56 protein-coding genes (2 of these 56 running past the window's edge) are annotated in these 53442 nt (G+C 68.6%); 15 read left to right on the top strand and 41 right to left on the bottom strand.

Translation table 11 applies throughout. The features are described 5' to 3' along the window. Positions 1 to 152 carry the 3' end of a TonB-dependent receptor gene (locus ACZYRS_RS11450; protein ID WP_463419359.1) on the top strand. It extends 1954 nt beyond the left edge of the window, so 152 of the gene's 2106 nt are visible here — the last part of the coding sequence; the start codon falls outside the window, past its left edge; the stop codon is at positions 150 to 152. A 169-nt stretch (positions 153 to 321) separates the two neighbouring features. Next, the gene (locus tag ACZYRS_RS11455) at positions 322 to 1272 is read left to right on the top strand and encodes an AEC family transporter (RefSeq protein ID WP_463419360.1); all 951 of its coding nucleotides are present in this window, start codon (positions 322 to 324) and stop codon (positions 1270 to 1272) included. An 86-nt stretch (positions 1273 to 1358) separates the two neighbouring features. Here the strand turns inward: ACZYRS_RS11455 and pdxH are convergent, their stop codons facing one another. Then, a complete protein-coding gene (gene pdxH / locus ACZYRS_RS11460) occupies positions 1359 to 2012 on the bottom strand; it encodes a pyridoxamine 5'-phosphate oxidase (RefSeq protein WP_198789146.1) in 654 nt (217 codons plus the stop codon). 29 nt (positions 2013 to 2041) lie between these two features. On the opposite strand from pdxH, the gene ACZYRS_RS11465 reads away from it, so the two are divergent. Continuing rightward, entirely contained in the window at positions 2042 to 2617 is a 576-nt protein-coding gene (locus ACZYRS_RS11465) for a nucleotidyltransferase family protein (protein ID WP_463419361.1), read from the top strand. 4 nt (positions 2618 to 2621) lie between these two features. Here the strand turns inward: ACZYRS_RS11465 and ACZYRS_RS11470 are convergent, their stop codons facing one another. Together ACZYRS_RS11470 and ACZYRS_RS11475 are read right to left on the bottom strand one after the other, a co-directional pair. Further along, positions 2622 to 3161, bottom strand: a complete 540-nt coding sequence (locus ACZYRS_RS11470) for a superoxide dismutase family protein (RefSeq protein WP_463419362.1) — start codon at positions 3159 to 3161, stop codon at positions 2622 to 2624. Continuing rightward, entirely contained in the window at positions 3158 to 3883 is a 726-nt protein-coding gene (locus ACZYRS_RS11475; RefSeq protein WP_463419363.1) for a gamma-glutamylcyclotransferase, read from the bottom strand. The genes ACZYRS_RS11470 and ACZYRS_RS11475 overlap by 4 nt, the downstream gene beginning before the upstream one ends. A gap of 135 nt (positions 3884 to 4018) precedes the next feature. Here ACZYRS_RS11475 and ACZYRS_RS11480 point away from each other — a divergent pair, with 135 nt between their 5' ends. The 4 genes from ACZYRS_RS11480 to ACZYRS_RS11495 all read left to right on the top strand — a co-directional run bounded on the left by ACZYRS_RS11480 (position 4019) and on the right by ACZYRS_RS11495 (position 7982). After that, entirely contained in the window at positions 4019 to 4591 is a 573-nt protein-coding gene (locus tag ACZYRS_RS11480) for an OmpA family protein (protein WP_463419364.1), read from the top strand. A 193-nt stretch (positions 4592 to 4784) separates the two neighbouring features. Next, on the top strand, positions 4785 to 6620 hold the full coding sequence (edd, locus tag ACZYRS_RS11485) for a phosphogluconate dehydratase (RefSeq protein WP_463419365.1): 1836 nt from the start codon (positions 4785 to 4787) through the stop codon (positions 6618 to 6620). Then, a complete protein-coding gene (gene eda, locus ACZYRS_RS11490) occupies positions 6617 to 7252 on the top strand; it encodes a bifunctional 4-hydroxy-2-oxoglutarate aldolase/2-dehydro-3-deoxy-phosphogluconate aldolase (protein ID WP_463422478.1) in 636 nt (211 codons plus the stop codon). The genes edd and eda overlap by 4 nt, the downstream gene beginning before the upstream one ends. A gap of 1 nt (position 7253) precedes the next feature. After that, positions 7254 to 7982, top strand: a complete 729-nt coding sequence (locus ACZYRS_RS11495; protein ID WP_198789160.1) for a haloacid dehalogenase type II — start codon at positions 7254 to 7256, stop codon at positions 7980 to 7982. Between the two features lie 21 nt (positions 7983 to 8003). Here the strand turns inward: ACZYRS_RS11495 and ACZYRS_RS11500 are convergent, their stop codons facing one another. From ACZYRS_RS11500 to ACZYRS_RS11535, 8 genes are all read right to left on the bottom strand, one after another. Then, positions 8004 to 10202: a gamma-glutamyltransferase family protein gene (locus tag ACZYRS_RS11500; RefSeq protein ID WP_463419366.1), complete on the bottom strand. Its 2199-nt coding sequence runs from the start codon at positions 10200 to 10202 to the stop codon at positions 8004 to 8006. Positions 10203 to 10318: 116 nt separating this feature from the next. Continuing rightward, complete coding sequence (locus ACZYRS_RS11505) at positions 10319 to 10906, bottom strand: DUF1697 domain-containing protein (RefSeq protein ID WP_463419367.1); 588 nt, start codon at positions 10904 to 10906, stop codon at positions 10319 to 10321. Positions 10907 to 10923: 17 nt separating this feature from the next. After that, positions 10924 to 11337, bottom strand: a complete 414-nt coding sequence (gene gloA / locus ACZYRS_RS11510; protein WP_198789166.1) for a lactoylglutathione lyase — start codon at positions 11335 to 11337, stop codon at positions 10924 to 10926. 62 nt (positions 11338 to 11399) lie between these two features. Continuing rightward, positions 11400 to 12089 (bottom strand): glutathione S-transferase family protein, encoded by a 690-nt coding sequence (locus tag ACZYRS_RS11515; protein ID WP_463419368.1) that lies wholly within the window; start codon positions 12087 to 12089, stop codon positions 11400 to 11402. Between the two features lie 101 nt (positions 12090 to 12190). Continuing rightward, positions 12191 to 12874, bottom strand: coding sequence for an ABC transporter ATP-binding protein (locus ACZYRS_RS11520; RefSeq protein WP_463419369.1), 684 nt, complete (start codon positions 12872 to 12874; stop codon positions 12191 to 12193). Continuing rightward, positions 12871 to 14544 (bottom strand): ABC transporter permease, encoded by a 1674-nt coding sequence (locus ACZYRS_RS11525; protein WP_463419370.1) that lies wholly within the window; start codon positions 14542 to 14544, stop codon positions 12871 to 12873. Before ACZYRS_RS11525 ends, ACZYRS_RS11520 begins: the two co-directional genes overlap by 4 nt. A gap of 43 nt (positions 14545 to 14587) precedes the next feature. After that, complete coding sequence (locus ACZYRS_RS11530) at positions 14588 to 15646, bottom strand: Fe(3+) ABC transporter substrate-binding protein (protein ID WP_463419371.1); 1059 nt, start codon at positions 15644 to 15646, stop codon at positions 14588 to 14590. A 131-nt stretch (positions 15647 to 15777) separates the two neighbouring features. Continuing rightward, positions 15778 to 16335: a PaaI family thioesterase gene (locus tag ACZYRS_RS11535; protein WP_463419372.1), complete on the bottom strand. Its 558-nt coding sequence runs from the start codon at positions 16333 to 16335 to the stop codon at positions 15778 to 15780. 75 nt (positions 16336 to 16410) lie between these two features. On the opposite strand from ACZYRS_RS11535, the gene ACZYRS_RS11540 reads away from it, so the two are divergent. The 3 genes from ACZYRS_RS11540 to ACZYRS_RS11550 all read left to right on the top strand — a co-directional run bounded on the left by ACZYRS_RS11540 (position 16411) and on the right by ACZYRS_RS11550 (position 19730). Beyond that, entirely contained in the window at positions 16411 to 16866 is a 456-nt protein-coding gene (locus tag ACZYRS_RS11540; RefSeq protein WP_463419373.1) for a MarR family winged helix-turn-helix transcriptional regulator, read from the top strand. A 110-nt stretch (positions 16867 to 16976) separates the two neighbouring features. Then, a complete protein-coding gene (locus tag ACZYRS_RS11545; RefSeq protein ID WP_463419374.1) occupies positions 16977 to 18293 on the top strand; it encodes an MFS transporter in 1317 nt (438 codons plus the stop codon). Between the two features lie 18 nt (positions 18294 to 18311). Further along, positions 18312 to 19730 carry an MATE family efflux transporter gene (locus ACZYRS_RS11550; protein ID WP_463419375.1) on the top strand — a complete coding sequence of 473 codons (1419 nt, stop codon included), beginning with the start codon at positions 18312 to 18314 and terminating at the stop codon, positions 19728 to 19730. Positions 19731 to 19788: 58 nt separating this feature from the next. Here ACZYRS_RS11550 and ACZYRS_RS11555 read toward each other — a convergent pair whose 3' ends face one another. The 5 genes from ACZYRS_RS11555 to ACZYRS_RS11575 form a co-directional block, all read right to left on the bottom strand. Next, positions 19789 to 20106 carry a hypothetical protein gene (locus tag ACZYRS_RS11555; protein ID WP_198789184.1) on the bottom strand — a complete coding sequence of 106 codons (318 nt, stop codon included), beginning with the start codon at positions 20104 to 20106 and terminating at the stop codon, positions 19789 to 19791. Between the two features lie 236 nt (positions 20107 to 20342). After that, a complete protein-coding gene (locus ACZYRS_RS11560) occupies positions 20343 to 21080 on the bottom strand; it encodes an aldolase (protein ID WP_463419376.1) in 738 nt (245 codons plus the stop codon). Between the two features lie 62 nt (positions 21081 to 21142). Further along, entirely contained in the window at positions 21143 to 21784 is a 642-nt protein-coding gene (locus ACZYRS_RS11565) for a 2-dehydro-3-deoxy-6-phosphogalactonate aldolase (RefSeq protein ID WP_463419377.1), read from the bottom strand. Continuing rightward, a complete protein-coding gene (locus ACZYRS_RS11570; protein ID WP_463419378.1) occupies positions 21781 to 22698 on the bottom strand; it encodes a 2-dehydro-3-deoxygalactonokinase in 918 nt (305 codons plus the stop codon). Before ACZYRS_RS11570 ends, ACZYRS_RS11565 begins: the two co-directional genes overlap by 4 nt. Beyond that, positions 22699 to 24435, bottom strand: a complete 1737-nt coding sequence (locus ACZYRS_RS11575; RefSeq protein ID WP_463419379.1) for an IlvD/Edd family dehydratase — start codon at positions 24433 to 24435, stop codon at positions 22699 to 22701. Between the two features lie 150 nt (positions 24436 to 24585). On the opposite strand from ACZYRS_RS11575, the gene ACZYRS_RS11580 reads away from it, so the two are divergent. Continuing rightward, on the top strand, positions 24586 to 25329 hold the full coding sequence (locus ACZYRS_RS11580; RefSeq protein ID WP_198789189.1) for a FadR/GntR family transcriptional regulator: 744 nt from the start codon (positions 24586 to 24588) through the stop codon (positions 25327 to 25329). A 30-nt stretch (positions 25330 to 25359) separates the two neighbouring features. Here the strand turns inward: ACZYRS_RS11580 and ACZYRS_RS11585 are convergent, their stop codons facing one another. After that, positions 25360 to 26400: an endonuclease/exonuclease/phosphatase family protein gene (locus tag ACZYRS_RS11585; RefSeq protein WP_463419380.1), complete on the bottom strand. Its 1041-nt coding sequence runs from the start codon at positions 26398 to 26400 to the stop codon at positions 25360 to 25362. Between ACZYRS_RS11585 and ACZYRS_RS11590 the strand changes: the two genes are divergently transcribed. Beyond that, positions 26399 to 27916: a hypothetical protein gene (locus ACZYRS_RS11590; RefSeq protein ID WP_463419381.1), complete on the top strand. Its 1518-nt coding sequence runs from the start codon at positions 26399 to 26401 to the stop codon at positions 27914 to 27916. The two genes, ACZYRS_RS11585 and ACZYRS_RS11590, sit on opposite strands and share 2 nt — an antisense overlap. A gap of 122 nt (positions 27917 to 28038) precedes the next feature. Here ACZYRS_RS11590 and ACZYRS_RS11595 read toward each other — a convergent pair whose 3' ends face one another. Further along, on the bottom strand, positions 28039 to 29886 hold the full coding sequence (locus ACZYRS_RS11595; RefSeq protein ID WP_463419382.1) for a DEAD/DEAH box helicase: 1848 nt from the start codon (positions 29884 to 29886) through the stop codon (positions 28039 to 28041). Positions 29887 to 30176: 290 nt separating this feature from the next. Here ACZYRS_RS11595 and ettA point away from each other — a divergent pair, with 290 nt between their 5' ends. Next, positions 30177 to 31838, top strand: a complete 1662-nt coding sequence (gene ettA, locus ACZYRS_RS11600) for an energy-dependent translational throttle protein EttA (protein WP_198787190.1) — start codon at positions 30177 to 30179, stop codon at positions 31836 to 31838. Between the two features lie 3 nt (positions 31839 to 31841). Here the strand turns inward: ettA and ACZYRS_RS11605 are convergent, their stop codons facing one another. The 5 genes from ACZYRS_RS11605 to ACZYRS_RS11625 are packed head-to-tail and all read right to left on the bottom strand — an operon-like array spanning position 31842 to position 37029. Beyond that, positions 31842 to 32303, bottom strand: coding sequence for a carboxymuconolactone decarboxylase family protein (locus tag ACZYRS_RS11605; protein ID WP_463419383.1), 462 nt, complete (start codon positions 32301 to 32303; stop codon positions 31842 to 31844). Next, positions 32212 to 32736, bottom strand: a complete 525-nt coding sequence (locus tag ACZYRS_RS11610; protein ID WP_463419384.1) for a MerR family transcriptional regulator — start codon at positions 32734 to 32736, stop codon at positions 32212 to 32214. The genes ACZYRS_RS11605 and ACZYRS_RS11610 overlap by 92 nt, the downstream gene beginning before the upstream one ends. 58 nt (positions 32737 to 32794) lie before the next feature. Further along, on the bottom strand, positions 32795 to 34558 hold the full coding sequence (gene pabB, locus ACZYRS_RS11615) for an aminodeoxychorismate synthase component I (RefSeq protein ID WP_463419385.1): 1764 nt from the start codon (positions 34556 to 34558) through the stop codon (positions 32795 to 32797). Positions 34559 to 34562: 4 nt separating this feature from the next. After that, the gene (locus ACZYRS_RS11620) at positions 34563 to 35957 is read right to left on the bottom strand and encodes a TAXI family TRAP transporter solute-binding subunit (protein WP_463419386.1); all 1395 of its coding nucleotides are present in this window, start codon (positions 35955 to 35957) and stop codon (positions 34563 to 34565) included. Positions 35958 to 35982: 25 nt separating this feature from the next. Beyond that, the gene (locus tag ACZYRS_RS11625; protein ID WP_463419387.1) at positions 35983 to 37029 is read right to left on the bottom strand and encodes a P1 family peptidase; all 1047 of its coding nucleotides are present in this window, start codon (positions 37027 to 37029) and stop codon (positions 35983 to 35985) included. A 48-nt stretch (positions 37030 to 37077) separates the two neighbouring features. Here ACZYRS_RS11625 and ACZYRS_RS11630 point away from each other — a divergent pair, with 48 nt between their 5' ends. Beyond that, a complete protein-coding gene (locus tag ACZYRS_RS11630) occupies positions 37078 to 38379 on the top strand; it encodes an NAD(P)/FAD-dependent oxidoreductase (protein WP_463419388.1) in 1302 nt (433 codons plus the stop codon). Here the strand turns inward: ACZYRS_RS11630 and ACZYRS_RS11635 are convergent. The 18 genes from ACZYRS_RS11635 to ACZYRS_RS11720 form a co-directional block, all read right to left on the bottom strand. Then, positions 38372 to 38668 (bottom strand): copper-binding protein, encoded by a 297-nt coding sequence (locus ACZYRS_RS11635; RefSeq protein ID WP_463419389.1) that lies wholly within the window; start codon positions 38666 to 38668, stop codon positions 38372 to 38374. The two genes, ACZYRS_RS11630 and ACZYRS_RS11635, sit on opposite strands and share 8 nt — an antisense overlap. A 12-nt stretch (positions 38669 to 38680) precedes the next feature. Then, positions 38681 to 39142, bottom strand: a complete 462-nt coding sequence (locus ACZYRS_RS11640; RefSeq protein ID WP_463419390.1) for a DUF411 domain-containing protein — start codon at positions 39140 to 39142, stop codon at positions 38681 to 38683. A 27-nt stretch (positions 39143 to 39169) separates the two neighbouring features. Beyond that, the gene (locus ACZYRS_RS11645) at positions 39170 to 39685 is read right to left on the bottom strand and encodes a cupredoxin domain-containing protein (protein ID WP_463419391.1); all 516 of its coding nucleotides are present in this window, start codon (positions 39683 to 39685) and stop codon (positions 39170 to 39172) included. A 31-nt stretch (positions 39686 to 39716) separates the two neighbouring features. Continuing rightward, a complete protein-coding gene (locus tag ACZYRS_RS11650) occupies positions 39717 to 41096 on the bottom strand; it encodes a multicopper oxidase family protein (protein ID WP_463419392.1) in 1380 nt (459 codons plus the stop codon). 1 nt (position 41097) lies between these two features. Next, positions 41098 to 42429, bottom strand: coding sequence for a TolC family protein (locus tag ACZYRS_RS11655; RefSeq protein WP_463419393.1), 1332 nt, complete (start codon positions 42427 to 42429; stop codon positions 41098 to 41100). Positions 42430 to 42649: 220 nt separating this feature from the next. After that, positions 42650 to 43072: a hypothetical protein gene (locus ACZYRS_RS11660; protein ID WP_463419394.1), complete on the bottom strand. Its 423-nt coding sequence runs from the start codon at positions 43070 to 43072 to the stop codon at positions 42650 to 42652. Positions 43073 to 43096: 24 nt separating this feature from the next. After that, positions 43097 to 43372 (bottom strand): hypothetical protein, encoded by a 276-nt coding sequence (locus tag ACZYRS_RS11665; protein WP_463419395.1) that lies wholly within the window; start codon positions 43370 to 43372, stop codon positions 43097 to 43099. Beyond that, the gene (locus tag ACZYRS_RS11670; RefSeq protein WP_463419396.1) at positions 43369 to 44361 is read right to left on the bottom strand and encodes a glycerophosphodiester phosphodiesterase; all 993 of its coding nucleotides are present in this window, start codon (positions 44359 to 44361) and stop codon (positions 43369 to 43371) included. The genes ACZYRS_RS11665 and ACZYRS_RS11670 overlap by 4 nt, the downstream gene beginning before the upstream one ends. Continuing rightward, complete coding sequence (locus ACZYRS_RS11675) at positions 44358 to 44939, bottom strand: YceB family lipoprotein (RefSeq protein ID WP_198787205.1); 582 nt, start codon at positions 44937 to 44939, stop codon at positions 44358 to 44360. Before ACZYRS_RS11675 ends, ACZYRS_RS11670 begins: the two co-directional genes overlap by 4 nt. A 72-nt stretch (positions 44940 to 45011) precedes the next feature. Beyond that, the gene (locus ACZYRS_RS11680) at positions 45012 to 45500 is read right to left on the bottom strand and encodes a GNAT family N-acetyltransferase (RefSeq protein ID WP_463419397.1); all 489 of its coding nucleotides are present in this window, start codon (positions 45498 to 45500) and stop codon (positions 45012 to 45014) included. Between the two features lie 193 nt (positions 45501 to 45693). Continuing rightward, entirely contained in the window at positions 45694 to 46479 is a 786-nt protein-coding gene (locus ACZYRS_RS11685; protein WP_463419398.1) for an amino acid ABC transporter ATP-binding protein, read from the bottom strand. Continuing rightward, positions 46463 to 47116 (bottom strand): amino acid ABC transporter permease, encoded by a 654-nt coding sequence (locus tag ACZYRS_RS11690; RefSeq protein WP_463419399.1) that lies wholly within the window; start codon positions 47114 to 47116, stop codon positions 46463 to 46465. The genes ACZYRS_RS11685 and ACZYRS_RS11690 overlap by 17 nt, the downstream gene beginning before the upstream one ends. A 27-nt stretch (positions 47117 to 47143) precedes the next feature. After that, complete coding sequence (locus ACZYRS_RS11695) at positions 47144 to 47806, bottom strand: amino acid ABC transporter permease (protein ID WP_198787207.1); 663 nt, start codon at positions 47804 to 47806, stop codon at positions 47144 to 47146. A gap of 15 nt (positions 47807 to 47821) precedes the next feature. Then, positions 47822 to 48622, bottom strand: a complete 801-nt coding sequence (locus tag ACZYRS_RS11700) for a transporter substrate-binding domain-containing protein (protein ID WP_463419400.1) — start codon at positions 48620 to 48622, stop codon at positions 47822 to 47824. Continuing rightward, positions 48619 to 49392 (bottom strand): GntR family transcriptional regulator, encoded by a 774-nt coding sequence (locus ACZYRS_RS11705; protein ID WP_463419401.1) that lies wholly within the window; start codon positions 49390 to 49392, stop codon positions 48619 to 48621. Before ACZYRS_RS11705 ends, ACZYRS_RS11700 begins: the two co-directional genes overlap by 4 nt. Positions 49393 to 49474: 82 nt before the next feature. After that, positions 49475 to 50449: a Bug family tripartite tricarboxylate transporter substrate binding protein gene (locus tag ACZYRS_RS11710; protein WP_463419402.1), complete on the bottom strand. Its 975-nt coding sequence runs from the start codon at positions 50447 to 50449 to the stop codon at positions 49475 to 49477. Positions 50450 to 50490: 41 nt separating this feature from the next. Continuing rightward, positions 50491 to 50931 (bottom strand): OsmC family protein, encoded by a 441-nt coding sequence (locus ACZYRS_RS11715; RefSeq protein ID WP_463419403.1) that lies wholly within the window; start codon positions 50929 to 50931, stop codon positions 50491 to 50493. A 130-nt stretch (positions 50932 to 51061) separates the two neighbouring features. Further along, the gene (locus ACZYRS_RS11720) at positions 51062 to 51610 is read right to left on the bottom strand and encodes a CHRD domain-containing protein (protein WP_463419404.1); all 549 of its coding nucleotides are present in this window, start codon (positions 51608 to 51610) and stop codon (positions 51062 to 51064) included. A 208-nt stretch (positions 51611 to 51818) separates the two neighbouring features. On the opposite strand from ACZYRS_RS11720, the gene ACZYRS_RS11725 reads away from it, so the two are divergent. Continuing rightward, positions 51819 to 53442, top strand: partial view of a long-chain fatty acid--CoA ligase gene (locus ACZYRS_RS11725; RefSeq protein WP_463419405.1) — the 5' portion only. It continues 68 nt past the right edge of the window; the window shows 1624 of its 1692 coding nt (coding positions 1-1624); the start codon lies at positions 51819 to 51821; its stop codon lies beyond the right edge, outside the window.

The raw sequence follows: 53442 nt of genomic DNA on the forward strand, positions 1-53442 counted from the left end.
TGCAGCGCGCGAACCTCACCTGGTATGCGCGCATCGACAACATCGGCAACAAGCTGGCCTACAGCCCGACGTCGATCCTGACGACGACGGTGTATCCGAACGCGCCGTTGCCGGGGCGGTCGCTGAAGGTCGGGTTGCGCGTGACGTTCTGATCCACCGGTGCGGTCGTCGGCCGGCCGCACCTCGGCAGCGTGCCTCAGTGCGCAGGGCATCGGGTGCTCCCCGCAGCGAAATCAAGGAGGAGGGCGAAGCCCGGGGGACATTCGCGGAGGGGAGTACCCGGTGGCCTGTGCACGCACCCTGAACGGCTATCCTCGCCGCGTGAATTCCTTCGTCATCTCCTCGCTGCTCCCCGTCGTCATCCTCATCGCGGCGGGTTATCTCGCCGGCAGGCGCCGCTGGATCGGCGGCAATGCGGTCAAGGACCTGTCGAACCTCATCTTCCTCTTGCTCGCGCCCGCGCTGCTGTTCCGCGCGATGAGCACGGTGCATGTGCAGGAGCTCAGCCTGACGCCCGTCGCGGCGTACTTCATCGCCTCGGGCCTGCTGTTCGCGGGCACGCTCGCATTGCGCGGGTTCAACCGCACGGCCGCGGTGATCGCGCTGGCCAACACCTACAGCAACACCGTGATGATCGGCATCGCGCTCGTGGATCTCGCCTATGGCGAGGCGGGCATGGTGGTGCTGCTGACGCTCATCTCGCTGCACTCGCTGGTGCTCATGACCAGCGCCACGCTCGTGCTGGAGCTGGCCGTCGCGCGCGAGCATGCGGTGGTCAGCGGCGAAGAGAAACGCTCGATGGCGCGCACCGTGCTGCGGGCGCTGCGCAACGCCATCGTCCATCCGGTGCCGCTGCCGATCATCGCGGGCCTGTTGTTCGCGCAGACCGGCCTCGCGATGCCCGAGGTGATCGACAAGCCCATCCAGCTGCTCGGCCAGGCCTTCGGCCCGGTGGCGCTCGTCATGGTGGGCATCACGCTCGCGCTCACGCCCATCGGGCGGCATTGGCGCGGCGCGCTGGTGCAGGCGCTGGTGAAGAACCTGCTGCATCCGCTGCTGGTCGCGGGCATCGGCTGGCTGCTCGGCGTGCGCGGCATCCCGCTCACCGTGATGGTGGTGGCCGCGGCGCTGCCGATCGGCGCCAACGTGTTCCTGTTCTCGCAGCGCTACCGCACGGCCGAAGACCTCGTGACGGCCAGCGTGGCCGTGTCCACCGTGCTCGCGCTGGGCACCCTCACGCTCGTGATGGTCTGGGTGCAGTGGCTCCCCTGAGTCCTTCGGTTCTCCCCGCGCACACGAGCCGCACGGGCCTGGAGCCGGGGAACGAGCGGCCCTCGATGCAGCGCGCGAACGGATGATCAGGGCGCTAGCCGTTCACGCACCCAGTCAGCGCCTTCGAGCCGATAACGCAGCCGGTCGTGCAGCCGGCTCTTGCGGCCCTGCCAGAACTCCCAACGGTCCGGCACCAGCCGGTAGCCGCCCCAATGCGGCGGGCGCGGCGGCGAGAGCAGGTGCCTGGCGGCGGCCACGGCCGCGTTCTTCACCAGCACGTCGCGGCCGCTGATCACTTCGCTCTGCGGACTGGCCCAGGCGCCGATGCGCGAGTCGAGCGGGCGGCTCGCGAAGTAGGCGTCGCTCTCGTCGGCGCCGGCCTTCTCCACGCGGCCCTCGATGCGCACCACGCGCTCGAGCTCGACCCAGTGGAACTGCAGCGACGCATACGGATTGCCCGAGAGCTCGCGGCCCTTGCGGCTCTCGTAGTTGGTGTACCAAACGAGGCCGCGCGCGTCGTAGCCCTTGATCAGCACGATGCGGCTGGAGGGCCGGAGGTCGCTGCCCACGGTGCACAGCGTCATCGCATTGGGCTCGGGCACGCGCGCGTCGATGGCCTCGGTGAGCCAGCGTTCGAACTGCTTCAGTGGGTCGCCCGCGCTGTGGGCTTCGCCGAGCTCGGCGCGCTCGTAGCTCTTGCGCAGCGCGGCGAGCGCTTCGTTGGAGAGAGGGGAAGTCATGCCGGGATTGTTGCGCACATACTCGGACCATGATGACGAAGGCGACAAAGGTGAACTCCCCCACGGTGATCGTGCTGGCCTCGGGCCGGGGCGAGCGCTTCATCGCGGCCGGCGGCTCGGGCTCCAAGCTCCGGGCGCTGCTCGCGGGCAAGCCGGTGCTCGAACGCACGCTCGATGCCGTGCGCGCGAGCGGCCTGCCGTGGCGCCTGGAAGACGCGGGTCATCCGGGCATGGGCGATTCGATCGCCGCCGCGGTGCGCGCTACGCCCGATGCCATCGGCTGGCTGATCCTGCCGGGCGACCTGCCGCTGGTGCGGCCCGAGACGTTGCAGGCGGTGGCCGGCGCGCTCAATGGGCGGGTCAATGCCGTGCAGCCGCAGTTCATGGGAGAGCGCGGCCATCCGGTCGCCTTTGCCGCCGGATGCCGCGCGCAGCTCGCGGCGCTGGAAGGGAACCAGGGCGCGGCGCCGGTGCTGCGCGCCATGCGTTCCATCGATTCGGTCGCCGACCTCGCGGTGGACGATGCCGGCATCGTGACCGACATCGACACGCCCGAGGCCCTGGCGCGCGCCGAGGCGCTGTGGCTGGAGCGCGAAGCCCGCTAGCCGGTCAGCCCTTCGGGATCACCGCGCAGGCGATGCGCGGGCCGGAATTGCCGGCCGGCTGCGTCGTGAAGTCGTCGCGGTCGCGGTGCACCACCAGCGCGCGGCCCACCACATTGTTCACGGCGCCATCGGTCAGCGAGATCGAGTGGTCGTCCACGCTGAAGCGCGCCACGCCGCCGGCATCGGCCACCAGGCTCGGCAGTTCGCCCGCATGGCTGCCCGCAGCGGCGAACTTGCCGTGCGTGCCGCCGGTCGGGTTGAAGTGGCCGCCCGAGGCGTTGCCGTTGTCGCCGCAGTCGCCCTTTTCGTGGATGTGGAAGCCGTGCTCGCTGCCCGGCACGAGGCCGCGCACTTCGCCCGAGACGCGCACGCCGTGGTCCAGCGCGGTGAGCTTGACCGTGCCGCGGGTCGGGTTGGGCGTGATCGCGGCGGTCGGCACCAGCTCGACGGCCGTGCTCGGCTTGCCGCCCATGCTGCCGCAGGCGGCGAGCATGGCGGTGGCCAGGAGGGCGGTGCCGGTGGCGAAGAGACGACGATGGTTCATGGTTTTTCCTTGGACGGTCCGGACGAAGGCCCGGATGAAGGTTGCGAAGAAGGTTGGGACGAATTGTCGGAAGACCCCGGAACATATACCGGAGCCGGGGGCGCATCGCAATCGGCGGCCGCCTCGGATGCCTCCGCTGCCTGTTTGGCCTCGGCCAGCGCCACCAGCCGCGCCAGCGCCGCATCGTGGATCGAATGCCGCCGCAGCTCCAGCAGCGTCTGCTGCGCGTAGTCGAGCGAGCTGCCGTAGCGGCCGACCGCGTTGGCGAAGATGTGGCGGTAGCGCTCGTCGCTCAGTTCGCCCGTGAAGTTGGGGCTGCGCCGCGAGAGCGTGAAGGCCAGCGCATCGACGGGCCCTTCGGCCGTGCCGCAGCGCAGCCACTTGGGGTCGTACACGCCGGTGGGCATCTCGCGCAGCCAGAGGCGGCGCAGCGTCTCCAGCCCCTCGGCCCTGGGCACGCGGAACACCATGCCGCGGCAACTGCCGCCCGAGAGCAGCCCGAACACGAGGCCCGGCGTGTGCACGCTGCCGCGGTTCACGCGGCTCCACATCTTCAGGGCCCGGTGCCAGCCGTGCACCCAGGCCGGGCGCCGCTCGGTGAAGCCGAATTCCGGCCGCCAGATCAGCGAGCCGTAGCCGAAGAGCCAGAGGTCGTCGTGCCCGCCCCAGTCGGCGATCGCGCGCTCCAGCATGGGCTGCGGGTCGCGCAGGGGCTTGGGCATGGGGTCCAGGCCGGGCGGTCCCGGATTCGGCGCGGGGTCCGACACGGGCCTGTCAGGAGCGCCGCCTACAATTTCGGAGTCATGGTTCACCGCACCATTATTTACCGACCCCTCAATTACGGAGCACGCCCACCCATGAGCGACGACGACGGCCAGCAGAATTTCATCCTCGGCTTTCTCATGGCGCTGATCGCGCTGGTGATCTTCTTCGTGGTGGGCATCGTGATCTGGCACAAGGGCCACAGCGCTTCCGGGGCCGCCGGTGCTGCCGTCGCGGCGCAGGGCAAGCCACCGGCCGTGGTGATCTCGTCGCCCCCGCCCGGCGAGGCGCCCAAGCTGGCCGAAGTGACCGAGACGGTGACGGTCACGATCCCCGACGGCGCCAGCATCCGCGTGGTCAACGGCGTGGTGAACTTCTATTTCGCGACCGGCAGCGCCGACCTCGCACCGGGCGCCGCCGAGGCGCTGGCCGCGGTCATCAAGGGCGTGGAAAGCGGCCGCAAGGTGGTGGTCTCGGGCTTTAACGACACCACCGGCGATGCCGCGATCAACGAATCGCTCGCCAAGAAGCGCGCCGAGATGGTGCGCGACGTGCTCGTGGGCCTGGGCGTGCCGGCCGCCAAGATCGACCTGCAGAAGCCCGAGGTGACGGCCGGTTCGGGCAACAACGCCGAGGCGCGCCGCGTCGAGGCCAGGCTGGTGGACTGAACTGCTGCTTCCACTCCGCAAAAAAGCCCGGTGACGCCGGGCTTTTTCATGCCCGCTGCCCTGGGGCCCATGCCTGAGTAAATTCGTATCGTTCGGCGCCCGGATTTCATCGGCTCCTCGCGCCTGGCTTGGTACGATGGGCCTCCAGGCCCCCAGTCGCTCCGGCGACACGCAGCAAGAGCCAACGACCCCCATGAGCAGCACACACCCCACCGTCCGCGACGTCACCGATCGCATCCGCGAGCGCAGCCATGGCACGCGCAGCGCCTACCTCGCAAGGCTCGCCGAAATCCGCGACCGCGACCGCGGCTCCGACCGCATGGGCTGCGCCAACGTGGCGCATGCGGTGGCCGGCATTCCGGCCAACGACAAGTTCAGGGTGGTGACCGAGCGCGCCCCCAACATCGGCATCGTCACCGCCTACAACGACATGCTCTCGGCCCACGCGCCGTACCAGGGCTACCCGGACATCATCAAGCAGGAGGCGCGGCGCCTGGGCGCCACCGCGCAGGTGGCTGGCGGCGTGCCCGCGATGTGCGACGGCGTCACGCAGGGCACGCCCGGCATGGAGCTGAGCCTGTTCAGCCGCGACGTCATCGCCATGAGCACCGCCATCGCGCTCACGCACGACATGTTCGATGGCGCGCTGCTGCTCGGCGTGTGCGACAAGATCGTGCCGGGCCTCCTGATCGGCGCGCTGCACTTCGGCCATCTGCCGACCGTGTTCGTGCCCGCGGGGCCGATGCCCTCGGGCCTCTCGAACAACGCCAAGTCGAAGGTGCGGGAGCAAGCGGCGCAGGGCCTCGTGGGCCGGCAGGGCCTGCTCGATGCGGAGATGGCGGCCTATCACACGGTGGGCACCTGCACCTTCTACGGCACCGCCAACAGCAACCAGATGCTGCTCGAGGCCATGGGCCTGCACGTGCCCGGCACGGCCTTCATCCAGCCCGGCGATGCGATGCGCGAGACGCTCACGCGCGAGGCGGTGCGCACGGTGCTCGGCAAGGCGAGCGATGCGACTTTCAACTGCCCGCCCATCGGCGAAATGGTCGACGAGCGCTGCATCGTCAACGCCATGGCCGCGCTGCTGGCCACGGGCGGCTCCACCAACCACCTCATCCACTGGGTCGCAGTGGCCCGCGCCGCGGGCATCGTGATCGACTGGGACGATTTCTCGAAGCTCTCGGACATCATTCCGCTGCTCACCCGCGTGTACCCCAACGGCAGCGCCGACGTGAACGAGTTCCAGGCCGCGGGCGGCCCGGGCTTCGTGATCGGCGAGCTGGTCGGCGCGGGCCTCATGCACGCCGACGTGCTCACCGTGCGCGCCGGCGGCATCGGCGAATTCGCCAACATCCCGACGCTGGTTGAAGGCAGCGAACAGCGCCTCGCATGGACGCCCGCCGCCCCGTCGAAGAACGACGCGGTCGCGCGCACGGTGGCCGAGCCGTTCAGCGCCACCGGCGGCCTGAAGCTGCTCAGCGGCAACCTGGGCCGCAGCGTGATCAAGGTGTCCTCCGTGCCCGACGACCGCCATGTGATCGAGGCGCCCGCGCGCGTGTTCGATTCGCAGGCCGCGCTGCAGAAGGCCTTCACCGCCGGCGAGCTGGAGCGCGACGTGGTCTGCGTGGTGCGCTGGCAGGGCCCGCAGGCCAACGGCATGCCCGAGCTGCACAAGCTCACGCCGCCGCTGTCGGTGCTGCAGGGCAAGGGCTTTCGCGTGGCATTGGTTACCGATGGGCGCATGAGCGGCGCGTCGGGCAAGATCCCCGCGGCCATCCACGTGTCGCCCGAAGCGGCCGCAGGCGGGCCGCTCGCCAAGGTGCGCGACGGCGACGTGATCCGCCTGGATGCCGTAGCGGGTACGCTCGCCGTCCTGCTGCCCGAAGACGAATGGGCCGCGCGCGAAACCGCGACGCTGCCCGACGCGCAGCGCATCGCCGACGGACACGGCCTCGGCCGAGAACTGTTCGCCGGCATGCGCCGCAACGCATTGACTGCTGAAGAAGGAGCCTGCTCATGGCTATGAACGACAAACTCACCGCCCTCGACGTGATGCGCGACGCACCGGTCATTCCGGTCATCGTGCTCAACGACGTGAAAGACGCCATTCCGCTGGCGCGCGCGCTGGTGGCCGGCGGCATCCGCATGCTCGAGGTCACGCTGCGCACGCCGCAGGCGCTGCAGTGCATCGAGGCCATCGCCAGGGAAGTGCCCGAGGCCGTGGCCGGCGCGGGCACCATCCGCAGCGCGGCCGATGCGCAAGCCTCGGCGCTGGCTGGTGCGAAGTTCGGCGTGAGCCCGGGCTACACGCGCTCGGTCGGCAAGGCCTGCCACGACCTGGGCCTGCCGCTTTTGCCCGGCGTGGCGACCGGCAGCGAAATCATGACGGCGCAGGAAGACGGCTACACCGCGCTCAAATTCTTCCCCGCGCTGCAGGCGGGCGGCCTGCCGATGCTCAAGGCCTGGCAGGGCCCGTTCGGCGACGTCACCTTCTGCCCCACGGGCGGCATCCATGCGGGCAACGCGGCCGAGTTCCTCGCGCTCTCGAACGTGGCCTGCGTGGGCGGCTCGTGGATCGTGCCGACGGATGCGATCCGCGACGGCGACTGGACGCGCATCGAACAGCTGGCACGCGCCGCGAGCCAGCTACCCCGCTGACATGCGCACCGGGTTCGATGCGAGCGACCTGAAGGTCATCGCGTTCGACGTGTTCGGCACGGTGGTCGACTGGCACAGCGGCATCGCGGCCGAGGTCGAGCGCGTGCTGCCGGGCGTGGAAGGCGCGACCTTCGCGCTCGCTTGGCGCGCCGGCTACCAGCCCGCGATGAAGGCGGTGATGGAGCGCATCGCGGCCGGCGAGGGCGGCTTCACGTTGCTCGACGAATTGCACCTGAGCATGCTCGAGCAGGTTCTGCGCGATTTCGACATGGCCGACCGCCTCGACTCGGCCGCCAAGCGCGACCTGAGCCGCGCGTGGCACCGGCTGCCGGCATGGCCCGATTCGGTGGCGGGGCTCACGCGGCTCAAGAAGAAATTCACCATCTGCACGCTCTCCAACGGCAACATCGGCTTGCTGACCGAGATGGCCAAGCGCGCCGGCCTGCCCTGGGACTGCGTGCTCTCGGCCGAAGTGTTCAAGGCCTACAAGCCCGATCCGCGCACGTACCTGGGCGTGGCCGGCGTGTTCGATGCGACGCCGGGGCAGGTGATGCTCGCGGCTGCGCACCACGACGACTTGGCTGCAGCGCGCGTGTGCGGCCTGAAGACCGCCTACATCGAGCGGCCCCACGAGTTCGGCCGCGCACAGCCGAAAGACGTCTCGCCGCAGGCCGAGAACAGCCTGCACGCGCGCGACATCGACGCGCTGGCCGATCTGCTGGGCTGCTGACCGGCAGCCCGGCCTTTCCGATCAATAGCCGTTCGCGGCGCCCGAGCGGCGGTTGTCCGCCGCGCCGCTGTAGGTGGCGCTGCCGTTCGGGTTCTGCGTCACGGCGATGCCGCTGATGCCGCTCAGGAGCCCCGTCACCAGCAGGTTGTCCGTCGTGTAGCCGAAGCGCGTGCGCATGTCGCCCGCGAGCGGCGCCAGCGCCGAGCCGGCCTCCAGCTCCGCATTGCCGTTCTGGCCCGTGAAGTTGGGCGCGTTGACGGCCGCCTGCAGGTCCAGCCCGTACACCACGTTGCCCATGAAGGTCTTCACGATGTAGTCGGGAATCGGCCCGCCGCCCGCCGAACCCCACACCAGCCGCAGCTTGCCGTCGCCGTCGAAGGCGATGGCCGGTGCGATCGAGGTGCGCGGCCGCTTGGTGCCCGCATAGCCGTTCACCTCCGATCCGCTGAGCGCCGTGCCCGCCGAGAAGTTCGACATCACGTTGTTCAGCATGATGCCGGCCGCCTCGATGTGCGCGCCCCAGTGCGTGTTGATGGTGGTGGTCATCGAGAGCGCATTGCCGTAGCCGTCGACGATGGCGACGTTGCTCGTCGTGTTCCAGTCTTCGTCGTGCGCGGCGGCGGTCGATGCCTTGGCGAGCATCGTCTTGCGGGGCTTGGCCAGCGCGGCCATCGTGTCGTAGCCGGCCGGGTCCGTCGCCACGAAGCTGCCGATGTTGCCCGCGGGCGCGGTGGCGAAGGCGGTCTCGCCGATCTGCGCGGCGCGCTTGTCGAGCTCCAGGTCGCTCAGCAGCACCGAGGCGCGCGCGTTGCTGTTCGAGTAGGCCGGATCGCCGACGACCGCGCGCCGGTCGACGTTCGCGAGCCGGCTCGCCTCGGCCGCGAGGTAGACGAAGCGCGGCGTGTCCAGCGCCTTCTCGTCCTGCACGTGCTTGCGCTCCAGGATGCCGAGCGAATACAGCGTGACGAAGCCGCCGAACGAGGGCGCGGGCTGCGTGTAGATGGTGGTGCCGAAGCGCGTGCCGACCAGCGGCTTGCGCTCCACCGCCTTGTAGGCCGGAAAGTCGGCGGGCGCCATCAGGCTCGGGATCGACGCGATGGTCGTCGCGGTGCTCGGGCTGCCTGCGGGCCCGGAGTTCGGAAGGATCGACTTGCACGGCAGGCTGTCGGTCGTGGTGCGCTGCACGATGGCTTTCACCGTGTCCTGCGCCGGGTCGTAGAAGGCGGTGGCGCCGCCGTCGCGCACGAGCTTCATCGTCTGCGCGAGCTCGGGGTTGGTGATGAGCGTGCCGATGGGCAGCGGCTTCTGCCTGGAGGCATCGGCCGGGTCGCAGTAGCGCTTGGCGATGTCGGGGTACTTGCAGCGCGGCGCGCCCCGCACCGTGTTGGCCGAGTTCACCCAGGCGGCCACGCCGGTGCCGGCGGAGACCGGGTTGCCGTCGTCGTCGAACTCGGCACTGTCCGCGTAGAGCGTCGCGTACATGTACTTGGTCATCGGGAAGCCGTTTTCGGCCAGGCCGATGGCGTCGTCCCACAGCGTGTTCCAGGCCTTCTTGCCGTAGCTGCGATGCACCAGGTCGAGCACCGCGACCGTGCCCGGAATGCCCACCGCGCGTGCGGAGATGTTGGTGTTGCCCTGTTGCGAGGAGATGCTCGCGCCGAGCGTGAGGCCCGATTTGCACAGGTTGTACGGCGGCGTGGTGGACACGTCCTGCGCGACGGCCTTGTACACGTCGGCTGCGCCGCCGGTGCTCGAGGGCGCGGCAGAGAGGCCGTCGAAGGTGCGCACCTTCTTGCTCGCCGCGTCGTAGTAGGTGATGAGCGTGCCGCCGCCCAGCCCCGAGGCGAAGGGCTCGGCCGTGCCCAGCACGGCCTGCACGGCAATCGCCGCATCGATGGCGCTGCCGCCGGTCGCCAGGATCTTGCAGCCGGCCTTGGAGGCCTCGTAGTGCGCGGAGGTCACCATCAGGTTGGTGCCGGTGATGCCGGCCGTCTGGCCGTGCGGCGCGCCGGCCTGCTGCGTGCACAGGGCGGGATCGAAGCGCACGGCGGGCGGCGTCTCGGTGCCGGGCGGCCCGGCGGGCGGGCCTGCCGGTGGCGGCGGCGCATTGGTGATCGGCAGGGAGGTGAAATTGAACGAGTTGCCGGAGCCGCCGCCGCATGCAGTGAGCGCGGCCAGCGCGGCCAAGGCGGCGACTGGAATGAGTCTGGAGGTGTGCATCGTGAAAGAAATGAAAAACGCCGACGCTGTACCGGTCGGTCGGCTTTTCAATTTATTGCAACTCGCGTGCCACCAAAGTTCTCGCTTTCCCGGTGTGCGGGCGTCTTTACAGAGGCTCAGTCTGTCAGCAGCTTCTCCACCGTGCGCAGGTTGCGTGCGGTCGTGCTCGACTTGTAGCGCGTCTTGGCCAGCAGCTTGGCCACGGGCGTGTCAGTGCTCTCGCCGCGCGGGCATTGCCAATAGAGCACGCCCTTGCCGCGCTTGAGGCGTTCGAGTTTCGGATCGACGGTGCCGGCCTTTTCCATCACCTCATCGAGCATCGCGGGGTCGGAGCCGAACACGAGGTACGGGTGGCGCTCTTCGTCGATGCGATCGAAGGGATAGGCCGCGGCCATGTCGGCCACCTGCTTCTGCGTGAGCAGCACGATCCATGCGTCGTAGCCGAAGCGTTCGCGGAGGGCCTGCTCGATGCGCTTGCGCAAGGCACTGGCATCGCTCTCGCCGGTGTCGAACATCACGTTGCCGCTCGCGAGCACCGTGCGCACTTCATCGAAGCCGAGCTCGACGAAGAGCGCCTTCAGGTCCGCGCTCTTGATCGTGATGCCATTGACGTTCACGCCGCGCAGTAGCGCGATGTGACGGGTCGCCGCATTCTTCGCGGCCGACTTCTTTGCAGCCTTCGCAGGCTTCTTCGCGGCAGCCATGGCGTTGCGCGGAACGCTCAGCGCAGGCCGGCGCCTTCGGCGGATTCGGCGCGCTGGATGAGCTCGATCTTGTAGCCATCGGGATCGGTCACGAAGGCGATCACCGTCGTGCCGCCCTTGACCGGACCGGCCTCGCGCGTCACGTTGCCGCCCGCCGCCTTGATCTTGTCGCAGGCCGCGTAGGCATCGGGCACGCCGAGTGCGATGTGGCCATAGGCGGTGCCCAGGTCGTAGCTCTCGGTGCCCCAGTTGAAGGTGAGCTCGATCTCGGCCTGGTCGGGGTTGCCCTTGTCGAAGCCGAGGAACGCGAGGCTGTATTTGTACTCGGGATTCTCGGAGGTGCGCAGCAGATTCATGCCGAGCACTTTCGTATAGAAGTCGATGGAGCGCTGGAGGTTGCCGACGCGCAGCATGGTGTGAAGGAATCGCATCTCGTGGGGCCTGTAGTTATGGAAAGGGGGAAGCCGCTATTGTCGGCTTCCCGCTGCTGCGATCAAGCCGCCGCCGTGAGCAGGTGCGACTCGTGGCGCTTCAGGAATTCCATCAGGTGCTGCGGGTACTCGGGCACCACCGCGTCGCGCACGCTCGGGCGCGCGGCCAGCGCCTTGCGCCAGGCATCGACCTTGGGGAGCGCGGCGAAGATGCGCGAATCGATGAGCGTGTCGAACACCTCGAAGTAGCGGAACACCGGCGCGAAGACCGCATCGACCAGGCTGAAGCTCTTGCCCGCGAAGTAGGGCCCGGCACCGAGCGCGGCTTCCACGCGCTCGAACTTGGCTACCAGCGCGAGGCGCTTCTGCTCGAACACGGCCGCGTCCTGCGTGGTCTCGTAACCCCAGAGGTCGGCGAGGATGGCCGAGCCGAACTCCATCCACGCGCGGTGTTCGGCGCGGGTGAGCGGGTCTTCGGGATGCAGGCGCGCGCCGGGCTGCGTCTCCTCGAGGTACTCGCAGATCACGTTGCTCTCGAACAGCACGGCCTCGGTGCCATCGGGCCGCTGCACCTTCAGCAGCGGCACCTTGCCGAGCGGCGAGATGTCGAGAAACCACTGGGGCTTGTTCGCCAGGTCGATCACGACGCGCTCGAAGGGCACGCCTTTTTCGCCGAGCGCGATGGCGGCGCGCTGGACGTAGGGGCACAGCAGGTGGCTGATGAGTGTGAGGGGTTGGGAGGTTGGGGACATGGTGGCTCTCCGTCTTGTGTTGCGTACTTGGATCGCCGCGATTCTTGCGATCCCGAACAACCTTTTCCCGGAAAGCCCATTCGCCGATTCGGCGCCTTGTGCTAGGCCGTGGTGTCGAGCCAGTGCGTGATGCGGCCGTTGTGCATCACGCCGATGCGGTCGGCCATCGCATGCGCTTCGGCCTCGTTGTGCGTGACGAGGATGGCGGTCTGGCCGGCCTGCTTCAGGATGCCGCGCACCTCGGCCGTGAGGCGTTCGCGCGTGGCGCCGTCGAGGTTGGAGAAGGGCTCGTCGAGCAGCAGAAGCGCCGGCGAGGGCGCGAGCGCGCGGGCCAGCGCGATGCGTTGCTGCTGGCCACCCGAGAGTTCGTGCGGATAGCGTTCGCCCGCATCGGCCAGGCCGACCAGCGCGAGCATTTCGGTCACACGCGACTGCTGCGCCGCGCGGCCGAGGCGGCGCAGGCCGAAGGCGACATTCTTTGCGGCCGAGAGGTGCGGGAACAGCGCGTACTCCTGGAACATCATCCCCACGCGCCGCTGCTCGGGCGGCAGGTGCGAGCGGGCGGACGAGAGCACCACCGCATCGAGGCGGATCGTGCCCGCGCGCAGCGGCTCGAAGCCCGCGATCGCGCGCAGCACGGTCGTCTTGCCGCAGCCCGAGGGGCCGAAGAGGCAGGCGATGTCGCCGGCCGCGAGCGACAGCGAAAAATCGTCGACGACGGTGTGCAGCCCGCGCGGCGTGTCGTACGCGAGCTGTATCGATTCGAGGTGCAGCGCGGAGCTCATGTGTTTTCCGGAACGGGTGCGGGCGGCGCCGTGCCCAGCTGGTTGCGCGCGAGCAGCACCACCGGCAGCAGGCCTGCCAGCACGATGGCGAGTGCGGCGATCGCGCCTTCTTCGTAGGTGCCGCGCGCGGCCTCGGCGTAGAGCCAGGTGGCCAAGGTGTCGAAGTTGGCGGGGCGCAGCAGCAGCGTGGCGGGCAGCTCCTTCATCGCATCGACGAAGACCAGCAGCGCGCCCGCGGCGATGGCCGGCTGCAGCAGCGGCAGGTGCACGCGGCGCAGCGTGCCCGCGGTGGTTTCGCCGAGCAGGCGCGAAGCCTGCTCGATGGCGGGCGGGATGCGCGCGAGGCCGGCCTCGATGCCGCCCACCGGCATCGCGAGAAAGCGGATCGCGCAGGCCACGACCAGCACGATGCCGGCGCCCATCAACGGCAGGCCTTGCCAGCCGAAGGCGGTGGCGAGCGCGGCGTCGAAGGCCAGCGCCGGCGTGAGCAGGCCGATGGCCAGCACCGTGCCCGGCACCGCGTAGCCCAGCGTGGCGGCGCGTGCCTGCCAGCGCGCGCGGTTGAGGCCCGAGCCCTGGCTGCGCGCGGCCCATGCGACGACCAGGCCCGCGCCCACGGCCACGACCGTGACGCCCGCGGCGAGCGCGAGCGTGTTGCCGAGGCTCGCGACCAATCCCTGCGAAACGCCGCCGCCCTGGCGGAGCCGCTTGGCGCTTTCCCAGACGAGATAAAGCGCCGGTGCGACAAAGCCGATCAGCACCGGCAGCGCGGTGACTGCGGTTGCCGCCCAGCCGGCACCGCCTTGCAGGCGCCGCGGCTGCACCGCGCGCATGCGCTGCGCCGAGCCGAAGCGCTGGTGCCGGCGGCCGTTGCGTTCGAGCCAGACCAGCGCCACCACCACGAACAGCATCGCGCACGCGATCTGCGCCGCGCCGGCGAGGTCCGAGCGCGTGATCCACGTCGTGTAGACCGCCACCGTGAGCGTGTTCACGCCGAGGAATTCGGAGGCGCCGATGTCGTTGAGCGTTTCGAGCAGCGCAAGGCTCAGGCCCACCGCGAGGGCAGGGCGCGCGAGCGGCAGCGCCACGCGAAAGAACGCGCCGCGCCGGCTCTCGCCCAGGGTGCGCGCGGCTTCCAGCAGGTGCGCCGGCTGCGTCATGAACATCGCGCGCGCCGTCATGTAGACATACGGATAGAGCACGAAGCCGAGCACGAAGATCGCGCCCGGCATCGAGCGCAGGTCGGGCAGGCGGAACTGGCGCGGGCTGTCGAAGCCCAGCACCCAGCGGATCGCGCCCTGCACCGGGCCGATGGGGTGCAGCAGGTCGAGGTACGCGAAGGCGACGATGTAGGTCGGCATCGCGAGCGGCAGCAGCAGCGCCCAGTGCAGCACGCCGCGCCCCGGAAAGTCATGCGCGGTGACGAGCCATGCGCAGCCGGTGCCGATCACCAGCACCAGCGTGCCGACACCGGCCAGCAGCAGCGCCGTGTTGAGCGCCGCCTGCGGCAGCACGTGCGCGAACAGCGGCCCCCAATGCCCGGTGCCCGTGCCGAACGCGAGCCACAGGAGCGTGAGCACCGGCGCGAGCACGCCGATGGCGATCGCGAACGAAGCAAGGCGCCAGACCGGTCCTGCGGCTTGCAGGGCTGGTGGCTGGCGCCGTGTCATTTGCATGCTTCAGGCACCGGCGAGGCGTGCCTGTCTGTGTCCATCACTGGTCGAAGCCGACCTTGTCCACGAGTGCGCTGGCCTGTTTACGGTACTTGGCGATCTCGGTGAGCGGCAGCGGATCGACCTTCAGCTCGCCGATGGTCTGGCCGATGATCGGGTCGAGCGCCACGCCCTTTCGCACCGGGTACTCGTAGTTAGTCTGCGCATAGAGCGCCTGCGCCGGCTCGGACACCAGGAACTCGAGCAGCTTGACCGCGTTGGCGCGCTGCGGCGCGTTCTTCGCCACGGCCGCGCCGCTGATGTTGACGTGCGTGCCGCCGCTCTTTGCATTCGCGAAAGTCGGGCGCACCACCTTGATCGCATCGCCCCACTTGCGCGCGTCGGTGCCTTCCTTGGCGCTCTTCATCTGGCCGACGTAGTACGAGTTGGCGATGCCGATGTCGCAGATGCCGCCGAGGATGTCGCGCGCCACGTCGCGGTCGCCGCCCGTGGCCTTGCGCGCCAGGTTGGCCTTCACGCCGCGCAGCCACTGCTCGGCCTTGGCTTCGCCGTCATGCGCGATCAGTGCCGCGACGAGGGCCGTGTTGTAGGGATGCTGGCCCGCGCGGATGCAGACCTTGCCCTTGTATTTCGGATTCGCGAGGTCTTCGTAGCGGAAGCTCGTGAGCGGCTGCGCCTTGTCGGCGTAGAGCACGCGGGCGCGCAGCGAAAGCGCGAACCACTGGCCGTCTGCGCCGCGCAGGTTGGCGGGAATGGCCGATTCGAGCGCGGGCGATTTCACGGGCTGCGTCACGCCGCCATCGACGAGGTCCATGAGGTTGCCGATGTCCACGGTCATCAGCACGTCGGCCGGCGAGCGCGCGCCCTCGGCCTTGACGCGCTCCAGCAGCCCGTCCTTCACGAACACGGTGTTGACCTTGATGCCGCTTTGCGCGCTGAAGGCGGAGATCAGCGGCTGGATCAGCGCGGACTCGCGCGTCGTGTAGAGCGTGAGTTCTTCGGCGGCATGCGCGGGCAGGGCGGCGAGGGCGAGCCAGGCGGTGGTGACACCGATCAGTGCGTGCGCAGCGCGGGTGGTGGCGCCGGAGCGTTGGGTCATGGATCCTCCAGATCGGTAACGTGTTCTTGGGAGACACCGGCGGCTGGCATGCAGCGCCGATGAGAACAATTATCAACAGGAGGGAGGGAAAAGAGCCTTTTGGACTTACGAGCCGAAGGCCTACTGGGGCGTCACCGGGCCGGAGGAATCTCGAACACCAGGCACGTCGTCGTCGCGTGCGCGTACAGCGTGCCGTCTGCTCCGACGAGCCGCGCCTCGGCGGTCGCGAGCTGCTTGCCGCAGTGGATCACCTTGCCCTCCGCGCGCACCCGCTGCACCTTGGGCGTGAGGCCCTTGACGTAGTTCACGCTGAGCTCGGCGGTCGTGTAGGCGCGGCCGGCGGGCATCATGGTGTGGACCGAGCAGCCCAGGGCCGAATCGAGCATCGTGGCGACCCAGCCGCCGTGGATGGTGCCCAGCGGGTTCAGGTGCTGCGCGAGCGGCGTGCCCTGGAACACGGCCACGCCGGGGCTTACGGAAACGATCGTGAAATCCAGCGTCTTGGCGATGGCCGCGTAGGGAATGTCGCCGTTCAGCATCGCCTGCATCACTTGGAGCCCGGTCTTGCCAGCGATCTGCTCGGGGCGGGCGAGGCCGGGGCCGGGGCCGTTGTCCAGGCGCTCGATGATCACGCGCTCTTCGGCGATCCATGCGTCGAGCTGGTCGAGCTTGCTGGTGGGTTGCGTCATGCCTGTATTTCTCCTGGGGGCTTTGGCGGAATGATTGGGTTGCATATGCAACAGTTGCACCTACAATAATACCCCATGGACATCCAGACCAAGCCGCGCGGCTGCACCAGTTTCAAGGTTCGACAGCTCATGCGTCGCCTGTCGACGCACTACGACGCCGAGGTGTCAAAGAGCGGCCTGAAGACCACGCAGTATTCGCTGCTGTCGCATCTGAAGCGCCTGGGCGCCGTCCGCCCGGTGGACTTCGCGGCCGAGCTCAAGATGACCGCCTCCACCCTGAGCCGCAACATGCAGCCGCTGATCGCCGCCGGCTGGGTCACGCAGAGCGCCGGCGCCGATGCGCGCAGCCGTCTGGTGGCGCTCACGCCCGAGGGCGACGCCAAGTGGCGGGAAGCCCAGCACCACTGGAAGATCGCGCAGCAGAAGCTCAACGCACTGCTGGGGGTGGAGCGCGTGCTGGCGCTGCACCTGCTGATCGACGAGTCGCTCGAGCTGTTCGGCGTCGAAGACGCGCCCGACTGCAGCGACTGACCCGGACCGCCCGCAACACCCGACCACACACCTTTCGCCCGGCGCGCATGGCCGCGCATGGCCCTCGCTTTCTCTCCTCCTCCACACCCTATTCCAACAGCAGAGGCCCCATGTTCGCCACCCAAGTTTCCGCATGGCTGCAGCGCCGCGGCATCCACTACGGATGGATCGTCGCCGCCATCACCTTCCTGACGATGCTGACGATGTCGGCCGCGCTCGGCCTGCCGGGCGCGATGCTGCAGCCGCTCACCAAGGAGTTCGGCTGGAGCACCGAGCAGATCTCCTCGGCGCTCGCCCTGCGCTTCGCGCTCTTCGGCCTCATGGGCCCGTTCGCCGCGGTGCTGATGGAGCGTTATGGCCTCCGCGCGGTGATCTGCACCGGCCTCGCGCTGGTGGGCCTGGGCATGGCGCTGGTCACCATGGCCTCGCAGCTGTGGCAGCTCTTCGTGCTCTGGAGCCTGATGCTGGGCCTGGGCACCGGCATGACCGCGCTGGTGCTCGGCGCGGTGGTGGCCAACCGCTGGTTCGTCGCGCGCCGCGGGCTGGTCATCGGCATGCTCACGGCCAGTTCGGCAACGGGGCAGCTGGCGTTCCTGCCGTTCGCGGCCTGGATGATCGAGCACTGGGGCTGGCGCTCGGCCATCGTGCCGATCGTGATCGGCAGCGTACTGATCGCGGTGCTCGCGCTGTGCCTCATGCGCAACCGCCCATCCGACCTCGGCCTGCTGCCCTATGGCGAGGTGCCCGGCACGCAACCCGCCGCACCGGCGGCGCCCGTGGCGATGATGAACTTCGCCACGCCGTTCCGCGTGCTGCGGGAAGTGGCGACCAACCGCACCTTCCTGATCCTGGCCGCCACCTTCTTCATCTGCGGCCTGAGCACCAACGGCCTCGTGCAGACGCACTTCATCTCGCTGTGCGGCGACAACGGCATGGGCGCCGTGCCCGCGGCCTCGGTGCTCGCGATGATGGGCGCGTTCGACTTCGTGGGCACCATCCTCTCGGGCTGGCTCTCGGACCGCTACGACAACCGCAAGCTGCTCTTCTGGTACTACGGCCTGCGCGGGCTGTCGCTCTTCTGGCTGCCGCATTCGGAATTCACGATCTACGGCCTGGGCCTCTTCGCGATGTTCTACGGCCTCGACTGGATCGCCACCGTGCCGCCGACCGTCAAGCTCGCGGGCGCCGCCTTCGGCCCCGCCAAGGTGGGCCTCGTGTTCGGCTGGGTCTTCGCCGCGCACCAGCTGGGCGCCGCCACGGCCGCCTACGGCGCGGGCTTTGCGCGCACGCTGCTCCTGACCTACACGCCGGCGCTGTACGCGGCCGGTGCCGCCTGCCTCGTCGCGGCCGCGATCGTCATGCTGATCCGCCGCCCCGCAGCCAAGACCGGCGCGCCGGTCACGCCCGCGGCGGCAGCGCGCGCCTGATCACCCGAAGGCCCCGCCATGACCACCTCCGCCACCGCCGACCTCGACCCGCGCACGCGCCTGCTGCTGGAGGCACCCATCGTGCCGACGCTGCTGCGCCTGGCGGCCCCCAACGTGCTCGTGATGGTGGCGCAGGCCTCCGTCGGGCTCATCGAAACCTACTTCGTCGGCAAGCTCGGCACCGATGCGCTCGCGGGCATGGCGCTCGTGTTCCCGATCGTGATGCTGATGCAGATGACCTCCAGCGGCGCCGTGGGCGGCGGCATCGCCTCGTCGATCGCCCGCGCGCTCGGCGCGCGGCGCCGCGACACCGCCGATGCGCTGGTGTGGCACGCGGTGGTCATCGCGCTGGGCTTTGGCCTGTGCTTCACGCTCGCGCTGCTGTTCGGCGGGCGCTGGCTCTACGGGATCATGGGCGGCGCGGGAGCTTCGCTCGACGCGGCGCTCACGTACTCCAACTGGGTGTTCGCGGGCGCGGTGCTGGTGTGGCTCTTCAACTCGCTCGCCGCGATCATTCGCGGCACCGGCAACATGTCGGTGCCGGCCAATGTGACGGTGGTGGGCGTGGTGTTCCTCATTCCGGCGTCGCCGCTCCTGATCTTCGGCTGGGGGCCGATTCCGGGCATGGGCATTGCGGGCGGCGCGATCGCGCTGCTGCTGTACTACCTGCTGGGCTCCATCGCGCTGATCGCCTACCTGCGCTCGCCGCGCAGCCTGCTCAAGCCGACGCTCGCGGCGCTGAAGCTCCAGTGGCCGCTGTTCCGCGACATCCTGCGCATCGGGCTCGTGGGCGCGGTGTCGACGGTGGCGACCAACCTGTCGATCGGCATCGCGACCGCACTCACCGGCCACTTCGGTTCGGGCGCGCTGGCCGGCTACGGCACGGCGTCACGGCTGGAGTACCTGCTGGTGCCGCTGGTGTTCGGCCTGGGCGCGCCCCTGGTCGCGATGGTCGGCACCTGCATGGGCGCGGGGCAGCGCGAACGCGCGCTGCGCGCCACCTGGGCCGGCGCGGCGCTGGCCTTCGCGCTGACCGAGACCATTGGCCTGGCGGCCGCGCTGTTCCCGCGTCCGTGGCTGCTGCTGTTCGGCAACGACCCCGCGATGCTGGAGACCGGCGCGCACTACCTGCGCGTGGTGGGGCCGCTCTACGGTTTCTTCGGCGTGGGGCTGGTGCTGTACTTCGCCTCGCAGGGCGCGGGTCGTTTGCTGTGGCCGGTGCTCGGCAACATCGCGCGCCTGGCCGTGGCGGGCACGGGCGGCTGGCTCGCGCTGCGCTGGGGCGGCGGGCTCACCGGCGTGTTCGCGGCGCAGGGCGTGGCGCTGGTGGTGTACGGCATCGTGATCGCCTCGGCGATCGCGGGCGGCGCCTGGTTCGGCCGCGTGGGCTGGCCACGCACACCCACCGGATTGCTGCGCCGCGTGGCGCAGGCCTGAGCGGCATTCCCCAAGAAAAAACCCGGGCGCTCGGCCCGGGTTTTTTCGTTCTTGTCGATCAGTTGCGATACGGATTGTTGGGCCGGCGGTCGTAGCGGTTGGGCACGCCGTCACCATCGTTGTCGCGGCGGCCGCCGTAGTGGCGGCGGTCGTCCCAGCGGCGGCCATGGTCGTAGCGGCCATCGCGGTAGTAGCCCGGGTGGTAGTGGCGCGGCGGCGGCGGCGGCGCGTAGTAGCGGCGCGGGGGCGGCGGTGCGGGCACCACGTAGACCTGGGCCTGGATGAAGCGGCCGCCCGTCTGGGCCTGTGCCGGTGCGCTGAGTGCAGCCAGCGACATCAGGGCGGCTGCGGCGAATGCGAAAGTGAGCTTTTTCATGGCAACTCCGGTGGAGTGGTTGGAAGCCTCATCGTCGTTGCCTTGTGTGAACCTTGTGTAAGGCTGAGGCGAAATCGGATGAAGAGCTGTAAGCAGCCCGTAGAGGTGTGACGTCAAGTGGGCATGCCCTGATCCTAAGGGCTCTCGCACGCGCGAGGCACTGTCGCAGGTGTGCCGTTGGTTGTAGGCCGGGAGGCCGTGCCGCTGTGCGTTCAGGCGTGCGTTCAGGCGTGCGCTCAGGCGCGCGGGGCGGGCAGCATGCGGCGCAGCGCCTCGAAGAACAGGTCCGACTGCTCGCGCTCGCCCTGGATCTGCGCGGCCACCTGCGCGGCCAGCTTCGCATCGACGGGTGCGAGCGGCCGCCCGGTCGATTGCGCGATCACCTGGTGCAGGCACGCCCGTTCGAGGTAGTACAGGTCGTCGTACGCATGCGCGATGGTGGCGCCCGCCACGATCACGCCGTGGTTCGCGAGAAACGCGATGTCCTTGCCGGTCATGGCGCGGGCGATGCGCTCGCCCTCGGCGTCGTCGAGCGCCAGGCCGTTGTAGACCGCGTCGATCGCGATGCGGTTCATGTAGCGCATCGCATTCTGGCTCGCGGTCGCATCGAGCGCGCGGTCCACCGTGAGCGTGAGCGCGGTGGCATAGGGCATGTGGCAATGCAGCACGACCGCATGGCCGGTGAGCCGGTGCACCGCGCCATGAATGAAGAGCGCAGTGGGCTCCACGCGATGGCGGCCGGCGAGCACCTCGCCGTGCACGTCGATCAGCACGATGTCGTCGGGGCCGATCTCGCTCCAGTGCAGGCCGCGCGGGTTGATGAGGTAGCGGTCTTGCGCGCCCGGCAGCATCACGCTGAAGTGGTTGCACACGCCTTCCGACAAGCCGTGATGGGCGGCCGCGCGCAGGGCGAGCGCGAGGTCTTCGCGCAGCTTGCGGACGGCGGGGCTGGCGTAGTCGGAATCTGCGGACATTGGGTCTCCTTCGTTTTTCTTGTGGATCGGGCAGTGGATCAGGCGTGCGGTCAGGCGTGCGGTCAGGCGTGGGTGAGGCCCGTCCAGGCCGCGATGAATTTCTTCGCATCGTCGCGCACCGCGGCGGCCTGCTTGCCCGGCTTGTAGAGCGCGGAGCCGATGCCGAAGCCGGCGGCGCCCGCCGCGCGCCACTCGCCCATGTTCAACGGCGTGATGCCGCCCACGGGCATCACCGGCGTGCCGGCGGGGAGTACCGCGAGCAGCGCCTTCACCACCGCGGGCGAGGCCAGCTCGGCGGGGAAGAGCTTCAGCCCCGTGGCGCCGGCCGCGAGCGCGCCGAAGGCCTCGGTCGGCGTCATCACGCCGGGCAGGCACACCATGCCCAGCTTCACGGCCTCGGCGATGACCGCGGCGTTGAAGTTGGGCGACACGACCAGCTCGCCGCCGGCCGCATGCACCTCGCGCACCTGCTGCGCATCGAGCACCGTGCCCGCACCCACCAGCGCCTGCGGAAAACGCTTGCGCATGAGCGCGATGCTGTCCAGGGGCTGCGGCGAATTGAGCGGCACTTCGAGCAGCCGGAAGCCTGGCTCGACGATGGCATCGCCGACATCGGCGGCCTCATCGAGCGCGAGGCCGCGAAGGATGGCCACGAGCGGCAGGTCGCGCATCGCGGCGTTGAATTTTTCGAGGGGTGTGGTCATGGCGGGAGTGTGTTGCGGTTGTCTGCTGCAAGAAAGCCGGACAGCGCATGCAGTCCGGCCCAGGTGGCCTCGGCGCCGAGCGTGCGCGTGGCGACGCCGGCGGCGCGCAGGGCCAGGGTGTAGCGCTCGGTGAGCACGGTCGAGCCGATCAGCACCACCTCGCCGACCGCCTGCAGCGATTGGGTGCGAAGCTCCTCGCCGATCAGGACGCCCGAGAGGTAGCTGGCCAGCTCTTCTTTCGGCATGCGCTCGAACAGCGCCAGCGTGCGCGCGCCGAAGGCGTTGTGCAGCAGGCCGTGGCCGTTCTCGGATTGCGTCACGCCCTGCAGGAAGGCCGCTTCGTCCAGCGGCGCGGCGGCATCGAGCGTGCGCGCGAGGATCGAATGCTGGCTCAAGAGCGCGTAGAACTCGCCGGTCATGCAGGTGCGGAAACCCGCGACGCGGCCCTTGCGCACGGTGGCCCATTTGTTGTGCGTGCCGGGCAGCACGAAGAGGCCGTCGCTCGCCCCGGTGAGCGCCATGGCGCCGAAGATCTGCACCTCCTCGCCGCGCATCACGTCGGGCACGCCGTCGTGCTCGTCGCTGAGGCCCGGCACGATGGCGATGCGCGCACCGGGAATCGCGTCGATGTGGATGATCTTGCGGCCCACCTCGACGCGGCCCGCGGGGCAGGCGCAGTACGGCGCCTCGACCCAGCCCTGCTTGCTGCCGGCCATGCCGGAGATGAGGCAGTGCGCGCCTTCGAGGCGCATCCAGTCGCCGAACAGCGCCTCGAACACGGCGGGGAAGCCGCCTTCAGGCACCTTCAGGATGCCGCGCGCATCGCTGCGTTCTTCGAGCACCTTGCCGTCTGCATCCAGCAAGGCACCGCGCAGGGAACTCGTGCCCCAGTCGATTGCTACCAGTCTTGTCATTCAATGATTGTCGCGCGGGACGAACGCCCCGCGCCGGCCGCGCAGGAAAGCCAGGTCCGCGCCCTGGTCGGCCTGCAGCACCGTGTCGACGTAGAGCTTCCAGTAGCCCGAGTCGAGCGGCGCTTTCGGTGCGACCCATTTCTCGCGGCGCCTGGCCAGTTCTTCGTCGCTCACGTGCAGGTGCAGCTTGCGGTTCGGCACGTCGAGCTCGACGATGTCGCCGTTCTGCACCAGCGCCAGCGGACCGCCCGCAGCGGCTTCGGGTGCCGTGTGCAGCACCACCGTGCCGTAGGCCGTGCCGCTCATGCGCGCATCGCTGATGCGGACCATGTCGGTGATGCCGCGGCGCAGTACCTTCGGCGGCAGCGGCATGTTGCCCGCCTCGGCCATGCCCGGGTAGCCCTTGGGCCCGCAGTTCTTGAGCACCATGATGCAGTGCTCGTCGATGTCCAGGTCCTCGTCGTCGATGCGGCTGTGCAGGTCGTCGGCGCTTTCGAACACCACCGCGCGGCCCTTGTGCACCAGCAACTCGGGCGTGGCCGCGCTCGGCTTGATGACCGCGCCGTTGGGCGCGAGGTTGCCGCGCAGCACGCAGATGCCGGCCTTGTCCTTGAAAGGCTCGGCCAGCGGGCGGATGACCTGCGGGCCGTAGTTCTCGGCGTCCTTCACGTTGTCCCACAGGCTCTGGCCGGTGACGGTGAGGATGTCCTTGTGCAGGTGCCGGGCGATCTCCTTGATGACCACCGGCAGGCCGCCCGCATAGCAGAAGTCTTCCATCAGGAACTTGCCCGAGGGCTGCAGGTTCACCAGGCACGGGAGCTCCGAGGCGAGGCGGTCGAAATCATCGAGCGTGAGGTCCACGCCGATGCGGCCCGCGATGGCCAGGAGGTGGATCACGAGGTTGGTCGAGCCGCCCACGGCCGCGTTCACCTTGATCGCGTTCTCGATCGCCTCGCGGGTGAGGATCTTCGACATGTTCATGTCTTCATGCACCATGTCCACGATGCGCCGTCCCGCCTGTCGCGCGAGCACGTTGCGGCGACCGTCCACGGCGGGGTAGGCCGCATTGCCCGGAAGGCCCATGCCCAGCGACTCGACCATGCAGGCCATGGTGCTCGCGGTGCCCATCGTCATGCAGTGGCCGTGGCTCCGGTGCATGCAGCTCTCGGCCTCGAAGAAGTCCTGCAGCTTGAGCGTGCCCGCGCGCACCTGCTCGCTCATCTGCCACACGCCGGTGCCCGAACCCAGTTCCTGGCCGCGCCACTTGCCCGAGAGCATCGGGCCGCCCGAGACGCCGATGGTCGGCAGGTCCACGCTGGCCGCGCCCATCATCAGCGCGGGCGTGGTCTTGTCGCAGCCCATGAGCAGCACCACGCCATCGAGCGGATTGCCGCGAATGCTTTCTTCCACGTCCATGCTCGCGAGGTTGCGGTACAGCATGGCGGTGGGGCGCAAAAGAGTTTCGCCCAGCGACATCACCGGGAACTCGAGCGGGAAGCCGCCCGCTTCGTACACGCCGGTCTTCACCTGCTCGGCAAGCGTGCGGAAATGCGAGTTGCAGGGCGTGAGTTCGCTGAAGGTGTTGCAGATGCCGATGACCGGGCGGCCGTCGAACTGGTCGTGCGGCACGCCCTTGCCTTTCATCCAGCTGCGGTAGATGAAGCCGTCGCGGTCGTGGCGGCCGAACCATTGCTGGCTGCGCAGTTCGCTGGCTTTTTTTCGGGGGGGAGTGCTCATCGGTTGTCTCTCTCGATTGCCGGCGTCGGTGCGAAACCTCGAGGGTTTGCCCTGCCGGATGGCGTTTCAATCATCATATGATAGGCGTGATGAGCGAGCCGGAGCCTTGATGTTTTCGGCCGCAGGGATAGCAAATTTCGCATCGCACGCATGATCAAGAACATCCACGGCCGCACGCTCGAATTGCTCGGTGAGGCCATCGCGGCCGGCCGCTATGCGGTCGGCGCGTCGATACCGCCCGAGCCGCTCCTCGGCGAGGAACTCGGCGTGAGCCGCACCGTGGTGCGCGAGGCCATCAAGTCGCTCGCGGCCAAGGGATTGGTCACGACGGGCCCCAAGGTCGGCACGCGCGTGCTGCCGCAGGACCAGTGGAACTGGTTCGATCCCGACGTCATCACCTGGCAATCGCGCGCCGGCCTCACGCCCGGGTTCCTGCGCGACCTGCAGGACCTGCGGCGCGTGGTGGAACCCGCGGCCGTGCGCCTGGCCGCCGAGCGGGCCGATGCGAAGGACATCGAGGACATCGAGCGCGCCTTCGCCGGCATGAAGGAAGCCGTCGAGCACGGCGGCGACTACATCACCTTCGACCTGCGCTTTCACAACGGCCTGCTGGTCGCCGCGCGCAACCGCATGCTGGCGCAGATGAGCAAGGCGCTCAACGCGCTGCTGCGCACCAGCTTCGAGATCTCGGCCGCCAAGCCCGACGGCCCGGCGCGTTCGCTGCCACTGCATCGCGCGGTGCTCGACGCGGTGATCGCGCGCAACCCCGACAAGGCCGAGCGCGCGGTCGTCCGCCTCATCGACGGCGCGCGTCAGGACATCGAGGACGTGCTCGCCTCGCGCCGCCGCCTGCCGAAACTCAGCCGGCCGGCGCCCAGGCTCAAGGCCGGCTGACCGGCCGGCGCATGGAGCGCCGAGCGGGCTTCAGTCCGTGCGCAGCCGCAGCAGGGCGCGCACGAAGCCGTGGTCCGAGCGCGAGCGGTCGCGCCCTTCGTGCAGGTGGTCGTTGAAGTAGTCCACGCGCCGCACGTCGCCCAGGCTGTGACGGCTCGTCGCGATGAATTCCTCGCTCACGAGAATCTGGTCGAGCACGTCCGGAAAGCCCTGGTGGATGTGCGAATAGGCCACGTCCTTCTTGAGCGCCGACTCGCCCTGCATCTCGTAGGCGTTGAACAGCGCCACGTCGCGCGCGGCCTTGTCGTAGGCCACCTCCGAGGTGGCGGCCACGAGTTGCGTGGTCACGCTGTGCGGGTTGTCGTTGAAGTCGCCCATCACCACCAGCGGCACGTTGGTGCCCTGCAGCAGGTCGATGACGATGCAGCGAAGGGCTGCGGCCTCGGCACCGCGCATCAGGAGCGAACGCAGCGACGCCATCACACCCACCTTGCGGTCGTCGCGGTCCTCCAGGTGATTGCCTTGCGCGTCCTGCAGGAACTTGGGGCGCTTGGACTTCAGGTGCACCGTCAGCACATGCACCTGCTGGCCGTGCTTCATGCGCAGCGTGGCCAGGAGAGGAGGGCGCTCGAAGCGCGTATGCGCACCAAGGCCCGGCACGTCCACGCCGAAGCCCGGCGGGAAATCGATGAAGGACTGCACGTGGTCCACCTGCAGCCGCGTCGCGATGCCCACGCGCGGCGTGCCTTGCGCGCCCGGCCTGGGCGGCGTACCCGGCGCGCTTCCGGACGGCGGCGTGTTCTCGGCGCCCGGCACTGAAACGAAGTCGTAGCGCAAGCCGCTGCGCGCGATGGCCGCCTTGAGCGCCGCTTCGTCCCACACCTCCTGCACCGCGAGCACGTCGGCATTGAGCGCATGGAAACGCTCCCCGATCCAGTCGATCTTTCGCTCGTACTCACGCTCGTTGTAGGCGTCCTGGTTCTCGTAATAGACGCGGTGGGGGTTCGCGAGGTTGAGCAGGTTGCAGGTGGCTACGAAGAGGGTGGCGTAGTTGGGTGGGATGTATTGCATGGAGACACGATTGTGTCTCGGGTTAGGATTCCTGAGGGAAGCGCCGCCTGCCAAGTCATCCGATGCCGAGGCTGGGACCGGCCGCAAGAAAAACAACGAAACCAGGGAGCCGCCCAGCGCGGAATACATGAAGCTCATCCATCTCACCATGTGCGGCGCGGCGGCGTTGCTCGTTGCGGGCTGCGCGTCCAGGACCAGTCCGTCGATGTCCCTCGGCGGCAGTCTTGTCGAGCACAGCGTGTTGCGCGTCGACGATCAGGTTTCCTTTGCCCTGGAAGACGGGCCCGAAACGCGCAATTTCACGGTCGCGTGCAATGCGCCGAACGCGTGGTTGCTCTACTCCGACTTGCGTACCGGCCGCAGCTATCCGGTGAACGGCCGGCGCCACGGCGTGCGCAAGGAACTGGACGAACGCCAGACGCAGGGCCTGAAGGCGTTGCCTGCGGTCGAGCGCGCATGCCGCGCGGCGCCGCCCGATTGGCGCGAGGTGCAACGCAGCCCGGACGGGACATTCACGCTCATCGACATCGCAAGCGTCGAGCCATCCGACGGTGCATTGCTCTTCTGGGGCGCGTTCGACTATCCGCGAATGGATTTCGACCTGCCTTACCGGGCACCCTTCGGTCAGAAGCGCGAGCGCTTCCGGCTCGCGTGCAAATCTCAGTCCTATGCCCAGGTGAGCGGCTTCGACATCGACGAGCTCGGTCGCGTCACGGACGGTCGGGTCGACGGCGCAAAGGCGAAGTCGCATGGGGCCGATGGCGACACGAATGCGGACTACAAGGCGCTATTCAGGGCAGCCTGTGGCGGTGCTGCGGCATGGCGGGCGTTGCCTGTCTTCACTCCTCGCGCCAAGGCGATGCCAGATCCCCGAGGCCTGACGACGCCGAGCCCGGAGGTGATGAACGCCATTTCGCAGTTGGGGCTTCCGCCAGCGCCCAAGCGCCTGAAGCGCGTCGTGCTCGAAGGAACATGGACCCGTGACGGGAAGACATCGCCAACCCGGAACGAGCTTCAGATTGCGCCGGACGCGACGGCTTCCGTTTTCCGAACCCGGACGACGACCGGCACCGGTCCTGCGGACGGGTCGCGGGCGCAGTCCGTTTCGGTCCTGGGGCTGGTCGATGTGAGCAGCTTCGTCAACTTTCCTCCCGGTACCGACACGATCAGCCAGGCGATGACCGATCTCACGTTGACCGGTGACTGGCAACGCATGGCTATCGGCTCGGAGTTGCGTTACGCCACAAAGAAACTGAGCCTGTTCAGCATGATTGGCGGCGCGAGCTACGACTACACGACGGTCTGCAAAGTCGTCGGTGTCAGCGCAGCCGCTGAACTTCACCCTGATTTGAGCGGCAACGCGAGGCGCCTGGAGTGCCGCATGCAGCCCGACTCGCTCGACCGGACCGACACCTATGTCTATCTGACCGACTACGGCTATGCGCTGCAGATTCGAGAAGCTGTGGCCAAGCCGCCTTCCGAAGGTATCAAGAAAATCACGGTGGTCGAGCAATGATCGTCGTCATGACACGTCGGCGTGCGCTGCTGCGCAGCCTGCACTGACGTGCCGACAAAAGAAAAAGGGCACCGAAGTGCCCCTTTTCATTTGCCGCAGGTAGGTGTTCCTACCGCCGGCGCTCAGCGCCCGAACGAACGGCCACCGCCGCCACCGCCGGAACGGTTGCCACCGCCGCCACCGCCGTAACCACCGCCGCCGCCACCCGAACGGCCACCGCCGCCCGAGCGATTGCCGCCGTAGCCGCCGCCACCGCCACCGCCACCCGGGCGGCCGCGACCGCGTCCGCCACCCATGTGGTCCACGCTCGTGCGCAACGGATCCGGCTGGCCGTCACCGCCACCGGCGACCGCTTCGGCGCGCAGGTGCGCGACCTGGTTGGCTTGCGTCGGGCTGTGGCTGTTGCCGTGGTGGCGCGGTTGGCGCTCGTCGTGCGGCAGGTGATTCTGTTGTTGATGCTGGGGTGCATGGTGCGGCGTGCGTGCCGGACCTTGCGGACCACGGCCTTGCGGTGCGCGTGCGCCCTGGCCGCGCGGGCCCTGACCCTGGCCCTGGCCGCCGCCATTGGCGTTGCGGCCCTGACCGCCACCACCGCCGCCGCCACCGCCCTGGCCGCCACCGCGGCGTTGACCGCCGCCGTTGCCGCCGCCACCGCCACCGGCGCGCTCACCGCCGCCCTGGCCGGCCTTGTTCTCGCGAATGCGCGAGAGCATCTCGGTGCGCGCGGCCTTGGCGGCCGCCTGCATCACGTCGCGGCTGGGCGGACGGCCGGCGCCGCCCCAGATCGTCTGGCGACCCATGGCGATCGGCTCGGCGCGTTCGCCGTCTTCGGGCGCGAAGCCCTCGACGATCTGCACCGGAATCGTCTGCTTGGTGAAGCGTTCGATTTCCTGCATGAAGCCTTCTTCGTCCAGGCACACGAAGCTCACGGCCTCGCCGCTCGAACCGGCGCGGCCGGTGCGGCCGATGCGGTGCACGTAGTCTTCGCTGACGTTCGGGATTTCGTAGTTCACCACGTGCGGCAGCTCGTCGATGTCGATGCCGCGGGCGGCGATGTCGGTGGCCACCAGCGCGCGGATGTCGCCGCTCTTGAAGCCGGCCAGCGCCTGCGTGCGGGCGCTCTGGCTCTTGTTGCCGTGCAGCGCCATCGCCTCGATGCCGTTCTTGGTCAAGAATTCGGCCACGCTGTTGGCGCCGAACTTGGTGCGCGTGAACACGAGCACCTGGCTCCACTTGTTCTCGTTGATGATGTGCGCGAGCAGCGCCTTCTTCTTGCCGCGGCCCACGGGGTGGATCACCTGGGTGATGCGCTGCACCGTGGTGTTGCGCGGCGTGACCTGGATGCTCTGCGGGTTCTTCAGGAGCGTGGCCGCGAGGTCGCGGATTTCGTCGCTGAAGGTGGCCGAGAAGAGCAGGCTCTGCTTTTCCTTGGGCACGAGCGCCAGGATCTTCTTCACGTCGTGGATGAAGCCCATGTCCAGCATGCGGTCGGCTTCATCGAGGATCAGCATCTGGACCTGGCTCAGGTCCAGCATGCCCTGCTGCTGCAGGTCGAGCAGGCGGCCGGGGGTGGCCACGAGGATGTCGACGCCCTTCTTGAGCTTGCTGATCTGCGGGTTCATGCCGACGCCGCCGAAGATCACGGTCGAGTCGAGCTGCAGGTACTTGCCGTAGGTGCGCACCGACTCTTCGACCTGGGCCGCGAGTTCGCGGGTGGGGGTCAGCACGAGGGCGCGGATGCCGACGCCGCCGAACTTGTTGGTGGCGCTGCGGCTCATGGTGAGCTTGTGCAGCATGGGCAGCGTGAAGGCAGCGGTCTTGCCGGTGCCGGTCTGGGCGCCGCCGAGCAGGTCGTGGCCTTCGAGAACGGCGGGAATGGCTTGCGCCTGGATGGGGGTGGGGGTGTCGTAACCGTGCTCGTGCACAGCCTTCAAGATGGCGGGAGCCAGCTTCAGTTCATCAAAATTCATTGGAAACAATAAGCGCCATACACGGCGCAGTGGCATCGGCCCGCTTGGCGTCTTAGTGTTGACGCCGAGCCAGTCAAGGCAGATGAAGGTCAGGGGTGGGAGCCGGAAAACCCGTTGCAAGAAGGGTCTTCTTCGTCCCCGGCAGAGAGCCGGTGTTGCGGGCAACTGGACCCGGCAACGGTGCCTATTGTCGCATGAGTCGATAATCGGTGGTTTGCCGCGCCCGGATGCGTTGTTCTGGCGCCCGCGCTTTTCCCCCAATTTCCGCTACCCAAGGTAAGTATCCACAGATGGCTCAATACGTCTATTCGATGAACCGCGTCAGCAAGACCGTGCCGCCCAAGCGGCAGCTCTTGAAGGACATTTCGCTTTCTTTCTTCCCCGGCGCCAAGATCGGCGTGCTCGGCCTGAACGGCTCGGGCAAGTCCACGCTGCTCAAGATCATGGCGGGTGTGGACAAGGAGTTCGAGGGCGAGGCGCTGCCCATGCCGGGGATGACGATCGGCTATCTGGAGCAGGAGCCCAAGCTCAACAACGAGCACACGGTGCGCGAATCGGTGGAAGAGTCCATGGGCGCGGTGTTCGCGGCCAAGGCGCGCCTGGAAGAGGTGTACATCGCCTACGGTGCCGAAGACGCCGACTTCGACGCGCTGGCCGCCGAGCAGGCCCAGCTCGAAGCCATCATCGCCACCGCCGGCACCGATTCCGAGCATCAACTCGAAATCGCCGCCGATGCCCTGCGCCTGCCGCCGTGGGACGCGAAGATCGGCCTCCTGTCGGGCGGCGAAAAGCGGCGCGTGGCGCTGTGCCGCCTCCTGCTGAGCAAGCCCGACATGCTGCTGCTCGACGAGCCGACCAACCACCTGGACGCCGAATCAGTGGAGTGGCTGGAAGTGTTCCTGCAGCGCTTCACGGGCACCGTGGTGGCCATCACCCACGATCGCTACTTCCTCGATAACGCGGCCGAGTGGATCCTGGAAATGGACCGCGGTCGCGGCATCCCATGGAAGGGCAACTACAGCACCTGGCTCGAGCAGAAGGGCGAGCGCCTGGCGCAAGAGCAAAAGAGCGAAGAAGCCCACGCCAAGGCGCTGAAGAAGGAACTGGAGTGGTCGCGCCAGAACCCCAAGGCACGCCAGGCCAAGAGCAAATCGCGTCTCGCCCGCTTCGAAGAGCTGAGCGACATGGAATACCAGAAGCGCAACGAAACGCAGGAAATCTTCATTCCCGTGGCCGAGCGGCTGGGCCAGCAGGTGTTCGAGTTCCACGGCGTGAGCAAGTCCTTCGGCGACCGCATGCTGATCGACAACCTGAGCTTCACCGTGCCGCCGGGCGCGATCGTCGGCATCATCGGCCCGAACGGCGCCGGCAAGTCGACGCTCTTCAAGCTGCTCGCGGGCAAGGAACAGCCGGACGCCGGCAGTGTGGTCATCGGCTCGACCGTCAAGGCGGCTTTCGTCGACCAGCACCGCGACGAGCTCGCCAATCAGAAGACCGTGTGGGAGGACATCTCGAACGGCCTGGACATCATCAATGTCGGCAAGTTCCAGATGGCCAGCCGTGCGTATGCAGGTCGCTTCAACTTCAACGGTGCGGACCAGCAGAAGAAGGTCGGCACGCTGTCGGGCGGTGAGCGCGGTCGTTTGCACCTCGCCAAGACCCTGATCGCCGGCGGCAACGTGCTGATGCTCGATGAACCCTCGAACGACCTGGACGTCGAAACCCTGCGCGCGCTCGAAGACGCGCTGCTCGAGTTCGCCGGTACGGTCATGGTGATCAGCCATGACCGCTGGTTCCTCGACCGCATCGCCACGCACATCCTCGCGGCCGAAGGCGACAGCCAGTGGACCTTCTTCGACGGCAACTACCAGGAGTACGAAGCCGACAAGAAGAAGCGCCTCGGTGAAGAAGGCGCCAAGCCGAAACGCATGCGCTACAAGGCTCTCAAGTAAGCCTCAGGCTGCTTCCAGGGAAGCGCGCGGTTCCGCAAGGGACTGCGCGCTTTTTTTATCGTCCGCCGCAAACACCTCGCGCGCCGCGGCGATGCCGTTGAGCGCCGCCGGAAAGCCCGCGTACACGGCCATCTGCATGATGATCTCGATCACTTCGGTGCGCGTGACGCCGACGTTCAGCGCGCCCTGGATGTGCACCTTCAGCTGCGGCGCCGCATTGCCCATGGCCGTGAGCGCGGCCACCACCGCGATCTCGCGGGAGCGCAGGTCCAGGCCGGGGCGCGAATAGATATCGCCGAACGGAAACTCGATCAAGAGGCGCGCGAAGTCGGGCGCGATGTCGGCCAGGCTCCTGACCACATTGACGCCGCCTTCACCGTCGATTTCCTGGAGCTTGGCCAGCCCGCGCTCGTAGCGCTGGTTGTCGTTGCTGTTGTGGGTCGGGTTGGCTTGTGTGTTCGTCATCGCTCGTCTTTCTTTCCGGGGCAGTGCCCGACAACGAGGGACGCTTCGTCTTGACCTTGGCCTTGGCCTTGGCCTCGATCGCACGGTAGTGCGCGATCTTGGTCGAAAGCGCCTGCATCGATTGCTGCAGCGCCTCCACCCGGGCCTGGACCTCGGCGAGATGCTGCTCGAGCATCTCGCGCCGTTCGCCGACGCTGGCGTCCCCCTGGCTTCGAAGCCCGGCGAAGGCCTGCATGCCCTGGATGGGCATGCCGGTCTCGCGCAGGCGCAACAGGAAAGCCAGCCAGTCCATGTCGGCGCTCGCGTAGCGGCGCTGGCCGCCCGGTGCGCGAGACACCGCGGCGATCAGGCCGATGCGCTCGTAATAGCGCAGCGTGTGGGCCGTAAGGCCGGTGCGCTGTGCGACTTGCGCGATGGTCAGACTGGTTTCCATGGCGTTGATTCTCGAAGTTGGAGCGCGCTCTAAGTCAAGCGCTTTGTCGAACTATTTTTTACGAAGGCAGAAGATCGGCGTCGAGCCAGCCGCGCAGGCTGTTGACGAAGGCCAAGCCCTGCACGCGGGGCAGATCGTCCACCCGCACGACGGCTTCGGCAAGCTGGCCGCTGCGAAGGCGCCTGGCGCGGCCGATGCCATCGAGCAGCCCGCAGCGCAGCGGCGGCGTGACCCAGCGGCCATCGAGCAGCAGCGCGATGTTGCCGCGCGTGCATTCGGTGATCTCGCCGTGGCGGTTCCACAGCAGCGTGTCGAACACGCCCGGCGCGGTGGGCGCGAAGGCCTCGTAGTGCGCGCGGTGCGTGGTCTTGAAACGCGAGAACTCGCTGTCGGCCTCGTCGAATGCGCGGGAGGCCAATTGCAGTTGCACGCGCGAGGGTGGGGCGTCCATGACGAAGGCTTCTGCGCGCGGTTGCCCTTGCGCATCGAGCAGGAGTCGAACGCGCCACGTACCCGTTGGATGCGCGTCGATCAGCCGATGAAGGCATGCCGTCACGACCGTCTCGTTCCATGGACAGCCGAAATGCGCAGCCGCCTTCTGCATGCGCGCCAGGTGCGCGGGCGCATCGCGCAAAGCGCCGTCGATCAGCGCAAGGGTTTCGAGCAATTCGAAAGAAGGCATGGCCGCAGACGATACAGCCGCGCGCTGTTGCCCCAGAAAAGCCCGCTTGTGCCGCCACTCATCCCACTCCGCATCGGCCTGCGCATCGGCGGTGATGCCGCTGCCGATGCCGCAGCGCGCCTCGCTGCCCCGCAGCGTCACGGTGCGGATCGGCACGTTGAAGGTCGCATGCCCGCCGGGCCGCACCACGCCGACCGCGCCGCAGTACACGCCTCGCGCCTCGGGCTCCAGCACGCGGATCATGCGCATCGCGCCGACCTTGGGCGCGCCCGTGATCGAGCCACAGGGAAAGAGCGCCGCGAACACATCCACCAGCGAAACGCCATCGCGCACCTTCGCCTCGACGTCGGACGTCATCTGCCACACGGTGGGCAGCGCCTCGGCGTGAAAGAGCCGCGGCACGCGCACCGAGAAGGGCTGCGCGATGCGCGAGAGATCGTTGCGGATCAGGTCCACGATCATCACGTTCTCGGCGCGCTCCTTGGGCACGGTGCGAAGGCGCTGCGCCATCGCCTCGTCTTCGGCGGGCGTCGCGCCGCGCGGGGCGGTGCCTTTCATGGGGCGCGCGAGGATGCGGTCGCCTTGCCAGTCGAAGAAGAGTTCGGGCGACACCGACAGCACCTGCTCGTCGCCGGTGTCGATGAAGGCGGCGTAGCCGTTGGGCTGCGCGTGGCGCAGGGCCATGAACCAGTCGCGCGCATCGCCCTCGAATTCGGCCCGCAGCGGCGCGGTGTAGTTGAGCTGGTAGAGCTCGCCGTTCGCGATCGCGCGATGGATGGCCTGCATGTTCCGCTCGAAGCCGGCGCGTGAGAGGCCGGCTTGCCAATCGACGGCGGGTGCAGGGCCGGCCGCTTCATCGGGCAACGGTACGGCGGCATCGTGCACACCGAACCACGCCAGCGGCCCGTCGCCCGCATGCACCGCGAAGGCCGGGTCGAAGGCGGCGGCGGCCTCGTAGCGCAGATAGCCCACGCACCAACGCCCCTCGCGCGACAGCGCCTCGACAGCCTCCAGCACTGGCTTCACTTCCTCCGCGGTGCGCGCAACGAGCACGCGCGAAGGTGCGCCGAATGCCAAGCGCAGCCGCGTCGCGCCGTCGCCGCGCGGCTCGGCGAAATCGATCAGCGTCTGCAAGACCAAATCGTCAGGCGGATTCCGCGGGCTTGGGCGTCACGGGCGCTGGCGCCGATGCCGCTTCGCCCTTCGCTGTTCCGGCCAGCACACGCTTCCTCACCGCATAGATGTTGTTGCGCAGCGCATAGAGCTCGTCCGCATACGACAGCGGCACGGCCACCTTGTTGACCACGCGATCGAGGTCGTCGAGCTCCTTGAGCAGCGCGTCGCGCTCACCGGTCTTCGCATCGACCTTGCCCTCGATGTCGCGCAGCCGCGCATACCAGCGGAACACGCGGCGCCGCACGCGGAACTGGTAGAGCGGCGGGATCACGCGGCTCAGCGGCAGCATCAGCACCAGCAGGCCGCCCAGCACCAGCCACATGCGCTCGACCAGGTTGCTGGCCCAGAAGGGCAGGTAGCGCTGCCAGAACGGCGGCGTGCCGTTGATCGCGCGGTCCCCCTCGGGGCTCACCGGCAGTTCGCTGGTGCGCGTGTTCGGAAAATCGCGCGCCCGGTTGAACCAGCCCGCGCCGCTGTGCACCGTCTGCGCCGATTGCGCGAACAGCTGGCGCAGCGCCGGGTGGGTTTCCTCGCGCGAGAGCAGCGAGGTGGTGGCCGCGAGCAGCGACACGTCAGAAGGCGGCAGGTCTTTCGAAAGGTCGACCACGCCGCGCGGCAGCGTCACCGCCGAGAGAAACGGAAAGCGCCGCGAGTACGCATCGGCCTGGCCGAAGTCCATCAGCTTGATGTCGCCCGCGCGCAGCAGCCGCTGCACCTGCTGCGATTGCGGCGCCGAAGACAGCACGATCGCATCGAGCAGCCCCGCCTGCAGCGCCTCGGCGGCGGCGGCCTGTTCCAGGTTGGACAGCAGCACGTCGTCGGGGCCCAGGCGGTTGGCCTTGAAGAGCCGCTCCATGATCTCGGGCAGCCCGCTGCCGGGCATGTCGACGTTCACGCGCAGGCCGCGCAGTTGCGTGAGCGAGGTGAGCGTGCCGGTCTTCTTGTCGACCTTGTGCGCGCTGTCGGCACGGTAGAAGAGCCAGATCGGCTCGAAGAACAGGCTGCCCAGCGAGCTGAGCCCGGCCTCTTCGTCGGCCACCGGATCGGCGCTGCCGCCGCGCACGAAGCCCACGTCGGCGCCCCCCTTGCGCAGCAACTCCAGGTTCTCCGAGGAGCCCGAAGTGGGCTTCAATTCGACCGTGATGCCGTTGGCCTTGAGCGCCGTCGCATAGCGCTTGCCGAACTCCGCATAGGCGCTGCCCGTGGGGCCGGTGGCCAGCGTCACGTGCTTGGGCGGCTGCGGCTGCAGGTACCAGTAGGCGGCGATCAGGAGACCGATCACCAGAAAGATGATGGGCCCGGCCGAGGCGATCAGGTCGCGGATCGACAGCAGGATCAGCTTCAGGGTTCTGGGGAACGCCATGGTGGTCCTTTCTTGTGGGAGTGCGTCAGGGGCGGGGCGTGGCCAGGTCGGCGGCCGAGGGAATGTGCAGGTCGCCCACCGTCACCGATTTCGCCGCGCGCACGGCGCGCAGCGTGGCGATGGCCACGGCCTCCGCGGCCATGGTGCCGAGCACCGTCATGCCCGGCGCGTTGCCTTCGAGCGGCACGCGGCCGGTGGCCAGGGCGAACAGCGTGTCGCCGTCGCTCATCGTGTGCACCGGGTTGATGGCGCGCGCCAGGCCGTCGTGCGCCACGTTGGCCAGGCGGTTGGCCTGCACCTTGGTCAGCACCGCGTCGGTCGCGACCACGCCCAGCGTGGTGTTGGTACCCGCCAGCAGGGGCTTGGGCAGGTCGCCGCGCAGCAGGGCGCGGCGGGTGTCGAGCAAGGCGGTGCCGTCTTCGGTGCGCGCGCCGGCCACGGGCTGCGCGGTGTCGTGGTCGATCACGTCGCCCAGCGAATTGACCGCGATCAGCGCGCCCACCGTGACGCCGCCGACGGTGACCGACGCGGTGCCAATCCCCCCCTTCATCGCGCGGTGCACGCCGAAGAGCTTGCCCACCAGCGCGCCGCTGCCGGCGCCCACGTTGCCTTCGGCGGGCGCGGCGTTCGATGCGGCATCGCAGGCCGCGTAGCCGGCTGCGGCGTCGGGGCGGATGCGCGCATCGCCCATCGGCAGGTCGAACAGCACCGCGGCCGGCACGATGGGCAGGGTGCCGAAGCGCACGTCCATGCCGATGTTGCGCTCCTCGAGCCAGCGCATCGCGCCCTCGGCCGCCGAGAGGCCCCAGGCACTGCCGCCCGCGAGCATCACCGCATGCACCTGCTGCACCAGGTTGCCGGGCGAGAGCAGGTCGGTCTCGCGCGTGCCGGGCGCGGCGCCGCGCACATCGACACCGGCCACCGCGCCTTCGCGCGCCATGACGACGGTGCAGCCCGTGGGGCGGCGCGTGTCGGAAAAATGGCCGACTTCGATGCCGGCGACGTCGGTGATGGCACCGGCGCGAGGGGTGGGGGAGGCGGGGGAGGACGAAGTGGAAGACGGGGCTGGCATGGCGGCCGATTATGGGACCGCGCCTCTCTGGCCTCTACGATGGGCGCCATGACAGTTGCAAGAAGTAGTTTCGCCCCCGAGGGCGATGCGCGCCGCCACGTGGTGGTGATCGGCGCGGGCGCGGTCGGCTGCGCCACGGCCATCGAGGCGTTGCGCGCGGGCCTGCGCGTGACGCTCCTGGAACCCGAGGCGCCCGGCGGCCCGCAGGCGACGAGCTACGGCAACGCGGGCTGGCTCTCGTCGCATTCGGTGGTGCCGCCCGCGCTCCCCGGCGCCTGGCGCAAGGTGCCGGGCTGGCTGGCCGATCCGCTGGGGCCGCTCGCGGTGCGCTGGCGCTACCTGCCGCGCGCGCTGCCGTGGCTCGTGCGCTACCTGGCCTCGGGCTGGACCGAGGCGCGCGTGCAGCGCACTGCCGATGCGTTGCGCACCCTGCTGGCGGATGCGCCCGCGCTGCATGCGCAACTCGCGGCCGAGGCGGGCGTGCCGCAGCTCATCGAACAGCGCGGGCTGCTGCATGCCTACCGCTCGCGCGCCGAGTTCGAAGACGACGCGCTCGGCTGGCGCGTGCGCCAACGCGTGGGCATCCGATGGGAAGAGTGGCCGGCCGACGAACTGCGAAGCCGCGAACCCGACCTCGATGCGCGCTACACGCTCGGCATCTTCGTGCCCGAGGCTGGCCACTGCCGCGACCCGGGCGCCTACGTGGCCGCGCTGGCGCAGCATGCGCTCGATGCCGGCGCCGACCGGCTCGTCGCGCGTGCCACGGGCTTTCGCATCGAGGGCGGGCGGCTGCTTGCGGTGCGCACGAACTACGGCGACATCGCCTGCGACGCCGCCGCGATCTGCGCCGGCGCGTATTCAGGCCCGCTCGCGGCGGCCGCAGGTTCCCCCGTGCCACTCGACACCGAGCGCGGCTACCACGTGGTGATCGAAGGCGCAGCGGTCGGCCCGCGCACGCCGGTGATGGTGGCCGACGGCAAGCTCATCGCGCACTGGATGGACGGCGGCCTGCGCGCAGCCGGCCAGGTCGAGATCGGCGGACTGGACGCCGAGCCCGACTGGCGCCGCGCCGAGATCCTGCATCGCCATCTGCAATCGATGTTTCCCGCGCTTGCAGAAACGGGTGGCGCCAAAGCTTTCAAGCACTGGCTCGGCCGCCGCCCCAGCATGCCCGACGGCTTGCCCTGCATCGGGCCCTCGGCCGCGAGCGCGGACGTCGTGCTCGCGTTCGGCCATGGCCATGTGGGCCTGTGCGGCTCGGCGCGCACGGGGCGACTGGCAGCGCAGCTGCTCGCGGGCATCGCACCGGAGACGCCGCTGACGCCTTTCGATCCGGGGCGGTTCAGCTAGCCGGCTCGGGCTCTATCGACAGCACCGTGAGCGCCCCATCGACCTTGTCCGCGGTGAAGCGCACCTTGTCGCCGGGCTTCACCTTGCCGAGCAGCTCGGGGTCTTGCACGCGAAAGACCATCGTCATGCCGGTCATCTCGAGGTTCGGGATGTCGCCGTGCTTGAGGGTGATCTTCTTCGCATCGGTGTCGATCTTGCGCACCTCGCCTTCGACGGCGGGCAGCGCGGCCTGTGCGAAAGCCGCCGCGGCGAGGAGGGCAGCAGAGAGGGCGGTGAGAAGTTTCTTCATGGTCGAACTCCTTCAGCGATAGCTTTGATAGACACGCGTGCTGCCATCGGCCAGCACGAGCAGCACGTCGTACGGATCGCGTTGGTCGCCGTAGGCCGGGCCGTCCATGCCCGGCGAGCCGACCGGCATGCCGGGCACCGCGAGGCCGACGGCCTTGGGCTTTTCTTTCAGGAGGCGCTGCACTTCGCGCGCAGGCACATGGCCTTCGAGGGCATAGCCGCCGACGAGGCCGGTGTGGCATGAGCCCAGCTTGTCGGGCACGCCGAGGCGCGTGCGCGCGGCCGTGTTGCCTTCGTCGTGCACCTTCGTGGCGAAGCCGTTCTTGTTGAGGTGCTTGACCCAGTCCTGGCAGCAGCCGCAGTTCGGGTCTTTCCAGATCTCGACCATCGGCGCCGTGGCGAAAGCGGTGAGCGGCAGGGTGGATGCGAGCGCCAGCAGCGGGGCGGCGCGCTTCAAGAGGGTTCGTCGTTGCATGGTGATCTCCTTGGTCTGTTCGTTCATTCAGGATTTGCCGGGTGCGGCCGCCAGCACGCGGATGCGGCCGGCCATGCCGAGTTCGAAGTGGTCTTTCACGAGGCAGGCGAAATCGAAGTCGCCGGCGCGGTTGAAGGTCCAGACCATCTCGCCGGTCTTGCCCGCGGGCACGTGCACCATCCACGGGTCGTCGTGCTCCATGTCCGGGAATTTCTTCATCATGGCCGCGTGGTTCGCGATCTCCAGCTCGGTGCCCAGCACGAGCTCGTGCAACTCCTTGCCCTTGTTCTTCAGGCGCAGGCGGATGGTGTCGCCCTCGCGCACTTCGATGACCGAAGGCGTGAAGGTCATGTCGTCGGCCATCGCGATGTCGATGGTGCGGCGCACGGCGCTCGCCTTGCCCTCGATGCCCCAGGGCTTTTGTTCGGGAGCGAGCGTGGCGGCACCCTTCGGTTTCGGCGTGTGGTTTTCGTGGGCCTGCGATGTGGTTGCAGCGGCGGCGAGCGCGACGCACAGGGCGATGGATTTGAGGGTCTTGTTCATGCGATGAACTCCGGAATGAAAGTGGATGAGGTCAATGGTTGTGCGCGCCCGAAGGCTTGCGCACGGTGGCGTCGGTGTTGTTGCTGTTGTCCTGCGATGGCGCGTTGCGCGTGGTCGGTGGCACGGCGGCGCCGGGCACTTCGCGCGCGACCGTGCCGGCCGGGTGCTTGAACCAGCCCGGGTCCTTGTAGTCCCCCGGCTTCTGGTCGCGCCGCACCTTCAGGAGCGTGAACATGCCGCCCATCTCTGCCGAGCCGAACGGGCCTGCGCCGGTCATCATCGGCATCGTGTTGTCGGGAATGGGCATCTCCATGCCCCCCATATCGGCCATGCCCTTGTCGCCCATCACCATGTAGTCGGGCACGAGCTTCCTGATCTTCTCGGCCACGCCCTTGTGATCGACGCCGATCATGGTCGGCACCTCGTGGCCCATCGGCCCCATCGTGTGGTGCGCTTTGTGGCAGTGCAGCGACCAGTCGCCTTCCTCGTCGGCGATGAATTCCATCTGCCGCATCTGGCCGACCGCCACGTCCACCGACACCTCGGGCCAGCGCGCGGTGCGCGGCACGGGGCCGCCGTCGGTGCCGGTCACCTCGAACTCGTGGCCGTGGATGTGGATCGGGTGGTTGGTCATCGTGAGGTTGCCCACGCGGATGCGCACGCGGTCGCCGCGGCGCACATTGAGCGTGTCGATGCCCGGGAACACGCGGCTGTTGAAGCTCCAGATGTTGAAGTCGGTCATGGTGTTGACCTTGGGCGTGGCGCTGCCGGGCTCCACGTCGAAGCTGCCGAGCAGGAAGCAGAAGTCGCGCTGCACCGGCTCGATGAGCGGATGGCTCTCCTTCGGATGCGTGACCCAGAAGCCCATCATCCCCATCGCCATCTGCACCATCTCGTCGGCATGCGGGTGGTACATGAAGGTGCCGGGCCGGCGCGCGGTGAACTCGTAGACGAAGGTCTTGCCCGGCGGAATGTGCGGCTGCGTGATGCCGCCCACGCCGTCCATGCCGTTGGGCAGGCGCTGGCCGTGCCAGTGCACCGTCGTGTGCTCGGGCAGCCTGTTGGTCACGTAGATGCGCACGCGGTCGCCTTCGACCACCTCGATGGTCGGGCCCGGCGACTGGCCGTTGTAGCCCCACATGTTGACCTTGAAGCCGGGGGCCATCTCGCGCACGACGGGTTCGGCGACGAGATGGAACTCCTTGACGCCAGCGTTCATGCGCCACGGAAGCGTCCAGCCGTTGAGGGTGACGACAGGGTTGTAGGGGCGGCCGTTCGGGGGCGCGAGCGGTGGCGCGGTGGCTGTCGAGCTTTGCATCACCGGCTCGGGCAGCGCGGCCATCGCGACGCGGCTGACGGTGGTTGCGGCGACGGCCGTGGCAGCACCTGCGAAGAAGTTGCGGCGGTTCATGTCAGTGCCCTCCCGCCGCGGGTGCATCGCCGGCCGCAGCCGTCTGCAGCGCCGTCATGCCGCCGGGCGAACTGCCCGTGAGCGCGAGTTGCAGGTCGGTGTCGGCGAGCCAGAAATCGCGCTGCGCCTCGATGCCCGCGTTGACGACGAGCATGCTCGCGCGCGTTTCGCCGAGCAGTTCCCACACGCTCGCGAGCATGCCGTTGTAGCGCAGCACCATTTCCTCGTTGACCTTCTTGCGCAGCGGCAGCACTTCGTCGCGGTAGCGGCGCGCCAATGCGTACGACGTGTTCCAGCCTTGCCAGGCCTCGCGCGCCTCGCTCGCGGCCAGCACGCCGACATCGCGCACGCGGGCGGCCGACTGCATGTACTGCGCTTCTGCGCGGCCCGTGCGGGCCTGGCCCCAGTCGAACAGCGGCAGCGGCAGGTCCAGCTCGAAGCCGCGCTGTGTCGAGCGCGAGCGGTCGGCGTCGTTCTCGAACGTGGTGTTGCGCACCGCGCCGATCTCCATCGCGTTGATCACGCGGGTGGCACGCGTGAGGCCGAGCGAATCGGCCACCGCGGTGTTCTGCGCCTGCGCCGAACGCACGTCGAGCCGGTCGCGCAGCGCGCGCGCCTGCACGTCGCCGAGGTCGGGCGCGGACTGCGGCAGCGGAGGCAGGCGATCGGGCAGCGTGTGGCGGGTGCGCTCACCGCCGAGGCCGAGCAATCGATTGAGCTGCTCGCGCGTGGCGACGGCGGTCTGCTCGGCGCGCGCGAGCTGCGCCGACGCATCGGCCAGCAGCAGCTGTTCGCGCGTGCGCTGCAACGCGCTCCAGTTGCCGGCCTGCGCCATGCGGTGCGCGAGCTCGGCACCCGCTTCCGCGGCCTCCTTTGCATCGCGCAGGTACACCACGCTCTGCTGCGCCGACACCGCGCGCACCCACGCGCGGCGCGTGTCGGCGGCCAGCATCAGCACGCTCTGCGCAGCTTGCAGCTTGGCGGCCTCGTGCCGCTGTCCGGCCCACCGCGCCTGCCACGGCAGCGTGACGAGCCCGATCACGTTGAAGCTGAGCATCCGCTCGAACTCGCGCTCGCGCCCTTGCGCCAGGCGGCTGAACGAGAGCACCGGATTCGGCAGGCTCGCGGCCTGCACGCGGTCGGCGTCGCTCAGCTGCAGCGTGGCGAAGGCGTCCTGCACGCGCGGGCTGTTGAGGAGCGCGATGCGCACGGCCGCCTCGGCATCGAGCGGCTTGGCGAGCAGCGCATCGACGCGCTTCTGCGAGGCCTCGTCAGGCATGCGCTGTGCGGTGCTGCCCGCCATCAGCGGATTGCCTGCGACCAGCGCCTGCACGTCGGCCGAGCCGCCGTCGGGGGAAAGGCTGGCACATCCGGCCAGCGTCAGGGCGCTGGCGAATGCGGCGGCGCGCTGGAGCAGCGCGCTACGTCTTCGATAGCGAAGGGAGCCGGCGGTCTGCCGGCGAACAATGAGGTTAACGCTCGATCTCCATGAGCAATACGACCAACGCCGAGAGCCTCAGGGGCTCACTGCGGACGGACTACGGGCAGGGAGATCAGGAAATGGGCGGCTTCAGGCCCAGGACGGGCTCTGCGCTCGCGAAGCGGGCCGCGTGGGCCGCCGGTGGCGCTTGGGGCGCGCCGTGCACGATGTCGATGAGGGGTGTGCCGCCCAGCGCCACCGTGTGGCAGACCTGGCAGACGGTGCAGGTGCCGCAGCCCTGGTGGTCGGTGCCATGGTCGCTGCTGTTGCTGCTGCTGCCTTCGTCGTGGTGCGCCATGGTGGCCATGCCGCCGTCGGCTGCTTCCATGGCTTCATGGCAATGCGCGTCTGCCGCGACGGAGGCCGGGGTGGCCTCTTGTGCAACCAGCGATGCGGCCGGCAGCGCGTGCCGCACCATCTCCACCGCCATCGCATCGCCCAGCCAGCCGCGGATGGGCAGCAGGGCGATCATGAGGGCGAGCAGCAGGGTGCGCATGGGGCGGGATGATAAACCGGTGCCCTAAGACACCAACTGGCCGCGGGCCTTGTCGACCCACACCTGCAGGTTGTCCAGCAGGTCCTTCTGGCTGAAGGAGCAGCTCTCCTCGCTGAAGAGCGCGCTCGATTCGAGCCGGTCGAGCAGGTTCAGCAGCACCTCGCCGTAGCGCGGGGGCAGGGCACCGAGCAGTTCGGTGCTGGCGCGCGCTTCGTTCGACAGCGTGGAGACCGATCCGTCGCCACCGCCGAGCGCCGCGATGCGTGCGGCGATAGCGTCGAGCTGCTGCGCCGCGCTCATCCCGCCACCTTTGCGGAAGGCGGCATCGACAGCCCGCGATCGCGCATCAGGTCGCGCAGCACATCGGGGTAGTCGGTGATGAGGCCGTCCGCGCCCCAGTCCATCAGCCGCTGCATGTCGGCGCGCTGGTTCACGGTCCAGGGCAGCACCTTCATGCCGAGCTTCTGCGCCTCCTTGATGACGGCCGGCGTGAGGTCCGCATAGGCTGGCGACCAGATCACCGGCCCGGCGCTCTTGCCCGCGGCCGCCTGCACCAGCTGCGGCACCGAGGCGAAGCTGGCCGCATCGAGGCCCGCGGTCCAGCGGCTGTCCTTCAGCGTGCGCGGCGTGCTGAGGTAGGCGCGCGGCAGCTGCGGCGCGAGCTGGCCGACGAGCGCGAGCGTGCGCCAGTCGAAGCTCTGGATGGTCACGCGGTCGGCCATCCTGGCCTTGTCGATCTCGGCGAGCAGCGCGCGCACCATCGGCTCGGGCGCCGCGGTTTCGTCCGGCTTGCTCGGATCGATCTTGGTCTCGATGTTCAAGCGCACCGTGGCCGCGGCGGCACCGCGTGCCTGCACCAGCGCGAACAGCGCGGCGAGCGTCGGGATGCGTTCGCCATCGCGCGGCTGCTGCAATGCGAACTGCTTGCCGTAGTTGCTCATGGGGTTCAGGCGCCCGACGTCATAGGTCTGCAACTGCGCCAGCGTGAGCGAACGCACGGCCGCGCCGCTCTTGCCCGCGAGCCAGTTGCCGTTCGCATCGCGCGTGTGGTCGGGGTTGAGCGCGGTGTCGTGCGAGATCACGACCACGTTGTCGGACGTGAGCCCGATGTCCAACTCCAGCGTCGTCACGCCCAGGTCGATCGCGTTCGAGAATGCGGCCAGCGTGTTCTCCGGCGCGAGCCCGCGGCCACCGCGGTGAGCCTGCAGGTCGAAGTGCTGCTTCGCGGTGGGAACGATGGCGGCACAGCCCGCAACGAGCAGTGCGGCCACGAGCAGGGGGTATTTCATTTCAGCTGCACCTTGATGCCGTTTTCTTGCACGGTGATGTCACCGATCTCGTAGGTCTTTCGGCCCACGGTGAGTTCGTCGGCGGTAAAGCTGCGCAGCACCTGGCCCTGCAGCAGTTCCTGCGCGACCACCGCGCCGACCTTCTGCAGCCGCTCGGCATCGCGGCCTTCCACGCCCTGCAGTTCGAGGCGCTCGGACTTGGGGCGATCCAGCCGCAGCGTGCGCGTGGCCGCGTCGTAGCGCAGCGCACTGCTCATCGACACGACGCCCTGCACCGGCGAGGCCGCCAGGAGGGGGCTCGCGATCGTCAGCGTGGCAGTAAGGGCCGCGCGGTTGGTGGCGGCATCCAGCCCCAACTGCGGATCGCGCAGCCCGACCATAAAGATCTCGGCATAGCGCTCGGCCACCGGAAAGCGCTTGGCGATCATCGCCTGCAGCTCGTCGCGGCTCGCGGTGTATTCGCTGGTGAAGAAGTTGAAGCCGGCCAGCGCCGCGAACGGGGCCTGCAGGGCGGCCGTGCCGAGCAGGGCCTGCAGCATCCGGCGGCGGGAGGTGAGGGACGGAGGGCGGAGGTTCATAGGGGTTCCGAGCTTGCCACAGGCCGATGCGTTCCCGCCAGCGCCAAGGTGGCGCCACCGCCTGTCGGACAGTCAGCCGTCGATGCGCATTTCGTAGCGGGCGAAAGACCCGGTTTCCTTCTGGATGACGCTGTGCAGCGCGAAGCCGAAGCCTTCGTAGAGCGTGCGCAGCGCCTGCCGATCCGCCACGCAATCCAGGCGCAGGTACGGGCGGCCCAGGCTGCGGGCGTGTTCGCGCGCGAAGGTCAGCAGGGTGGCCGACACGCCCTTGCCGCCCCACGACCTGCGAACAGCCAGCTTGTGCACGAACGCCGAGCTGCCGGATTCGATCTCGGGCCAGAAGAAGGGATCTTCCATGTCGATCCGAACCACGCCGGCCACGTCTTCGTTTTCGCGTGCGATGAAGTAGCGCCCCGCATCGGTGTCGCGCTGCACGCGCTCGAGGCCAACGTCGGTTGCCGACCATAAAGGCCGCCCTTCGGTGGCGAGCCATTGAGCGGCTTCGTTCAGGACGGCGGCAACTGTGACCGCTTCGGCAGGGAGGGCTTGGTCGATGTGCATCGCCGGCGAGGATAGCGGACCGCGAAACCGTCAGAGCCATCGCTGACAGCCGCACACCAGCAGCGTGCCCAGTGCGCAGGGCGTCGGGTGCTCCCCGCAGCGAAATCAAGGAGGAGGGCGAAGCCCGGGGGACATTCGCGGAGGGGAGTACCCGGCGGCCTGTGCACCCACCCCCAACCAACAGCGCAAAAAATCAGTCGTGCAACGAAGAAAGAAACTGCTTCAACTCCGCAGTCTGCGGATTCCCGAACAGCTCCCCCGGCGCCCCCATCTCGTGCACCCGCCCCTGGTGCATGAAGATCACCCGGTCGCTCACCTTGCGCGCGAAGCTCATCTCGTGCGTCACCATCAGAAGCGTCATGCCTTCGTCGGCCAGCGACTCCACCACGCGAAGCACCTCGCCCACCAGCTCGGGGTCGAGCGCCGAGGTGATCTCGTCGCACAGCAGCACGGCCGGCTCCATCGCGAGCGCGCGGGCGATCGCCACGCGCTGCTGCTGGCCACCCGAGAGCTGGTCGGGCATCGCATCGAACTTCTCCGCAAGGCCCACGCGCTCGAGGAGCTTGCGCGCCTGCGAGGCGGCCTCCAACGACGAGCGCTTCTTCACCAGCGTAGGCGCGAGCATCACGTTCTTGCCCACCGTGAGGTGCGGAAAAAGATTGAAGCTCTGGAAGATCATCCCCACGCGCTGGCGCAGCTCGCGCATGGCCATTGCGCTCTCGTGCAGCAGCGGCTTGCTGTCCACCGTGAGCGAGCCTTCCTGGAACACCTCCAGCCCGTTGATGCAGCGAAGCAGCGTGCTCTTGCCCGAGCCGCTCTTGCCGATGATGGCGATCACCTCGCCGCGCTTCACATCCAGGTCGATGCCCTTCAATACCTCGTTGGTGCCGTAGGACTTGCGCAGCGCCGTGATGCGCACGATGGGCGCGGCGAAGGCGCTCGCGGATTCGGGTTTGGCTTGGTCAAGCACGGCGGCCATGGGTCTTCCTCTCGAGGTTCTTGGCGTACAGGCTCACGGGAAAGCACAGCACGAAGTAAAGCAGCGCCACGCAGCTGAACACCACGAAGGGTTTGAAGGTGGCGTTCGAAATCATGCTGCCGGCCTTGGTGAGTTCGACGAAGCCGATCACCGAGGCGAGTGCCGTGCCCTTGATCACCTGCACCAGAAAGCCGACCGTCGGCGCGATCGCGATCTTCACGGCCTGCGGCAGGATCACGTGGCGCATCTGCTCGCCGAAGCTCAGCGCGAGGCTACCGGATGCTTCCCACTGGCCCTTCGGGATCGAGGCCACGCAGCCGCGCCAGATCTCGGTGAGAAAGGCGCTGGTGTAGAGCGTGAGCGCCACGCTCGCCGCGGTCCACGCCGACACGTCGATGCCGAACAGCGCAATGCCGAAGTAGGCGAGAAACAACTGCATCAGCAGCGGCGTGCCCTGGAAGAGCTGCACGTAGAGGCCCACGGCCTTGCCCACGATCCTGCCGCCGCGCAGCCGCGCGAACAGCAGCAGGCCGCCCACGATGCCGCCGCCGATGAAGGCGATCAGCGAAAGCACGACAGTCCAGCGCAGCGCCATCAGCAGGTTGCGCACGATGTCCCACAAAGAAAAGTCACTCATGGCGATGGGTGTCCTTCAGTCATGCGTTCAGCGGCCGAAGAAGAACTTCGGCCCCGCCCAGTCGAGCAGCCGCCTGAGCGCCACCGAGAGCGCCAGATAGATCAGCGTCGCGATGATGAACGCCTCGAACGCGCGGAAGTTGCGGCTCTGGATCAGGTTGGCCGCGTAGCTCAGCTCCTCGGTGGAGATCTGCCCGCACACCGCCGAGCCCAGCATCACGATGATGATCTGGCTCACCATCGCGGGCCACACCTTCTTGAGCGCGGGCGGCAGCACCACGCGCAGAAACACCTGCGCCTTGCTGAGCGCGAGGCTCACGGCCGCTTCGATCTGCCCCTTGGGCGTGGCCTCGATGCCCGCGCGGATGATCTCGGTCGAATAGGCGCCCAGGTTCATCACCATCGCGATCACCGATGCCACCTCGGGCGAGAGCTTCACGCCCGCGGCCGGCAGCCCGAAGAAGATGAAGAACAGCTGCACGATGAAGGGCGTGTTGCGGATCAGCTCCACATACGTGCCCACGATGGCGCGCAGCCACACGGGCCCCCCGGCACGCGCCCATGCGCAGAACGTGCCCACGATCATGCCGAGCACGGTGCCGATGGCCGTGAGGCCGATGGTCCACGCCACGCCGCGCAGCAGCAGCGGCCATTCGGCGAGAACCGCTCCGAAGTCGAATTCGATGCCCATGGCCGCGTCGGCCGATCAGACGGGAAGATCGCCGGCTGCCTTGCCGAGCCACTTCTTGGACATGGCGTCCAGCGTGCCGTCTTTCCTGGCGGCGGCGATGATTTCGTTGACCTTGGTCTTCAAGGCGGTTTCGCCCTTGGCGACGCCCACGAAGCAGGGGCTGTCTTTCAGCAGCAGCTTGAACTCGGCGCTGACCTTCGGATTCTTGGCGAGCATGTCGCCGGCGACCGCCGCGCTGGTCGCAAGGGTCTGCGTCTGGCCGGCCACGAAGGCCGCGATGGTCGCGTTGTTGTCCTCGAAGCGGCGGTAGTCGACGTTCGGCGGCGCCACCTTGTTCAGCTCCTGGTCTTCCATCGCGCCGCGCGTCACGGCGACGGTCTTGCCGGCCATGTCGGAAAAGGCGGTGAGCTTCATGCTCTTGGCGGCGTACACGGCCTGGAAGAAGGGCGCATAAGCCGACGTGAATTCGATCACCTTCTCGCGCTCGGGGTTCTTGCCGAGCGTGGAGATCACGAGGTCGGCCTTGCGCGTCTGCAGGTACGGAATGCGGTTGGCGCTGGTGACGGGCACCAGCTCGATCTTCACGCCCAGCTTGGCGGCGATGAGCTCGGCCATCTCCACATCGAGACCCTGCGGCTTCATGTTCTTGTCGACCGAGCCATACGGCGGGTAGTCGGTGGGCACGGCGATCTTGATGGTCTTGGCCTTGAGCACGTTGTCCAGCGCGTTCTGGGCGTGGGCGCCGCCGGCCGTGGCCAGCAGGGCGACGGAAGCGAGCGCGAGGGCGAGGTGGCGTTTCGATGCAGAGAAAGTCATAGCAGGGCTCCTAGGTAAGTCGATGAATCGGTGTCGTCGGGGGATGACGCGGGCTTGCGGCGTTTGGGTTTGGCAGACGTGGCTGCCGTGTTGTGCAGCGGCGCGAGCGCATCGCGCAGCTGCGCGAGCGGATCGGTGGGCGCCTGCACGCGCAGTGCCGACTGCACCGTGCCGATGTGTTCGGCCATCAGCGCCTCGGCGCCGGCATGGTCGCCGCGCTCGAGCGCCGCGACGATCTGCACGTGGTCTTCGCACGACTGCACCGCGTCGTGCGTGCTCTGGTAGAGCATGGCGATCAGCGTGGTGCGCGCGGTGAAGTCGCGCAGCGTGTCGGCCAAGAGCGTGTTGCCCAGGCACTCGGCCAGGCACACATGGAAGTCGCCGAGCAAAAAGCTGCGGTTGCCGACGTCGCTCTCTTTCAGTGCGGCCTTTTCACGCTGCAGGTGCGCCTTCAGTTGGCGCAGGGCGGTCTTGTCGATCTTGCCGGTGCTGCCCGCGCTGCGGATGAGGCCCAGCTCGATCACGCGCCGCGCCTCGAAGGCTTCGCGCGCTTCTTCCTGCGAAGGCTCGATCACGAACCAGCCGCGCCGCGCGCTCACGGTGACGATGCCGCGCGCCGCCAGCCGGGTGAGGGCTTCGCGCACGATGGTGCGGCTGCAGTCGAAGAGCATGGCCAGCTGCTGCTCGCCCAGGCGCGCGCCCGGCGCGAGCTTCTGCGCCATCACCGCTTCGACGATGCGTGCACTGATTTCGGATGCGGATGTAGACATTCGCCTGCATACCAGCAGCTTTTGTGCCAACTGGTATGCAAGATGTGTGCACCGAAATGGACCGGCCGGTGCCGGCGCGCGCTCAGTCCATCCGCGCGCCCGAGGCCTTCACCGCCTTGTCCCAGCGCGGCGTTTCGGTCGCCAGGAAGCGCGCGAAGTCTTCGCTCCCGAGGTAAGCCGGGTCCGCGCCCTGGCTCACCATGCGCTCGCGCACCTCGGGGCTGGTCAGCACCTGCCTGAAGGCATCGCTCAGCTTGGCGACCACGTCTTTCGGCGTGTCCTTCGGCGCGAGGAAGCCATAGAAACCCACCACCTCGAAGCCCTTGACGCCCGACTCGATGACCGTCGGCACGTCGGGCAGCGCGGGGTTGCGCTCGCGACTGGTCACGGCCAGCGCGCGCACCTTGCCCTGCTTGTGATAGTTGGCGGCCTGCGGAATCGACTCGGCCATGAACTGCACCTGCCCGCCCATCAAATCGGTGAAGGCCGGCGCGCTGCCGCGGTAGGGGATGTGCACCATGAAGATGCCGGTCGCGGTCTTGAACATCTCGGGCACGAGGTGGCTGATGCCGCCGTTGCCGGCCGAGCCGTAGTTGACCTGGCCGGGCCGCGCCTTGGCGTAGTCGATGAATTGCTTGAGGTTCTGCACCGGCAGCTTGGGCGTGACCAGCAGCGCGAGCGGCTGCATGGCCGTGCGCGCGATCGGCACGAAGTCGCGCTGCGTGTTGTAGGGCAGCTTGCTGTAGAGCGCGCCGTTGATCACCGCCACGCCGGTGTTGGCCAGCATCAGCGTGTAGCCGTCGGCCGGACTCTTGGCGACCGCGTCCGCGCCCACCGAGCCGCCCGCGCCGGGCTTGTAGTCGACGATCAGCGGCTGGCCGAGCACGGCCTGCAGCTTGTCGGTCAAAAGGCGCGCATGCTGGTCGAGCGGGCCGCCGGCGGGGAAGCCGATGACCACCTTGATCGGCTTGTCGGGGTAGGCGGCGATGGCCGACGTGCCGAATGCGCCAAGAGCAAAGGAAAGGGCCGCCAGCGCGGCCCGGTTGGGCTTGTTCATGATCCGTCTCCTTGTTGTGGAGACGATCATAAGCAGCGCGCTCAAGCCGCCAGCGTGGCCTTCAGCGTGATCTCGGGCACGCTCGCGAGCGCCTTCGACAGCGGGCAGCCGGCCTTGGCGGCGGCCGCGATTTCCTGGAACTTGGCTTCGTCCAGGTTCGGCACGGCCGCGTCGAGCTCTAGCTGGATGCGGTCGATCTTGAAGCCCGGGCCGTCCTTGGCCAGCCGCACGGCAGCCTTGGTGTCGATGCGCGTCGCTGTCAGGCCCGCTGCTTCCAGCGCGAAGGCGAAGGCCATCGTGAAGCAGGCCGCATGGGCCGCGCCGACGATCTCCTCGGGGTTGGTGCCGCGCTTGTCGTCCTCGAAGCGGCTCGCGAAGCCGTAGGGGTAGTCCTTGAGGGCGCCGGTCTCGGTGCTGACCTGGCCTTTGCCGGTCTTGCCGGCGCCTTCCCAGTGAACGCTTGCGTGCTTGTCTGCTGCCATGGAAATTCCTTCGGTCGGGTGGGTGGATGGATTGCTCGGAGGGAGAGCCTCAGGTATCGCTCCGAAAGCCGCGCCTGTCTGTAGTCGCAGGGCGCATCGCGCCTCCCCCATCGCGCCGGGGGCGCGCGGGTCAACCGCCGTGCACGCCGGCCGTGCTGCGCTTGAGTTGCCCCCGCACTTCGCCCGCCGGCCACGCGCGGGTCGACACGCTCACGTACCAGAGGCCGGCCATGAGATCGGCCATCTGGGCCTGCGTCAGCGTGCTGGTGCCGGTCAGCTCGTAGCCGGCGTCGGGGCCCGTGCTGTGCTGCACGCCCTGGCTGTGCGGCGGCAACTGGATCGCCAGCGGGCCGTTGCTGCCCCTGGCCGCAGGGCCGTAGAAGCCCGCGCGCGTGGCCGGTCCGCTCAGGCGCGCGTAGTTCACGCGCCATTTGAAGACGCCGGTGGCCAGCGTCAGCGTGCCGAACATGGAGCCGCCCGCGTTGCCGGCGTGGCGCGGCACCACGTCCTCGGTGCCGAGCCAGCAGTCGATCGGCACCCACTCCGGCGGATCGCGCGGCACGGCGGCCGTGTCGTCCGGCAATCCGATCCCCGAGACCAGCGCGCAGCCCGAGGCGGCCAGCGCGCCCCCCAGGAGGATGGACCGTCGCCGGAATGTTTTTCGCAAGAGTTCGCGCATGAAGGAGGGGTCAGGCTGCGGGCGCACGGCCCGGGGCCCGCACGATAGCCGATGCCGGGGCATACGAAAAAAGGGCGTCGCCAAGGTGACGGTCCGGGGGCTTCCCCGATGGGAGGCGCGTGCCGGGCCGCTTAGGCTGGCGTGCCTTTGTCTTTTCCCCGCTTCGGGTCCTTTTCCCCGCCTGTTCTCTTCCCCGCCTGTTCTCACCATGCAACAACGCCCGCATTACAAGTTCTGGCCCAAACGCCTGCCGCATTCGCTCACCGTTCCCGCCACGTCGCTGTGGCACAACCTCTCGGTCTCCGCCGCCCGCTATCCCGACAAGGCCGCGCTCGTGTTCTTCGGCCGGGTGATGAGCTACCGCGAACTCGCCGAGCAGGTCGAGCGGCTGGCCGGCACGCTGCATGCGCTGGGCGTGCAGCGTGGCGACCGCGTGGTGCTGAACATGCAGAACTGCCCGCAACTCGTCGTCGCGCACTTCGCGATCCTGCGGGCCAATGCGGTGGTGGTGCCGGTCAATCCGATGAACCGCGCCGAGGAGCTCAAGCACTACATCGTCGACCCCGACGCCAAGGTGGCGCTCACCACCGGCGACCTCGCGGCCGAACTGGCCAAGGCCAGCGACGCGCTGCCGGCCGAGCAGCGGCTCGCGCACATGATCGTGACCCAGTTCACCGACGCCTTCGACGCCGATGTTTCCGGCGACGACGCCCCGGCCCCCGCCTGGACCGCCTGGCTCACCACCCGCCACCCGCTGCCCGCGCTGGCCGGCGGCCAGGTGACGGCATGGACCGACGCGCTCGAAGCCGGCCACCCGGCGCCCGCGCACGTGGTGGGCGCCAACGACATGGCGCTCCTGCCCTACACGAGCGGCACCACGGGTCTGCCCAAGGGCTGCGTGCACCACCATTCGAGCCTGATGCACAACGCCGTCTCGGGCCAGCTCTGGGGCCATGCGACGTCGGAAGCGGTGGTGCTGGCCGTGGTGCCCATGTTCCACATCACCGGCGTGGTGAGCATGCTGCAGACCTCGATCCTCGCGGCGGCCACGCTGGTCATCATGCCGCGCTGGGACCGCGACGTGGCCGGCCGGCTCATCTCGCGCTGGAAGGTCACGAGCTGGACGAACATTCCGACCATGGTCATCGACCTCATGGCCAGCCCCAACTTCGCAAGCTACGACCTCTCCAGCATCACCCACATCGGCGGCGGCGGCGCGGCGATGCCGCAGGCGGTGGCGCAGCGCCTGTTCGAGCAGTACGGCCTGAAGTACCAGGAGGGCTACGGCCTCACCGAAACCGCCGCGCCCTCGCACACCAACCCGTCGGAAAACCCCAAGCAGCAGTGCCTGGGCATCCCCTTCATGAGCACCGACGCGCGCGTGGTCGACCCCGACACACTGGTGGAAATGCCCATCGGCGAATCGGGCGAAATCATCATCCACGGCCCCGAGGTGTTCCAGGGCTACTGGAAGCGCCCCGACGCCACGCGGGCGGCCTTCGTGGAGTTCGAGGGCAAGCGCTTCTTCCGCTCGGGCGACATGGGCCGCATGGACGAGGACGGCTACTTCTTCATGACCGATCGCCTCAAACGCATGATCAACGCGAGCGGCTTCAAGGTGTGGCCCGCCGAGGTCGAGCTCCTGATGTTCCGCCACCCCGCGATCCAGGAAGCCTGTGTCATCTCGACCAAGGACGACTACCGCGGCGAATCGGTCAAGGCCGTGGTGGTGCTGCGCCCGACGCACAAGGACACGACCGAGCAGGACATCATCGACTGGTGCCGCGAGAACATGGCCGTCTACAAGATCCCGCGCAAGGTGCAGTTCGTGG

Source organism: Variovorax sp. AC194 (assembly GCF_979257995.1).

Excerpts from the sequence above, each read along its gene's own strand:
- pdxH (WP_198789146.1), bottom strand. The coding sequence starts at position 2,012 with ATGACTTCCCCTCTCTCCAACGAAGCGCTCGCCGCGCTGCGCAAGAGC.
- ACZYRS_RS11465 (WP_463419361.1), top strand. The coding sequence starts at position 2,042 with ATGATGACGAAGGCGACAAAGGTGAACTCCCCCACGGTGATCGTGCTG.
- ACZYRS_RS11470 (WP_463419362.1), bottom strand. The coding sequence starts at position 3,161 with ATGAACCATCGTCGTCTCTTCGCCACCGGCACCGCCCTCCTGGCCACC.
- ACZYRS_RS11475 (WP_463419363.1), bottom strand. The coding sequence starts at position 3,883 with ATGCCCAAGCCCCTGCGCGACCCGCAGCCCATGCTGGAGCGCGCGATC.
- ACZYRS_RS11480 (WP_463419364.1), top strand. The coding sequence starts at position 4,019 with ATGAGCGACGACGACGGCCAGCAGAATTTCATCCTCGGCTTTCTCATG.
- edd (WP_463419365.1), top strand. The coding sequence starts at position 4,785 with ATGAGCAGCACACACCCCACCGTCCGCGACGTCACCGATCGCATCCGC.
- eda (WP_463422478.1), top strand. The coding sequence starts at position 6,617 with ATGAACGACAAACTCACCGCCCTCGACGTGATGCGCGACGCACCGGTC.
- ACZYRS_RS11495 (WP_198789160.1), top strand. The coding sequence starts at position 7,254 with ATGCGCACCGGGTTCGATGCGAGCGACCTGAAGGTCATCGCGTTCGAC.
- ACZYRS_RS11500 (WP_463419366.1), bottom strand. The coding sequence starts at position 10,202 with ATGCACACCTCCAGACTCATTCCAGTCGCCGCCTTGGCCGCGCTGGCC.
- ACZYRS_RS11505 (WP_463419367.1), bottom strand. The coding sequence starts at position 10,906 with ATGGCTGCCGCGAAGAAGCCTGCGAAGGCTGCAAAGAAGTCGGCCGCG.
- gloA (WP_198789166.1), bottom strand. The coding sequence starts at position 11,337 with ATGCGATTCCTTCACACCATGCTGCGCGTCGGCAACCTCCAGCGCTCC.
- ACZYRS_RS11515 (WP_463419368.1), bottom strand. The coding sequence starts at position 12,089 with ATGTCCCCAACCTCCCAACCCCTCACACTCATCAGCCACCTGCTGTGC.
- ACZYRS_RS11520 (WP_463419369.1), bottom strand. The coding sequence starts at position 12,874 with ATGAGCTCCGCGCTGCACCTCGAATCGATACAGCTCGCGTACGACACG.
- ACZYRS_RS11525 (WP_463419370.1), bottom strand. The coding sequence starts at position 14,544 with ATGACACGGCGCCAGCCACCAGCCCTGCAAGCCGCAGGACCGGTCTGG.
- ACZYRS_RS11530 (WP_463419371.1), bottom strand. The coding sequence starts at position 15,646 with ATGACCCAACGCTCCGGCGCCACCACCCGCGCTGCGCACGCACTGATC.
- ACZYRS_RS11535 (WP_463419372.1), bottom strand. The coding sequence starts at position 16,335 with ATGACGCAACCCACCAGCAAGCTCGACCAGCTCGACGCATGGATCGCC.
- ACZYRS_RS11540 (WP_463419373.1), top strand. The coding sequence starts at position 16,411 with ATGGACATCCAGACCAAGCCGCGCGGCTGCACCAGTTTCAAGGTTCGA.
- ACZYRS_RS11545 (WP_463419374.1), top strand. The coding sequence starts at position 16,977 with ATGTTCGCCACCCAAGTTTCCGCATGGCTGCAGCGCCGCGGCATCCAC.
- ACZYRS_RS11550 (WP_463419375.1), top strand. The coding sequence starts at position 18,312 with ATGACCACCTCCGCCACCGCCGACCTCGACCCGCGCACGCGCCTGCTG.
- ACZYRS_RS11555 (WP_198789184.1), bottom strand. The coding sequence starts at position 20,106 with ATGAAAAAGCTCACTTTCGCATTCGCCGCAGCCGCCCTGATGTCGCTG.
- ACZYRS_RS11560 (WP_463419376.1), bottom strand. The coding sequence starts at position 21,080 with ATGTCCGCAGATTCCGACTACGCCAGCCCCGCCGTCCGCAAGCTGCGC.
- ACZYRS_RS11565 (WP_463419377.1), bottom strand. The coding sequence starts at position 21,784 with ATGACCACACCCCTCGAAAAATTCAACGCCGCGATGCGCGACCTGCCG.
- ACZYRS_RS11570 (WP_463419378.1), bottom strand. The coding sequence starts at position 22,698 with ATGACAAGACTGGTAGCAATCGACTGGGGCACGAGTTCCCTGCGCGGT.
- ACZYRS_RS11575 (WP_463419379.1), bottom strand. The coding sequence starts at position 24,435 with ATGAGCACTCCCCCCCGAAAAAAAGCCAGCGAACTGCGCAGCCAGCAA.
- ACZYRS_RS11580 (WP_198789189.1), top strand. The coding sequence starts at position 24,586 with ATGATCAAGAACATCCACGGCCGCACGCTCGAATTGCTCGGTGAGGCC.
- ACZYRS_RS11590 (WP_463419381.1), top strand. The coding sequence starts at position 26,399 with ATGGAGACACGATTGTGTCTCGGGTTAGGATTCCTGAGGGAAGCGCCG.
- ACZYRS_RS11585 (WP_463419380.1), bottom strand. The coding sequence starts at position 26,400 with ATGCAATACATCCCACCCAACTACGCCACCCTCTTCGTAGCCACCTGC.
- ACZYRS_RS11595 (WP_463419382.1), bottom strand. The coding sequence starts at position 29,886 with ATGAATTTTGATGAACTGAAGCTGGCTCCCGCCATCTTGAAGGCTGTG.
- ettA (WP_198787190.1), top strand. The coding sequence starts at position 30,177 with ATGGCTCAATACGTCTATTCGATGAACCGCGTCAGCAAGACCGTGCCG.
- ACZYRS_RS11605 (WP_463419383.1), bottom strand. The coding sequence starts at position 32,303 with ATGACGAACACACAAGCCAACCCGACCCACAACAGCAACGACAACCAG.
- ACZYRS_RS11610 (WP_463419384.1), bottom strand. The coding sequence starts at position 32,736 with ATGGAAACCAGTCTGACCATCGCGCAAGTCGCACAGCGCACCGGCCTT.
- ACZYRS_RS11620 (WP_463419386.1), bottom strand. The coding sequence starts at position 35,957 with ATGGCGTTCCCCAGAACCCTGAAGCTGATCCTGCTGTCGATCCGCGAC.
- ACZYRS_RS11625 (WP_463419387.1), bottom strand. The coding sequence starts at position 37,029 with ATGCCAGCCCCGTCTTCCACTTCGTCCTCCCCCGCCTCCCCCACCCCT.
- ACZYRS_RS11630 (WP_463419388.1), top strand. The coding sequence starts at position 37,078 with ATGACAGTTGCAAGAAGTAGTTTCGCCCCCGAGGGCGATGCGCGCCGC.
- ACZYRS_RS11635 (WP_463419389.1), bottom strand. The coding sequence starts at position 38,668 with ATGAAGAAACTTCTCACCGCCCTCTCTGCTGCCCTCCTCGCCGCGGCG.
- ACZYRS_RS11640 (WP_463419390.1), bottom strand. The coding sequence starts at position 39,142 with ATGCAACGACGAACCCTCTTGAAGCGCGCCGCCCCGCTGCTGGCGCTC.
- ACZYRS_RS11645 (WP_463419391.1), bottom strand. The coding sequence starts at position 39,685 with ATGAACAAGACCCTCAAATCCATCGCCCTGTGCGTCGCGCTCGCCGCC.
- ACZYRS_RS11650 (WP_463419392.1), bottom strand. The coding sequence starts at position 41,096 with ATGAACCGCCGCAACTTCTTCGCAGGTGCTGCCACGGCCGTCGCCGCA.
- ACZYRS_RS11660 (WP_463419394.1), bottom strand. The coding sequence starts at position 43,072 with ATGCGCACCCTGCTGCTCGCCCTCATGATCGCCCTGCTGCCCATCCGC.
- ACZYRS_RS11665 (WP_463419395.1), bottom strand. The coding sequence starts at position 43,372 with ATGAGCGCGGCGCAGCAGCTCGACGCTATCGCCGCACGCATCGCGGCG.
- ACZYRS_RS11670 (WP_463419396.1), bottom strand. The coding sequence starts at position 44,361 with ATGAAATACCCCCTGCTCGTGGCCGCACTGCTCGTTGCGGGCTGTGCC.
- ACZYRS_RS11675 (WP_198787205.1), bottom strand. The coding sequence starts at position 44,939 with ATGAACCTCCGCCCTCCGTCCCTCACCTCCCGCCGCCGGATGCTGCAG.
- ACZYRS_RS11680 (WP_463419397.1), bottom strand. The coding sequence starts at position 45,500 with ATGCACATCGACCAAGCCCTCCCTGCCGAAGCGGTCACAGTTGCCGCC.
- ACZYRS_RS11685 (WP_463419398.1), bottom strand. The coding sequence starts at position 46,479 with ATGGCCGCCGTGCTTGACCAAGCCAAACCCGAATCCGCGAGCGCCTTC.
- ACZYRS_RS11690 (WP_463419399.1), bottom strand. The coding sequence starts at position 47,116 with ATGAGTGACTTTTCTTTGTGGGACATCGTGCGCAACCTGCTGATGGCG.
- ACZYRS_RS11695 (WP_198787207.1), bottom strand. The coding sequence starts at position 47,806 with ATGGGCATCGAATTCGACTTCGGAGCGGTTCTCGCCGAATGGCCGCTG.
- ACZYRS_RS11700 (WP_463419400.1), bottom strand. The coding sequence starts at position 48,622 with ATGACTTTCTCTGCATCGAAACGCCACCTCGCCCTCGCGCTCGCTTCC.
- ACZYRS_RS11705 (WP_463419401.1), bottom strand. The coding sequence starts at position 49,392 with ATGTCTACATCCGCATCCGAAATCAGTGCACGCATCGTCGAAGCGGTG.
- ACZYRS_RS11710 (WP_463419402.1), bottom strand. The coding sequence starts at position 50,449 with ATGAACAAGCCCAACCGGGCCGCGCTGGCGGCCCTTTCCTTTGCTCTT.
- ACZYRS_RS11715 (WP_463419403.1), bottom strand. The coding sequence starts at position 50,931 with ATGGCAGCAGACAAGCACGCAAGCGTTCACTGGGAAGGCGCCGGCAAG.
- ACZYRS_RS11720 (WP_463419404.1), bottom strand. The coding sequence starts at position 51,610 with ATGCGCGAACTCTTGCGAAAAACATTCCGGCGACGGTCCATCCTCCTG.